Source organism: Ochrobactrum sp. SFR4 (assembly GCF_019730395.1).
GTDB lineage: Bacteria > Pseudomonadota > Alphaproteobacteria > Rhizobiales > Rhizobiaceae > Pseudochrobactrum.
Map to the genome: position 1 here is coordinate 1 of NZ_JAAPBB010000003.1, position 57451 is coordinate 57451.

At 51.1% G+C, this 57451-nt stretch carries 54 protein-coding genes and 1 pseudogene; 45 read left to right on the forward strand and 10 right to left on the reverse strand.

Translation table 11 applies throughout. The annotated features are described in order from the left end of the window. Positions 1 to 107: 107 nt before the first annotated feature. Positions 108 to 473, reverse strand: a complete 366-nt coding sequence (locus HBA93_RS04165) for a hypothetical protein (protein WP_121992734.1) — start codon at positions 471 to 473, stop codon at positions 108 to 110. A gap of 595 nt (positions 474 to 1068) precedes the next feature. Here HBA93_RS04165 and HBA93_RS04170 point away from each other — a divergent pair. The 18 genes from HBA93_RS04170 (at position 1069) to HBA93_RS04255 (ending at position 19801) form a co-directional block, all read left to right on the forward strand. Beyond that, positions 1069 to 1434 (forward strand): NADH-quinone oxidoreductase subunit A, encoded by a 366-nt coding sequence (locus tag HBA93_RS04170; protein ID WP_022711745.1) that lies wholly within the window; start codon positions 1069 to 1071, stop codon positions 1432 to 1434. 17 nt (positions 1435 to 1451) lie between these two features. Further along, a complete protein-coding gene (locus HBA93_RS04175; protein WP_221722634.1) occupies positions 1452 to 2039 on the forward strand; it encodes a NuoB/complex I 20 kDa subunit family protein in 588 nt (195 codons plus the stop codon). Between the two features lie 12 nt (positions 2040 to 2051). Next, positions 2052 to 2660: an NADH-quinone oxidoreductase subunit C gene (locus HBA93_RS04180; protein WP_221722635.1), complete on the forward strand. Its 609-nt coding sequence runs from the start codon at positions 2052 to 2054 to the stop codon at positions 2658 to 2660. 28 nt (positions 2661 to 2688) lie between these two features. Next, positions 2689 to 3129 carry a GFA family protein gene (locus HBA93_RS04185; RefSeq protein WP_116088136.1) on the forward strand — a complete coding sequence of 147 codons (441 nt, stop codon included), beginning with the start codon at positions 2689 to 2691 and terminating at the stop codon, positions 3127 to 3129. After that, positions 3122 to 4315 (forward strand): NADH-quinone oxidoreductase subunit D, encoded by a 1194-nt coding sequence (locus HBA93_RS04190; protein WP_121992733.1) that lies wholly within the window; start codon positions 3122 to 3124, stop codon positions 4313 to 4315. The genes HBA93_RS04185 and HBA93_RS04190 overlap by 8 nt, the downstream gene beginning before the upstream one ends. Beyond that, entirely contained in the window at positions 4315 to 4944 is a 630-nt protein-coding gene (nuoE, locus tag HBA93_RS04195; RefSeq protein WP_121992732.1) for an NADH-quinone oxidoreductase subunit NuoE, read from the forward strand. Before HBA93_RS04190 ends, nuoE begins: the two co-directional genes overlap by 1 nt. A 3-nt stretch (positions 4945 to 4947) precedes the next feature. Further along, on the forward strand, positions 4948 to 6255 hold the full coding sequence (nuoF, locus tag HBA93_RS04200) for an NADH-quinone oxidoreductase subunit NuoF (RefSeq protein WP_121992731.1): 1308 nt from the start codon (positions 4948 to 4950) through the stop codon (positions 6253 to 6255). A gap of 127 nt (positions 6256 to 6382) precedes the next feature. Further along, positions 6383 to 8464 carry an NADH-quinone oxidoreductase subunit NuoG gene (gene nuoG, locus HBA93_RS04205; RefSeq protein WP_221722446.1) on the forward strand — a complete coding sequence of 694 codons (2082 nt, stop codon included), beginning with the start codon at positions 6383 to 6385 and terminating at the stop codon, positions 8462 to 8464. 223 nt (positions 8465 to 8687) lie between these two features. Next, on the forward strand, positions 8688 to 9734 hold the full coding sequence (gene nuoH, locus HBA93_RS04210) for an NADH-quinone oxidoreductase subunit NuoH (protein ID WP_121992729.1): 1047 nt from the start codon (positions 8688 to 8690) through the stop codon (positions 9732 to 9734). Between the two features lie 11 nt (positions 9735 to 9745). Continuing rightward, positions 9746 to 10237 (forward strand): NADH-quinone oxidoreductase subunit NuoI, encoded by a 492-nt coding sequence (nuoI, locus tag HBA93_RS04215; RefSeq protein WP_113942865.1) that lies wholly within the window; start codon positions 9746 to 9748, stop codon positions 10235 to 10237. A gap of 210 nt (positions 10238 to 10447) precedes the next feature. Beyond that, positions 10448 to 11068, forward strand: coding sequence for an NADH-quinone oxidoreductase subunit J (locus tag HBA93_RS04220; protein WP_122094144.1), 621 nt, complete (start codon positions 10448 to 10450; stop codon positions 11066 to 11068). A 13-nt stretch (positions 11069 to 11081) separates the two neighbouring features. After that, entirely contained in the window at positions 11082 to 11390 is a 309-nt protein-coding gene (gene nuoK, locus HBA93_RS04225; RefSeq protein ID WP_022711734.1) for an NADH-quinone oxidoreductase subunit NuoK, read from the forward strand. Positions 11391 to 11397: 7 nt separating this feature from the next. After that, on the forward strand, positions 11398 to 13380 hold the full coding sequence (gene nuoL / locus HBA93_RS04230; protein WP_221722447.1) for an NADH-quinone oxidoreductase subunit L: 1983 nt from the start codon (positions 11398 to 11400) through the stop codon (positions 13378 to 13380). Then, positions 13380 to 14885 carry an NADH-quinone oxidoreductase subunit M gene (locus tag HBA93_RS04235; RefSeq protein ID WP_221722448.1) on the forward strand — a complete coding sequence of 502 codons (1506 nt, stop codon included), beginning with the start codon at positions 13380 to 13382 and terminating at the stop codon, positions 14883 to 14885. The genes nuoL and HBA93_RS04235 overlap by 1 nt, the downstream gene beginning before the upstream one ends. Before the next feature lie 17 nt (positions 14886 to 14902). Then, positions 14903 to 16339 (forward strand): NADH-quinone oxidoreductase subunit NuoN, encoded by a 1437-nt coding sequence (gene nuoN / locus HBA93_RS04240; RefSeq protein WP_122094150.1) that lies wholly within the window; start codon positions 14903 to 14905, stop codon positions 16337 to 16339. A 74-nt stretch (positions 16340 to 16413) separates the two neighbouring features. Next, on the forward strand, positions 16414 to 17196 hold the full coding sequence (locus HBA93_RS04245) for a biotin--[acetyl-CoA-carboxylase] ligase (protein ID WP_221722449.1): 783 nt from the start codon (positions 16414 to 16416) through the stop codon (positions 17194 to 17196). Positions 17197 to 17327: 131 nt separating this feature from the next. Continuing rightward, entirely contained in the window at positions 17328 to 17870 is a 543-nt protein-coding gene (locus HBA93_RS04250) for a GrpB family protein (RefSeq protein WP_221722450.1), read from the forward strand. Between the two features lie 212 nt (positions 17871 to 18082). Further along, complete coding sequence (locus tag HBA93_RS04255) at positions 18083 to 19801, forward strand: ribonuclease J (RefSeq protein ID WP_221722451.1); 1719 nt, start codon at positions 18083 to 18085, stop codon at positions 19799 to 19801. Positions 19802 to 19855: 54 nt separating this feature from the next. Here the strand turns inward: HBA93_RS04255 and HBA93_RS04260 are convergent, their stop codons facing one another. Beyond that, entirely contained in the window at positions 19856 to 20566 is a 711-nt protein-coding gene (locus HBA93_RS04260; protein ID WP_286201750.1) for a hypothetical protein, read from the reverse strand. 384 nt (positions 20567 to 20950) lie between these two features. On the opposite strand from HBA93_RS04260, the gene HBA93_RS04265 reads away from it, so the two are divergent. Next, complete coding sequence (locus HBA93_RS04265; protein ID WP_121992725.1) at positions 20951 to 21217, forward strand: DUF1467 family protein; 267 nt, start codon at positions 20951 to 20953, stop codon at positions 21215 to 21217. Positions 21218 to 21275: 58 nt separating this feature from the next. Here the strand turns inward: HBA93_RS04265 and HBA93_RS04270 are convergent, their stop codons facing one another. Further along, entirely contained in the window at positions 21276 to 21977 is a 702-nt protein-coding gene (locus HBA93_RS04270; RefSeq protein ID WP_221722453.1) for a hypothetical protein, read from the reverse strand. Between the two features lie 147 nt (positions 21978 to 22124). Here HBA93_RS04270 and HBA93_RS04275 point away from each other — a divergent pair, with 147 nt between their 5' ends. From HBA93_RS04275 to map, 7 genes are all read left to right on the forward strand, one after another. Further along, positions 22125 to 23201: a helix-turn-helix domain-containing protein gene (locus HBA93_RS04275; protein WP_221722454.1), complete on the forward strand. Its 1077-nt coding sequence runs from the start codon at positions 22125 to 22127 to the stop codon at positions 23199 to 23201. Between the two features lie 897 nt (positions 23202 to 24098). Beyond that, positions 24099 to 25427 (forward strand): proline--tRNA ligase, encoded by a 1329-nt coding sequence (gene proS / locus HBA93_RS04280; protein WP_022711724.1) that lies wholly within the window; start codon positions 24099 to 24101, stop codon positions 25425 to 25427. A gap of 143 nt (positions 25428 to 25570) precedes the next feature. Then, on the forward strand, positions 25571 to 26797 hold the full coding sequence (locus tag HBA93_RS04285; protein ID WP_255561012.1) for a lipoprotein-releasing ABC transporter permease subunit: 1227 nt from the start codon (positions 25571 to 25573) through the stop codon (positions 26795 to 26797). A gap of 8 nt (positions 26798 to 26805) precedes the next feature. Beyond that, complete coding sequence (locus HBA93_RS04290; protein ID WP_121992935.1) at positions 26806 to 27510, forward strand: ABC transporter ATP-binding protein; 705 nt, start codon at positions 26806 to 26808, stop codon at positions 27508 to 27510. A gap of 799 nt (positions 27511 to 28309) precedes the next feature. Further along, on the forward strand, positions 28310 to 31771 hold the full coding sequence (gene dnaE, locus HBA93_RS04295) for a DNA polymerase III subunit alpha (protein ID WP_502910044.1): 3462 nt from the start codon (positions 28310 to 28312) through the stop codon (positions 31769 to 31771). 77 nt (positions 31772 to 31848) lie between these two features. Next, on the forward strand, positions 31849 to 32061 hold the full coding sequence (locus HBA93_RS04300) for a ParD-like family protein (RefSeq protein WP_121992721.1): 213 nt from the start codon (positions 31849 to 31851) through the stop codon (positions 32059 to 32061). Continuing rightward, a complete protein-coding gene (gene map / locus HBA93_RS04305; RefSeq protein WP_122094162.1) occupies positions 32058 to 32855 on the forward strand; it encodes a type I methionyl aminopeptidase in 798 nt (265 codons plus the stop codon). Before HBA93_RS04300 ends, map begins: the two co-directional genes overlap by 4 nt. A 41-nt stretch (positions 32856 to 32896) precedes the next feature. Here map and HBA93_RS04310 read toward each other — a convergent pair whose 3' ends face one another. Then, the gene (locus HBA93_RS04310) at positions 32897 to 33538 is read right to left on the reverse strand and encodes an NAD(P)-dependent oxidoreductase (RefSeq protein WP_221722456.1); all 642 of its coding nucleotides are present in this window, start codon (positions 33536 to 33538) and stop codon (positions 32897 to 32899) included. 190 nt (positions 33539 to 33728) lie between these two features. Between HBA93_RS04310 and HBA93_RS04315 the strand changes: the two genes are divergently transcribed. Next, positions 33729 to 34181: a winged helix-turn-helix transcriptional regulator gene (locus HBA93_RS04315; RefSeq protein WP_286201751.1), complete on the forward strand. Its 453-nt coding sequence runs from the start codon at positions 33729 to 33731 to the stop codon at positions 34179 to 34181. A gap of 145 nt (positions 34182 to 34326) precedes the next feature. Here the strand turns inward: HBA93_RS04315 and HBA93_RS04320 are convergent, their stop codons facing one another. Continuing rightward, the gene (locus tag HBA93_RS04320; RefSeq protein WP_221722457.1) at positions 34327 to 34722 is read right to left on the reverse strand and encodes a BspC domain-containing protein; all 396 of its coding nucleotides are present in this window, start codon (positions 34720 to 34722) and stop codon (positions 34327 to 34329) included. A gap of 924 nt (positions 34723 to 35646) precedes the next feature. Here HBA93_RS04320 and rpsD point away from each other — a divergent pair. Beyond that, positions 35647 to 36264: a 30S ribosomal protein S4 gene (gene rpsD, locus HBA93_RS04325; RefSeq protein WP_022711609.1), complete on the forward strand. Its 618-nt coding sequence runs from the start codon at positions 35647 to 35649 to the stop codon at positions 36262 to 36264. Between the two features lie 156 nt (positions 36265 to 36420). Further along, on the forward strand, positions 36421 to 36960 hold the full coding sequence (locus HBA93_RS04330; protein WP_122094168.1) for a single-stranded DNA-binding protein: 540 nt from the start codon (positions 36421 to 36423) through the stop codon (positions 36958 to 36960). A 90-nt stretch (positions 36961 to 37050) separates the two neighbouring features. On the opposite strand, the gene HBA93_RS04335 is transcribed toward HBA93_RS04330, so the two are convergent. Further along, positions 37051 to 37683 carry a MarC family protein gene (locus tag HBA93_RS04335; RefSeq protein WP_122094170.1) on the reverse strand — a complete coding sequence of 211 codons (633 nt, stop codon included), beginning with the start codon at positions 37681 to 37683 and terminating at the stop codon, positions 37051 to 37053. A gap of 398 nt (positions 37684 to 38081) precedes the next feature. Here HBA93_RS04335 and gyrA point away from each other — a divergent pair, with 398 nt between their 5' ends. Next, positions 38082 to 40811 carry a DNA gyrase subunit A gene (gene gyrA / locus HBA93_RS04340; protein WP_502910045.1) on the forward strand — a complete coding sequence of 910 codons (2730 nt, stop codon included), beginning with the start codon at positions 38082 to 38084 and terminating at the stop codon, positions 40809 to 40811. A gap of 201 nt (positions 40812 to 41012) precedes the next feature. Here the strand turns inward: gyrA and HBA93_RS04345 are convergent, their stop codons facing one another. Further along, the gene (locus HBA93_RS04345) at positions 41013 to 41189 is read right to left on the reverse strand and encodes a hypothetical protein (protein ID WP_162994464.1); all 177 of its coding nucleotides are present in this window, start codon (positions 41187 to 41189) and stop codon (positions 41013 to 41015) included. A 294-nt stretch (positions 41190 to 41483) separates the two neighbouring features. Between HBA93_RS04345 and coaD the strand changes: the two genes are divergently transcribed. From coaD to tgt, 6 genes and pseudogenes are all read left to right on the forward strand, one after another. Continuing rightward, on the forward strand, positions 41484 to 41978 hold the full coding sequence (coaD, locus tag HBA93_RS04350; protein ID WP_162994496.1) for a pantetheine-phosphate adenylyltransferase: 495 nt from the start codon (positions 41484 to 41486) through the stop codon (positions 41976 to 41978). Between the two features lie 26 nt (positions 41979 to 42004). After that, on the forward strand, positions 42005 to 42604 hold the full coding sequence (locus tag HBA93_RS04355; RefSeq protein WP_116088116.1) for a peptidylprolyl isomerase: 600 nt from the start codon (positions 42005 to 42007) through the stop codon (positions 42602 to 42604). A 58-nt stretch (positions 42605 to 42662) separates the two neighbouring features. Further along, entirely contained in the window at positions 42663 to 43169 is a 507-nt protein-coding gene (locus HBA93_RS04360; protein WP_121992713.1) for a peptidylprolyl isomerase, read from the forward strand. Positions 43170 to 43204: 35 nt separating this feature from the next. Further along, positions 43205 to 43312 (forward strand): annotated as a pseudogene (locus HBA93_RS24720) (flagellar basal body P-ring protein FlgI); the annotation flags it as partial. Positions 43313 to 43448: 136 nt separating this feature from the next. Then, the gene (gene queA, locus HBA93_RS04365; RefSeq protein WP_221722459.1) at positions 43449 to 44522 is read left to right on the forward strand and encodes a tRNA preQ1(34) S-adenosylmethionine ribosyltransferase-isomerase QueA; all 1074 of its coding nucleotides are present in this window, start codon (positions 43449 to 43451) and stop codon (positions 44520 to 44522) included. A gap of 11 nt (positions 44523 to 44533) precedes the next feature. Further along, complete coding sequence (gene tgt, locus HBA93_RS04370; protein WP_221722460.1) at positions 44534 to 45670, forward strand: tRNA guanosine(34) transglycosylase Tgt; 1137 nt, start codon at positions 44534 to 44536, stop codon at positions 45668 to 45670. A gap of 32 nt (positions 45671 to 45702) precedes the next feature. Here tgt and HBA93_RS04375 read toward each other — a convergent pair whose 3' ends face one another. Both HBA93_RS04375 and HBA93_RS04380 read right to left on the reverse strand, forming a co-directional pair. Next, complete coding sequence (locus HBA93_RS04375) at positions 45703 to 46512, reverse strand: class I SAM-dependent methyltransferase (protein ID WP_221722461.1); 810 nt, start codon at positions 46510 to 46512, stop codon at positions 45703 to 45705. 22 nt (positions 46513 to 46534) lie between these two features. Then, positions 46535 to 47242: an HAD family hydrolase gene (locus tag HBA93_RS04380; protein WP_221722462.1), complete on the reverse strand. Its 708-nt coding sequence runs from the start codon at positions 47240 to 47242 to the stop codon at positions 46535 to 46537. A gap of 276 nt (positions 47243 to 47518) precedes the next feature. On the opposite strand from HBA93_RS04380, the gene rpiA reads away from it, so the two are divergent. From rpiA to gltX, 9 genes are all read left to right on the forward strand, one after another. Continuing rightward, a complete protein-coding gene (gene rpiA / locus HBA93_RS04385) occupies positions 47519 to 48217 on the forward strand; it encodes a ribose-5-phosphate isomerase RpiA (RefSeq protein ID WP_221722463.1) in 699 nt (232 codons plus the stop codon). A 94-nt stretch (positions 48218 to 48311) separates the two neighbouring features. Then, positions 48312 to 48839 carry a DUF2059 domain-containing protein gene (locus HBA93_RS04390; protein ID WP_121992708.1) on the forward strand — a complete coding sequence of 176 codons (528 nt, stop codon included), beginning with the start codon at positions 48312 to 48314 and terminating at the stop codon, positions 48837 to 48839. A gap of 268 nt (positions 48840 to 49107) precedes the next feature. Then, the gene (gor, locus tag HBA93_RS04395; RefSeq protein ID WP_221722464.1) at positions 49108 to 50502 is read left to right on the forward strand and encodes a glutathione-disulfide reductase; all 1395 of its coding nucleotides are present in this window, start codon (positions 49108 to 49110) and stop codon (positions 50500 to 50502) included. A 318-nt stretch (positions 50503 to 50820) separates the two neighbouring features. Next, entirely contained in the window at positions 50821 to 52200 is a 1380-nt protein-coding gene (locus HBA93_RS04400) for a class II 3-deoxy-7-phosphoheptulonate synthase (protein ID WP_075655519.1), read from the forward strand. A 78-nt stretch (positions 52201 to 52278) separates the two neighbouring features. Further along, positions 52279 to 52644, forward strand: coding sequence for a diacylglycerol kinase (locus tag HBA93_RS04405; RefSeq protein ID WP_221722465.1), 366 nt, complete (start codon positions 52279 to 52281; stop codon positions 52642 to 52644). Between the two features lie 67 nt (positions 52645 to 52711). Beyond that, a complete protein-coding gene (locus tag HBA93_RS04410; RefSeq protein ID WP_122094214.1) occupies positions 52712 to 52966 on the forward strand; it encodes a hypothetical protein in 255 nt (84 codons plus the stop codon). A 59-nt stretch (positions 52967 to 53025) separates the two neighbouring features. Further along, positions 53026 to 53394 (forward strand): pentapeptide repeat-containing protein, encoded by a 369-nt coding sequence (locus tag HBA93_RS04415; protein WP_221722466.1) that lies wholly within the window; start codon positions 53026 to 53028, stop codon positions 53392 to 53394. A 113-nt stretch (positions 53395 to 53507) separates the two neighbouring features. Then, entirely contained in the window at positions 53508 to 55190 is a 1683-nt protein-coding gene (locus tag HBA93_RS04420; protein ID WP_221722467.1) for an NAD+ synthase, read from the forward strand. Between the two features lie 22 nt (positions 55191 to 55212). Beyond that, positions 55213 to 56586: a glutamate--tRNA ligase gene (gene gltX / locus HBA93_RS04425; protein ID WP_221722468.1), complete on the forward strand. Its 1374-nt coding sequence runs from the start codon at positions 55213 to 55215 to the stop codon at positions 56584 to 56586. On the opposite strand, the gene HBA93_RS04430 is transcribed toward gltX, so the two are convergent. Beyond that, the gene (locus HBA93_RS04430; RefSeq protein WP_121992702.1) at positions 56549 to 57322 is read right to left on the reverse strand and encodes a hypothetical protein; all 774 of its coding nucleotides are present in this window, start codon (positions 57320 to 57322) and stop codon (positions 56549 to 56551) included. The genes gltX and HBA93_RS04430 overlap by 38 nt on opposite strands. Between the last annotated feature and the right edge of the window lie 129 nt (positions 57323 to 57451).

Here is a 57451-nt window from a genome sequence, read left to right on the forward strand (position 1 = left end):
TTAGAGTGCCGGCCTGTCACGCCGGAGGTCGCGGGTTCGAGCCCCGTCACTCGCGCCACTTTCTCTTCTTTAAAATACAGTTTGTGAGAAAGTGGCGCACCCCGCTTCTATTTAATTTCCTGTTGTGAGTTTTGTTGCGTTACTGATGGCGTAGCCTTGGTATTCTCTTTGGTTGCATCATCGATGATCAGGAGGAAGAGGGCTGTCAGGAAAAGGAGCATGCCCGCGATAAGGCTTTTGCGTGCGGGCTGCAGATTGATTTGGTTTTCATTCTTTACTGGTCTGGAGATTAGCCAGGGGACGCAGCCTGTCAGAAAAAGCGCGGCCAGCATTGTTAGCAGTGAAGCAAGCATGAGAGGCGTAATTTTTTCAGCGGGTTCTGATGTAAGATAAAATATAATGCCTATGCCTGAGACAGTGTATGCTGAAGCTACAGTGCAAAGACCGGGAACAACGCCGGTTGGTGCGTGCATGGCAATACTATCCGTAAAGTTATTGGCCAGAATTACGTCTATGGTAGCTTCAGCGAGAGCAGTTGCCAGCTGTCAGTTTTGCGTGATGCATTCTATGAATGCGTACGTTGCTGCGTTTTTTGATTCTTTTTTTATATTCGTATAATGTTGTGATGGATGGTGATGCGATCGGGATGCGTTACTCTTTGGCGTCAGGGCAGGGGTTTAATCTGGTGACTTCACGTTTTCGGGAGTGGTGCAGACGTTCTGCCGGTTCAATTTCAACACATGGCGTTTGAGCTGATGTGGATATTGTCGGTGGAACTTAAATAAACCGAACCGTATCAGGCTGTGTTATTAGGTCCGGCTGAGTTGTTAACAGGTTGGCTTTTATTAATCATATCCGTGTGAGTGCATGGCAGTCATGTGCTTTAAAGGCTTGCGCAATTGGGTTGACTACGATAACCGTCCCCACACAAAGCACTGTATTCGCACGGCACGCCATTTGAAGCTGTTTGGGCGAGATTGATTGTAAGGTGCAATGTGTCACATGGCTGTAGCCGTCAAATGGCTTATGTAGTGCACAACTTTACATCTTGAAGCCGGAAATAGGGTAATGAACGAGCTTTTAAGTTCCTATCTGCCGATCGTCATTTTTATTGGCGTGGCAATGGTGATCGGAATTGCGTTGCTGGTAGCGCCGTTCCTGGTCGCGTACAGACAGCCGGATCCAGAAAAACTATCCGCCTATGAGTGCGGATTTAACGCATTTGACGATGCGCGCATGAAATTCGACGTGCGTTTCTATCTGGTATCCATTCTTTTCATCATCTTCGACCTTGAAGTTGCATTCCTGTTCCCGTGGGCTGTGTCCTTCGGTGAAATTGGCATGTTCGGTTTCTGGTCCATGATGGTCTTCCTTGGTGTGCTCACCATCGGCTTCATTTATGAATGGAAGAAGGGAGCCCTCGAATGGGATTGACCTCTGGCCAAAACACTATGTCTTCTAATGCCAATGTGGGTGGCGGGACGCTGATTGCTCCCCGCCCTAAGGGTATTATTGATCCGAATACCGGCAAGCTGATCGGTCAGGATGATGCGTTTTTCGGCGAGCTGAATAATGAACTGTCCGATAAGGGCTTCATTGTTACCTCTGCTGATGCACTGATTACATGGGCGCGCACCGGCTCGCTGATGTGGATGACCTTCGGTCTGGCCTGCTGTGCTGTGGAAATGATGCATATTTCCATGCCGCGCTATGATGCTGAGCGTTTCGGTATTGCGCCGCGTGCGTCTCCGCGTCAGTCCGACGTAATGATCGTTGCGGGTACGCTGACCAATAAAATGGCACCGGCACTGCGCAAGGTTTACGACCAGATGCCGGAGCCGCGCTATGTGATCTCCATGGGCTCCTGCGCGAATGGTGGTGGTTACTACCATTACTCCTATTCTGTTGTGCGTGGTTGTGACCGTGTTGTTCCGGTTGATATCTATGTGCCGGGCTGCCCTCCGACCGCTGAAGCACTGCTCTACGGCATTCTCATGCTGCAGAAGAAGATTCGCCGCACCGGTACGATTGAGCGTTGATTGGGGGATATGATGATTCAAGAAGCTCTCAATGAACTCTCGGCCTATCTGTCCGAACGCCTTGAAGGCAAGATCGATGAAACATCGCTGTGTTACGGTGAACTGAGCATCACTGTGCCGGGCAGCCAGATTATTTCTGTGCTGACATTCCTGCGCGATGATGTGCAGTGCCAGTTCGTGAATTTCACCGATCTGAGCGGTGTTGACTATCCGGGTCGCGTCAATCGTTTTGATGTGGTTTATCAGCTGATGTCACCGCGTCATAACCTGCGTATCCGCATTCGTGTGATCACGGATGAAGATACACCGGTTCCGTCAATCACCGGCGTTTATCCGGGTGCATTGTGGTACGAGCGTGAAGCCTACGACATGTACGGTATTCTGTTCTCCGGCCATCCGGATCTGCGTCGTCTGCTGACAGATTACGGTTTTGAAGGTCATCCGCTGCGTAAGGATTTCCCGCTGACTGGTTTTGTCGAAGTCCGTTATGATGATCAGGTCAAGCGCGTTGTTTACGAGCCGGTTGAGCTGCGTCAGGAATTCCGTAATTTTGATTTCTTGTCCCCGTGGGAAGCAACAGATTATGTGCTTCCGGGCGATGAGAAAGCGAAGTCTAATTAATCTGTCACGTTAGCTGAAGGATTTCAAAATGTCTGATGGTGCTAAGTTGGAAGGTCGCTGCCTCTGTGGTTCAGTGCAGTTTTCGGCGAAGCCTGTAAGTGACGAAATGGGCGCCTGCCACTGTTCAATGTGCCGCCGCTGGTCCGGCGGTGTGTTTCTGTGTGTGGATTGCGGAGATAGCCTTGAAATCACCAAAGGTGATGATCTGGGCTTTTACGGTTCATCCGCATGGGGTGAGCGCGGTTTCTGCAAGGTCTGCGGTTCCACGCTGATGTGGCGCATGCAGGACGGCTCCCATAATGTTGTTTCTGTTCAGGCGTTTGAAAATCCTTCGCAATTCAGGTTTACGACAGAGATCTATATCGATTGTAAGCCTGATAGTTACGCTTTTGCCAATGATACGAGCAAAATGACGGAAGCAGAGTTTCTGGCAGCTTTTGCCTCTACACAGGATGCCGAGAATGGCTGAGACACAAGTAAGAAATTTTAATATCAACTTCGGCCCGCAGCATCCGGCGGCGCACGGCGTTCTGCGTCTGGTGCTCGAGCTCGATGGCGAAGTCGTGGCGCGTGTTGATCCGCATATCGGCCTGCTGCATCGCGGTACCGAAAAGCTGATGGAAGCCAAGACCTATCTTCAGGCTGTGCCTTATCTCGATCGCCTCGATTACGTAGCGCCGATGAATCAGGAGCACGCCTATGCACTGGCAGTTGAACGCCTGCTCGGTGTTACAGTACCGAAGCGCGGTCAGCTGATCCGTGTGTTGTTTTCTGAAATTGGTCGTATTCTCAATCATATTCTGAACGTGACCACACAGGCCATGGACGTTGGTGCGCTGACGCCGCCGCTCTGGGGTTTTGAAGAACGTGAAAAGCTGATGGTATTCTACGAGCGCGCTTGTGGTGCCCGTATGCATGCGGCTTATTTCCGTCCGGGCGGTGTTCATCAGGATCTGCCGGAACAGCTCGTTCAGGATATTGCCAACTGGATTGATCCGTTCCTCAAGACCACGCTGAGCAATCTCGATAACCTGATTACACCAAACCGTATTTTCAAGCAGCGTAACGTTGATATCGGCGTTGTCAGCCTTGAAGATGCATGGGCATGGGGCTTCTCCGGTGTCATGGTTCGCGGTTCAGGTGCTGCATGGGATCTGCGTAAGTCGCAGCCTTATGAATGCTATAATGAAATGGAATTCGACATTCCGATCGGTAAGAACGGCGACTGCTATGACCGCTATCTGATCCGTATGGAAGAAATGCGCCAGTCCGCATATATCATGCGCCAGTGCTGTGAACTGCTGCTCGGCAAAGAGCGCGTCGGCCCTGTGTCGAATACAGATAATAAAATTGTTCCGCCAAAACGTGGCGAAATGAAACGCTCGATGGAAGCTCTCATCCATCATTTCAAGCTTTACACTGAAGGTTACCATGTGCCGGAAGGCGAGGTATATGCCGCAGTTGAAGCACCAAAGGGTGAATTCGGTGTTTATCTGGTGTCTGACGGCACCAATAAACCGTATCGTTGCAAATTGCGTGCACCGGGTTTTGCTCATCTTCAGGCCATGGATTTCCTGTGCCGCGGTCATATGCTGGCCGACGTCTCCGCGATCCTTGGCTCGCTCGATATTGTGTTTGGTGAGGTAGACCGCTGATGTCCGTCCGTCGTCTCGCAGATGATTCCGTTCAGCCGGCCAGCTTTTCGTTTAATGCGGAAAATCAGGTCTGGGCTGAAAAGACAATTAAGAAATTCCCTGAAGGTCGCCAGCAGTCTGCGGTTATCCCGCTACTGATGCGTGCGCAGGAGCAGGATGGCTGGGTCACTAAGGCTTCCATCGAGCATATTGCTGCGATGCTGGAAATGCCGCTGATCCGCGTTCTGGAAGTGGCAACATTCTATACCCAGTTCCAGCTGAAGCCGGTTGGCACACGCGCCCATATTCAGGTTTGCGGCACAACACCATGCGCATTGCGCGGTGCTGAAGAGCTGATGAAAGTGTGCAAACACAAAATTCATCACGATCCGCTGACACCAAATGCTTCGGGCACGCTGTCCTGGGAAGAAGTTGAATGTCAGGGTGCTTGCGTCAATGCGCCGATGGTCATGATCTTCAAAGACGCTTATGAAGACCTGACACCTGAACGCCTTGAAGAAATCATTGATGCTTTCGAGGCAGGCAAGGGCGATACCATCAAGCCGGGCCCGCAGATCGACCGTGATTTCTCTGCGCCGATTGGTGGTTTGACATCTTTGACCGATGGCAATCCGAAAGCGGAGGGCTGATTGATGCTGGCTGATAAAGATCGTATTTTTACAAATATTTATGGCCTGAAAGACAAGTCGCTTAAAGGCGCTATGTCCCGTGGTCACTGGGATAATACCAAAGGTCTGGTCGAAAAAGGCCGTGACTGGATCATCAATGAGATGAAGGCTTCGGGCCTTCGCGGTCGTGGCGGTGCGGGCTTCCCGACCGGCATGAAATGGTCCTTCATGCCAAAGGAAAGCGACGGTCGTCCGCATTATCTCGTCGTCAATGCCGACGAATCGGAGCCGGGCACCTGTAAAGACCGTGATATCATGCGCCATGATCCGCATACGCTGATCGAAGGCTGCGTGATTGCCGGTTGTGCAATGGGCGCACATACAGCTTACATTTATATCCGCGGTGAATTCATGCGTGAGCGTGAAGCCCTGCAGGCAGCAATTGATGAATGCTACGCAGCCGGTCTGCTTGGCAAAAACAACAAGTGCGGCTGGGATATGGACGTGTTCGTTTCCCACGGTGCGGGCGCTTATATCTGCGGTGAAGAAACTGCGCTGCTGGAAAGCCTTGAAGGCAAAAAAGGCCAGCCACGTCTGAAGCCGCCATTCCCTGCGAATATGGGTCTCTACGGCTGCCCGACCACTGTGAACAACGTGGAATCGATTGCTGTTGCTCCGACCATTTTGCGTCGCGGCGGCGCATGGTTCTCTTCCATTGGTCGTCCGAACAATGTGGGCACCAAGCTGTTCCAGATTTCCGGTCATGTGAACACACCATGCACCGTGGAAGAAGCTCTTGGTATTCCGTTCCGCGAACTGATTGAAAAACATGCCGGCGGTATCCGCGGCGGTTGGGACAATCTGCTCGCTGTTATTCCGGGTGGTGCATCCTGTCCTGTGGTTACCGCAGAAAACATGATGGACGCCATCATGGATTTCGACGGTATGCGCGATGTTAAGTCGTCTTTCGGTACCGGCGGTCTTATCGTTATGGATAAGTCGACCGATATCATCAAAGCGATTGCCCGTCTGTCGGCCTTCTTCAAGCATGAAAGCTGCGGCCAGTGCACGCCTTGCCGTGAAGGCACAGGCTGGATGTGGCGCGTTATGGAACGCATGGTTACCGGTAATGCGCAGAAGCGCGAAATCGACATGCTGTTTGATGTGACCAAGCAGATTGAAGGTCACACGATCTGTGCGCTTGGCGATGCGGCTGCATGGCCTATTCAGGGTCTGATCCGCAATTTCCGTCCGGAAATTGAAAAGCGTATTGATGATTATACCCGCAATGCTGTTCAGAGCCGTAACATCCGGCTCGAAGCTGCGGAATAAGCTTCAGGGCAGGCCGGTTGCGGTCTGCCCGTTTAGTCATAATGCGGCATTGTCGCAGAATTAATATGATGCGGCGGATGCCGCGGGTTTAAAAGAATGCGGCAAGTGCCGCAGGTTTGGACAAGCGATGGCAAAGATCAAAGTTGACGGTAACGAGATCGAAGTACCCGATCACTACACGCTTCTTCAGGCAGCCGAAGAGGCTGGCGCTACCGTGCCGCGTTTCTGTTTCCACGAACGCCTCTCCATTGCCGGCAACTGCCGCATGTGCCTGGTTGAAGTTAAAGGCGGACCGCCGAAGCCGGCTGCATCCTGCGCTATGGGCGTACGTGATCTGCGTCCGGGCCCGAACGGCGAAACACCTGAAATTTTCACCAACACACCTATGGTCAAAAAGGCTCGTGAAGGTGTGATGGAATTCCTGCTGATCAACCACCCGCTGGATTGCCCGATTTGCGATCAGGCCGGTGAGTGTGATCTTCAGGATCAGGCAATGGCTTTCGGTACCGATGGTTCGCGTTACCGCGAAAACAAACGTGCTGTTGAAAACAAATATATCGGCCCTCTGGTCAAAACGATTATGACACGCTGCATTCACTGCACGCGCTGCGTTCGTTTCACCACGGAAGTTGCCGGTATTTCTGAACTCGGCCTCACAGGTCGCGGTGAAGATGCTGAAATCACCACCTATCTCGAACGCGCAATGACCTCTGAATTGCAGGGCAATGTGATTGATCTGTGCCCGGTCGGTGCGCTGACATCCAAGCCTTACGAGTTTCAGGCACGTCCTTGGGAGCTGAACAAGACCGAGTCTATCGACGTGATGGATGCTCTTGGTTCAAATATCCGCGTTGATACCCGTGGTCGTGAAGTGATGCGTATTATGCCGCGTCTGAACGAACAGGTGAACGAAGAGTGGATTTCCGACAAGACCCGTTTCATCTGGGATGGTCTGCGCACACAGCGTCTGGATCGCCCGTATGTCCGCGTCAATGGTCGTCTGCAGGCTGCAAGCTGGTCTGAGGCATTTGCTGCGGTTAAAGCTGCTGTTGCCAAGACTTCCGCTGCCAAAATCGGTGCAATTGCCGGTGATCTGGCCAATGTGGAAGAACTCTACGCACTGAAGAGCCTGATGACCAAACTCGGTTCCGTCAATATTGACGCCCGTCAGGATGGTGTTGCGCTTGATCCGAAATTCGGCCGCGCTTCTTATATCTTCAATCCGACGATTGAAGGCATCGAACAGGCTGATGCGATTCTAATCATCGGTTCCAACCCGCGTTTTGAAGCTTCGGTGCTCAATGCACGTATTCTGAAGCGTCAGCGTCAGGGGGGGCTGCAGATTGGTCTGATCGGCGAACAGGCAGATCTGCGTTATGCTTACAATTATCTCGGCGCCGGTTCTGATACGCTGGCTCAGGTTGCAAGCGGCAAAGACAAGTTCTTTGATGTTCTGAAAAATGCACAGCGCCCGCTGATCCTGATCGGTCAGGGTGCACTGACCGGTGAAACCGGTGAGGCTGTTCTTGCTCAGGCTGCTCAGCTGGCAAATGCTGTTGGCGCTGTGAGCGAAGAGTGGAACGGTTTTGCAGTTCTGCACACTGCCGCTGCCCGCGTCGGTGCTCTGGATCTCGGCTTCGTGCCGGGTGAGGGCGGTGCTAAGGCTGCTGACATGGTTGGCCAGATGGATGTGCTGTTCCTTGCCGGTGCAGATGAACTGGATCTGTCCAACAAAGGTTCGAGCTTCGTTGTCTATATCGGTACCCATGGTGATGCCGGTGCCCACGCTGCTGATGTGATCCTGCCAGGTTCCACCTATACAGAAAAATCCGGTACCTATGTGAATACGGAAGGCCGCGTACAGCTGGCAAACCGTGCCGGTTTTGCTCCGGGTGAAGCCAAGGAAGACTGGGCGATCCTGCGTGCATTGTCTGATGTACTGGGTGCGAAACTGCCGTTTGATAATCTGACACAGCTGCGTTCAGCACTTTATGCGGACTATCCGCACATGGCGCAGATTGACGCAGTGGCAGCAGGACAGGTTGCAGACCTTGCAGCTCTTGGCGCAAAAGCAGCTCCGGTAAAAGGCGTTACATTTACTTCGCCTGTTACAGATTTTTATCTGACAAACCCGATTGCCCGTGCATCAGCTGTAATGGCTGAATGTTCCGCGCTGGCAAAGGGCGGCTTCCAGCAGGCAGCCGAATAAGCATTGATGCAAGCAGCTCCTTAAGCTTTTGGGTTTAAGGAGCTGATATTGCAAAGCAATTTCAGGAAAAGTGGGAACCGGTTTTCCGTCCGAAATTGCGTCAACAAAAAACAGAGCATTTTCACATTTTCATTAATTTGGAAATGCTCTGATAAAATAAGGTTTACAGCTTGCCCTTGCGTGGGACAAAAACCACGCAGTGCTGTAAGAGAGAGACGGGAAAATGGACGGTATTTTTGCAGCTTACGTCTTACCGGCGCTGATCATAGCGCTGAAGTCAGTCGTTCTGCTCGTCGTATTGCTGATTGTTGTAGCCTATCTGCTTTATGCAGATCGTAAGATCTGGGCTGCGGTACAGTTGCGTCGGGGACCAAACGTTGTCGGCCCTTGGGGACTGTTTCAGGCTTTTGCGGATCTTTTGAAATTCGTATTCAAAGAGCCGATCATCCCATCGGGTGCCAACAAAGCCGTGTTCCTGCTGGCGCCGTTTATTTCGGCACTGCTGGCATTGGCAACATGGGCGGTTATTCCGGTCAGTGAAGGCTGGGCAATTGCCAATATCAATGTCGGTATCCTTTATATTCTCGCTATATCTTCGCTTGAAGTTTATGGCGTGATTATGGGTGGCTGGGCTTCAAACTCGAAATATCCGTTTCTCGGTGCACTGCGCTCCGCAGCGCAGATGGTTTCTTATGAAGTTTCGATCGGTTTTGTGATTGTAACAGTTCTGTTGGTTGCCGGTTCCCTGAACCTGACCGATATCGTCCTGTCCCAGTCCACAGGTCTTGGGACTTCGCTGGGTCTGCCGAATTCGTTCCTCGACTGGAACTGGCTCGTGCTGTTCCCGATGTTCGTGATCTTCTTCATCTCGGCACTGGCGGAAACCAACCGTCCTCCGTTCGATCTGGTTGAAGCGGAGTCCGAACTTGTTGCCGGTCACATGATCGAATACTCGTCAACACCGTTCCTGCTGTTCTTCCTCGGTGAATATGTTGCCATCACTCTGATGTGCGCATTGATGACCATTCTGTTCCTTGGCGGCTGGCTGCCAATCGTGGATGTATGGTTCCTCGCATGGGTGCCGGGCATTGTCTGGTTCATGCTGAAGCTCTGCATGTGCTTCTTCATGTTTGCGATGGTTAAGGCATTTGTACCGCGTTACCGTTATGACCAGCTGATGCGTCTGGGCTGGAAAGTATTCCTGCCGATCTCGCTGTTCATGGTTGTGGCAACCGCTGCATTCCTCAAATTCACCGGCCTTGCAGGTTAAGGAGACATCACATGGCTTCTATCGCTCAAGCCGCTAAATCACTGCTTCTGAAAGAATTCGTCGGAGCATTCTTTCTCTCCATGCGTCAGTTCTTTGCGCCTAAGGCAACATTGAACTACCCGCATGAAAAAGGTCCTGTTTCACCGCGCTTCCGCGGTGAACATGCCCTGCGCCGCTATCCGAATGGTGAAGAACGCTGCATCGCCTGTAAGCTTTGCGAAGCGATCTGCCCGGCACAGGCAATTACAATTGAAGCCGGTCCGCGCCGCAATGACGGAACCCGCCGCACCGTGCGTTATGACATTGATATGGTCAAATGCATTTATTGCGGTTTCTGTCAGGAAGCCTGTCCGGTTGATGCGATTGTTGAAGGGCCGAATTTCGAATTCGCCACGGAAACCCGCGAAGAGCTTTACTATGATAAAGAAAAGCTGCTCGCTAATGGTGACCGTTGGGAACGCGAACTTGCGCGCAACATCGCAATGGATGCACCTTATCGTTAAGATGGGCTTGGCCCACCGGATCGTTAAGATGACTTCCTCTGCCTTAAGAGGGCAGGGCTAATATTTAAGTTGGTGCAATAGCCGGAGCTTATTGGTGCTCATGGCTGTTGTGCTTGAAGTTTTGCCTCATGTCGCGGTTCTTGGCTGTAGGATATGAGGTGGTAGGACAGGCAAGTTGCCTTGCCAAGTTAAAGGATATTGGGGAACCCCATGCTGACAGGTATAGCGGCGGCGTTTTTCTATTTATTCGCCTTCATCATGATTGCGAGTGCGCTGATGGTTATCACCGCACGCAATCCCGTTCACTCGGTCTTGTTTCTGATTTTGGCTTTCTTCAACGCAGCGGCTTTGTTCCTGCTGACGGGCGCTGAATTCCTGGCAATGATCCTTGTGGTTGTTTATGTCGGTGCTGTGGCGGTTCTCTTCCTCTTCGTCGTCATGATGCTGGATGTGGATTTTGCTGAGCTCAAACAGGGTGCGCTTAAACATGCGCCGGTTGGAGCTTTGGTTGGTGTGGTTCTGCTGGCAGAATTGATCCTGGCATTCTCCGCTTCGATCTTCTCGCCGAAAATTGCAGCAAATGCCGCTTACCCAATCCCTGATGTGGCGACACGCCAGAATACACAGGCGCTTGGTGACATTCTCTATACAGATTTCGTTTTCTACTTTCAGGTTGCCGGTCTGATCCTGCTGGTGGCGATGATCGGCGCGATTGTGCTGACCCTGCGCCATAAAGAAGGTGTCAAACGTCAGTCGATCCCGGCGCAGGTTGCCCGTACTCCGGAAACTGCGATCGAGATCAAAAAAGTCGAAACAGGCAAGGGTATTTAACAGGAGCCTCATGATGGTAGTCGGTATCGAACATTATCTGACCGTGTCGGCGATCCTGTTTACGCTTGGCGTTTTCGGGGTTTTCCTCAACCGTAAGAATGTGATCGTCATTTTGATGTCGGTCGAGCTTATTCTTCTCTCGGTCAATCTGAACTTTATTGCGTTTTCCGCAACGCTCGGCGATCTGGTCGGGCAGGTTTTCGCACTCTTCGTCCTGACTGTTGCGGCTGCTGAAGCGGCAATCGGTCTTGCTATTCTTGTCGTGTTCTTCCGTAACCGTGGTTCGATCGCGGTGGAAGATGTCAATGTCATGAAAGGTTGACGGGCAGATGCTCTACTACGCGATCGTCTTCCTTCCGCTGCTTGGTTTTCTTATTGCCGGTCTGTTCGGCAATAAGATTGGTGCCAAGGCCAGCGAATATATTACTTCCGGCTTCCTCGTTATTGCAGCTGCGCTGTCCTGGGTTGCCTTCTTTACAATTGCAATGGGTTCGTCCGAGCCTGTCCGTGTGCCGGTTCTGCACTGGCTGACTTCCGGTACCCTGTCTTTTGACTGGGCGATCCGTGTGGATACACTGACCGCGATCATGCTTGTTGTTATCAACAGCGTGTCGGCGCTCGTGCATATCTATTCTATCGGCTATATGCATCACGATCCGCATCGTCCGCGTTTCTTTGCCTATCTGTCGCTGTTTACTTTTGCGATGCTGATGCTGGTTACCTCTGACAATCTGGTTCAGATGTTCTTCGGTTGGGAAGGCGTGGGTCTTGCATCCTACCTGCTGATCGGCTTCTGGTATAAGAAACCTTCGGCCAATGCGGCTGCGATGAAAGCTTTCGTAGTCAACCGCGTTGGTGACTTCGGCTTCCTGCTTGGTATTTTCGGTATCTTCGTTCTGTTCGGCGCCGTGGATTATGCCACGATCTTCTCGACAGCCCAGAATTATGCTGCCGGTGAAAATGCATCGCAGGTTGTCTTAAGTTTCCTCGGTTTTGAACTCGACAAACAAGGTGCTCTGACCGTTGTTGCATTGCTGCTCTTCATGGGCGCGATGGGTAAATCGGCGCAGTTCCTGCTGCACACATGGTTGCCTGATGCGATGGAAGGCCCGACACCAGTGTCGGCTCTGATTCACGCGGCGACAATGGTGACCGCAGGTGTGTTCATGGTTGCGCGTATGTCGCCGATCTTTGAACAGTCTGAAACAGCTCTGCTGGTTGTGACCATTATCGGTGCGATCACTGCCTTCTTTGCCGCGACCGTTGGTCTGGTACAGAACGATATCAAGCGCGTTATTGCTTATTCGACCTGTTCGCAGCTCGGTTACATGTTCGTGGCACTCGGCGTCGGCGCTTACGGCGCTGCCGTATTCCACCTGTTCACACACGCATTCTTTAAAGCTCTGCTGTTCTTGGGCGCCGGTTCGGTGATCCATGCGGTATCAGACGAGCAGGATATGCGTCGTATGGGTGGTCTGCGTAAGCTGATCCCGACGACTTACTGGATGATGATCATCGGTACTGTGGCGCTGACAGGTCTTGGTATTCCGGGCACTGTTATCGGTACTGCCGGCTTCTTCTCCAAAGATGCGATTATTGAATCTGCATTTGCTTCGCACTCAGCTGCATCGGGCTTTGCCTTCACGCTGCTGGTGATCGCTGCTGCATTCACATCTTTCTACTCATGGCGTCTGATTTTCATGACTTTCCACGGTAAGCCACGCGCCACCGCTGAAGTTATGCATCACGTTCATGATTCACCTCCGGTTATGCTGGTGCCGCTGTTTGTTCTCGCAGTTGGTGCACTTTTCGCAGGCTTCTTCTTCGTTGGTTACTTCTTCGGCGATCATTATGATGCCTTCTGGAAGGGCGCTCTGTTCACCGGTGCGGATAACCACATCCTGCATGACTTCCATGGCGTGCCGACCTGGGTTAAATTCTCACCATTCATCGCAATGGTACTGGGTTTCATCTTTGCCTGGGCTTTCTATATCCGTTCGCCGGAAACACCGAAGGCAATTGCAGCCCGTCATCCCGGTCTGTACCAGTTCCTGCTGAACAAGTGGTATTTCGACGAACTCTATGACTTCCTGTTCGTGCGACCTGCCATGGCTCTTGGCCGTTTCCTCTGGAAAACCGGTGATACCAAGATCATTGACGGCATGGGTCCGAATGGTGTGGCGACTCGTGTGGTCGGCATTACCAACCGCGTTGTTAAACTGCAGAGCGGTTACCTTTATCACTACGCATTCGCGATGCTTATCGGTGTCGCCGCGCTCGTCACCTGGATGATGATCGGGAGCTCTTTCTGATGACCGACTGGCCAATTCTCTCAACGGTCACGTTTCTGCCGCTCGTAGGTGCGTTCTTGATCCTCTTGATCAAGGACGACAGCGAGGCAGCGCGCCGCAATATCCGTAATGTTGCATTTCTGACCACAATCTTTGTGTTTGCATTGTCTCTGGTGATCTGGGCAGGCTTTGATAATTCAAATGCCGGTTTCCAGATGGTTGAGAAACATGCATGGTTCGGTGAAGGCATCAGCTATCACATGGGCGTGGACGGTATTTCCATGCTGTTTGTGGTTCTGACCGCATTCCTGATGCCGTTCTGTATTCTGGCGAGCTGGAAGTCCGTGGACTTCCGCGTCAAGGAATATATGGTTGCGTTTCTGATACTTGAAACGCTCGTTATCGGTGTGTTCTGCGCACTGGATATGTTCCTGTTCTACGTCTTCTTTGAAGCGAGCCTTATTCCGATGTTCATTATCATCGGTGTATGGGGTGGTCAGCGCCGCGTTTACGCCAGCCTGAAATTCTTCCTCTATACGCTGCTGGGCTCGGTGCTGATGCTCATTGCTATGATGGCAATGTATTTCACCGCCGGCACAATGGATATTCCGACCCTTCTGGCTTACGACTTCCCTGCATCAATGCAGACATGGTTGTGGCTGGCCTTCTTTGCTTCTTTCGCAGTGAAAATGCCGATGTGGCCGGTTCATACGTGGTTGCCTGATGCGCACGTTGAAGCGCCGACAGCCGGTTCGGTTATTCTGGCTGGTATTCTCCTGAAACTCGGTGGCTACGGCTTCCTGCGTTTCTCGCTGCCGATGTTCCCGCTGGCTTCTGCTGATTTCGCACCATTCGTATTCTGGCTCTCGGTTATCGCCATTGTTTACACCTCTCTGGTGGCTCTGGTTCAGACCGATATCAAAAAGCTGATCGCCTATTCGTCCGTTGCCCATATGGGTTATGTGACTATGGGTATCTTTGCTGCCAATGCGCAGGGTGTACAGGGTGCACTGTTCCAGATGCTGTCACACGGTATCGTTTCCGGTGCGCTGTTCCTTTGCGTGGGCGTGGTTTATGACCGTATGCACACGAGAGAGATCTCGGCCTATGGCGGTCTGGTCAATAACATGCCGAAATATGCGGTTGTGTTCCTGATCCTCACCATGGCCAATGTTGGTTTGCCAGGGACTTCCGGCTTTATCGGTGAATTCCTGACACTGTTCGGTGTATTCCAGGCCAATACTTGGATTGCTGTGATTGCAACAACCGGTGTTATCCTGTCGGCTGCCTATGCGCTTTACCTCTATCGCCGCGTCATTTTCGGTGCGCTTGATAAAGAAAGCCTGAAAGCACTGCTGGATCTTTCACCACGTGAAAAAGCGATCCTGTATCCGCTCGTCATTCTGACGATCTTCTTCGGTGTCTATCCGGTTCCGGTCTTTGATGCGACTGCGAATGCCGTTGACGCTCTGGTCACCAACTACAATGCGGCTGTGGCAAGTGTTGCCATGCCTGTTGCAAATTAAGACGAAGGCATCGAGCGATGTACACCGATCTGATTGCCCACCTTACTCTCGCTGCACCGGAGGTGCTGCTCGCAGTTGGCGCCTTGGTGCTGCTGATGGTGGGGGTATTCTCCGGCGACCGCGCCAGCACTATTGTTACGGGTCTTTCCGTAGCATTGCTGCTGGGTGCGCTCGCACTCGTGCTGGTTTTCCCTGCTGACGGCGCTGCTTTCGGCACGGCATTCATCAGCGACAGCTTCACCCGTTTCATGAAAGTGCTGACCCTGATCGGTTCGGTTGTCACACTGATCATGTCGGTTGGTTTTGCCAAAGACCAGAAATTCAACAAGTTTGAGTTTCCGGTTCTGGTCGTGCTTTCGACCGTTGGTATGCTGTTGATGGTTTCTGCCAACAATATGCTGGCTCTCTATCTCGGCCTCGAAATGTCGTCACTGGCACTCTATGTGCTGGCCGCTTTCAACCGCGACAGCGTACGCTCCACAGAAGCCGGTTTGAAATATTTCGTTCTCGGCGCTCTGTCTTCAGGTATGCTGCTTTACGGTATTTCTCTGGTCTATGGTTACACCGGCACAATCAACTTTGCTGATATTGCCGCTGCCGTTACCGGTGGCGAGCGTCAGCTGGGTCTGGTCTTCGGTCTGGTCTTCATCATGGCTGGTCTGGCATTCAAAATTTCCGCTGTTCCGTTCCATATGTGGACACCGGACGTTTATGAAGGCGCACCAACCCCTGTAACCGCTTTCTTTGCTGCTGCTCCGAAAATGGCTGCTGTTGCTTTGCTGGTTCGCGTGACCATGGGGGCCTTTGCACCGCTGACCGCTGACTGGCAGCAGATCATCGTCTTCGTGGCTCTGGCTTCGATGATCCTCGGTGCTTTTGCAGCGATCGGTCAGAAGAACATCAAACGCCTGATGGCTTATTCGTCCATCAGCCATGTTGGTTATGCTCTGGTCGGTCTGGCTGCCGGTACTGTAGACGGTGTGCGCGGCGTTGCTATTTACATGCTGATCTATCTGGTGATGACACTGGGTACATTTGCATTCATTCTGGCAATGCGTAACAAAAACGGCACTGTTGAAGAGATCAATGATCTGGCAGGTCTGTCCCGCACCAATCCGGTGATGGCAACGATCATGACCATTTTCCTGTTCTCGCTTGCAGGTATTCCTCCGCTGGCCGGCTTCTTCGGTAAGTGGTACACATTCCTTGCAGCTGTTCAGGCTGGTCTTGTGCCGCTGGCGGTTATCGGTATCGTGGCTTCTGTAGTCGGTGCGTTCTACTACCTGCGCATGATCAAGATCATGTGGTTCGATGAGCCAGCAGCTGGTCTTGAAGCACCTGCCGGTGAACTGAAGCTGGTAATGGGCGTATCTGCAGCTTTCGTTCTGCTCTATGCACTGATTGCTTCGCCGATCATGATCTGGGCGACAAATGCTGCCAAAGCATTTTTCTGATAAGATCTGAATAGAACATGTTATAAACGCCCGGTTTTGTGCCGGGCGTTTTTGTTTCTGCACAGGCTGGCTGAATGGATGACAGAGAGATTATGACTTTTGTACTGAGCGAAAAAACAATCGCTGCCGGATATCGGGTAAAAGAATTTGACCATATCGGCTCAACCAATGCCGAAGCTCTGATTGATGCGCAGACCGGTGAGGCGGGGTTTGTCTGGTATGTGACCAAAGATCAGCGCTCCGGCCGTGGTCGCCGTGGTCGCGAATGGTCAACGCAGACCGGCAATCTGGCTGCAACCCTGCTGCTTATTCATGATTATCCGCTGGAACTGGCCGCAACGCTGAGTTTCGTCGCCGGTCTTTCTCTGGTTGAAGCCGTTGAGCAATTGTTGCCGGATACGCAAACACGATTTCAGCTGAAATGGCCGAATGATGTGCTGGCTGATGGTGCTAAACTATCGGGTATCCTGCTGGAATCCAGTTTGTTGAAAGACGGGCGCAAGGCTCTGGTTATCGGCATTGGTGTGAATGTCCTGCATATACCGGAAGGTGTGCCCTATATGGTGAGCAGCCTGAAAGACAATGGCTATGCACAAGGTGCCGAACAGCTTCTGCAGGCTCTGGCAGAACGCTTTGCTGTGAACTTTGCTTTGTGGAATGACGGTCAGGGGCTGGAAACAATTCGTACCCATTGGTTGCGCCACGCAGCAAGACTGGGCGAAGTCATTCGGGTGCAAAGCGGCGGAGAGACATTGGAAGGTGTGTTCTCTTCCATTGATGCTCAGGGGCATCTGGTTCTGAGCCTGCCACAGGGACGTAAACGGATGATCTCAGCAGGTGAAGTTTTTTTCGGTTAGATGGCCACAGAGAAGCCAGCGTATTGCTCCGGAAAATGTGATGCGATTTGGGAAAAAGGCGCGCTATAGACAAAACAGACCTTTCCGTTGAAACAAGCAGACCGGAAATGTTTTTATGTGAGGAGAATCTGATGCCGCCAGCCTTTAAAGTCGAGCTTCTTGCCCATGATCCGGAATGGCATGATGCTGCGCAAAAAGAGATTGCTGTTTTAAAGGCGGAGCTAGCAGAGTGTCTCGTTACGATTCATCATGTTGGTTCTACTGCCATTGCCGGTATTCATGCCAAGCCGGTTTTTGATCTGATACCGGTTGTTCACACCGTAGAGCAGCTTGATGCGTATCAGCATACGCTTGAAGCACTCGGCTATGAATGGTGGGGTGAGTTTGGACTTCCGGGCCGGCGTTATTGTACTAAGGAAGATGCGGTAAATGGCAAGCGTCTGGTGCAGCTGCATTGTTATGCACAAGGATCAGACGAGATTACACGCCATCTCGCCTTTCGTGATTATCTTCGTGCGCATCCGATAATCGCACAGAATTATGATGCGGTGAAGGCGCATTGCCGAAACCTGCATCCGGACAATTCCCATGATTATGGTGACTGCAAACATGAATGGATCAGCAAAACCGAAGCAGCGGCTTTGCGATGGTATAATAGTCATACAGCGCAATAATGCATAAAACCTGCTGTCAAAATTCAGTTTTCTTTTCGTAAGTCGGGAATTTTACACAACTATTCTTGCTTCTCGTCTCTTTAGAGGTCATGAAATTAATTACGTTGAATTTGTATTGCCGCATATGCCACATGCTCTGCTTTTTGCTGTTATCAGGCAATAGGGCTGTTCGTGCAGGTAATGATCTGAGTTATAAATTTTGAGGAGGGGGAATGCCCCAGTCCCGTTTGGATGATGTGCAAAATGATAGCCGTGTGAATGACAAAGAGGAACTGGTGTTCCTGCCATTGGGCGGTGTCGGCGAAATCGGTATGAACCTTGCAATGTACGGCTACGGGCCGGAACATGCGCGTGAATGGATCATTATCGATATGGGCGTGAGTTTTGCAGGTCCTGAATTGCCGGGGGCTGACCTGATCCTGCCGGATATTCGTTATCTGGAAGCCGAGCGTAATAATATCCGCGGGATTATTATTACCCACGCTCACGAAGACCATTATGGTTCGCTGCTGGATCTCTGGCCGCGTCTGCGCCTGCCGGTTTATGCGACTCCGTTTACCGCCGGATTGCTCGAAGCCAAACGTCAGGCCGAATATAATGCACCGGAAATTCCGGTGACTGTGTTCCGTGCCGGTGAAAGCTTTGAAGTAGGTCGCTTCAAGATTGAGGCACTCGCCGTCACCCACTCGATTCCTGAGCCGGTATCGCTGGCGATTACCACGCCGCTTGGTCGTGTGATCCATACAGGCGACTGGAAGATTGATCCGGAGCCGTCGCTCGGGCCTGTGCTTGACGAAACCCGTTTTGAGCAGCTGGGTAATGAAGGCGTGCTGGCACTGGTCTGCGACAGTACTAATGCGATGCGCGAGGGTGAATCGCCGTCCGAGCGTCAGGTATCGGAAAGCCTGCGTGAGCTGATCGAAAATGCCAAAGGCCGTGTGGCAATTACTACATTCTCTTCCAATGTCGGCCGTATCCGCTCGATTGCCGAGGCGGCACGTGATGCCGGCCGTCAGGTGCTGGTGGTTGGCCGTTCAATGAAGCGCTGTATCTCGGTAGCAACCGAGCTTGGCTATATGGAAGGTCTGCCGGAATTCCTTTCCGAGGAAGACTATGGTTATGTCCCGCGTGAAAATGTGGTGATGGTACTGACCGGTAGTCAGGGTGAACCACGCGCTGCGCTTGCCAAACTGGCGCGCGATGAAATGCGCTCACTGGCGCTGACCGCCGGTGATACGGTGATTTTCTCGTCGCGTACTATTCCGGGCAATGAAAAATCAATCATTGAAATTAAAAACATGCTGATCGAGCAGGGCATTAAGATCATCTCTGATGATGATGCGCTTGTGCATGTTTCCGGCCATCCGCGCCGCAATGAGCTGAAGCGCATGTATGCGTGGGTACGCCCGCAAATTCTTGTGCCGGTGCATGGTGAAGCAGCGCATCTGGTTGCACAGGGCACATTGGGCATACAGGCTGGTATTCCGGATGTGGCACAGGTGCGTAACGGCGATGTGCTGCGGCTGGCGCCGGGGCCTGCAAAGATTATTGATGAAGCACCTTATGGTCGTATTTATAAAGATGGTCGCCTGATTGGTGATGAAGATGAAATGGGCATCACCGAGCGCCGCAAGCTGGCCTATGTCGGCCATGTGGCGGTGTCAATTCTTCTCGATAACCAGCATAAAATCTATGATGAACCAGAGGTTGTAGCCTTTGGTTTGCCGGAAGAAGATAGTCAGCGAAATCTGATTGAAGACCTGCTCTATGATGCAGTCGTCAGCGCTGTTGACAGTATTCCGCGTGCGCGTCGCAAGGATATAGAGCTGGTGCGTGAAGCCGCGCGGCGTGCAGTGCGTGCCGCTGCTAATGATGTCTGGGGCAAAAAGCCGGTGACCACGGTTTTTGTCACCCGTATACCGGAAGCCTGATATTTCTGTTCAGGATGAATATTGTACCGCCGGTGAGCCTCTCACCGGCGGTTTTTATTTGGGAAACAGGAATGTTACTGTAAAGCGTGCGCCCCAGTCAGGGCCGTTATCGGGTTTACTGGCGAAATATTGGCCGGTAACGCCAAGGCTGACATGCTGCTTGCCGAAAGTGAAGACTTTGGAAATGCCGAGATCAACCGGTATTGTCCATTGCTCATTCGTCCAGTCATAGGTCATCTCACTATTGAGCGACAAGCCGACTGTATTGGGAAAAGTATAGCTGATAAAAGGCTGGATCAGTGTGGCACTGACATTCTGCCGGTCGCTCTCACCGGCAAAAGACCAGATATGATTGGTCAGCGCACCCATCGTCCAGCCATGCTGTTGTTTGAGCACAACAGCAGTCGGGCCTGCACCCCATTTCTGATTGCCGAGCATGGCATTGGTGGCGGTCGGCCACAGAAAGGCCGGCCCTGCACCCCAGACGATGCCGTTTGTTTCCTGAACCGGAGACAGGAAAAAGCTCTGTACCGTATCACCAAGCCCGAATCTCGCTCCGATATCCGGCGCAGGGGAGCTTTGATGAATGATTGGCACAATGGTGCGTATGATCAAATTCCAGTCGGCATTGAGGGAAAAGGGAATAACCGGCTGAATATTGGTAGTAAAACGACCGGCATTACTCGCGCCAGTGCAACAGGTATAAGTGTTTTGAATAGGTACGCTTATGAGGCTGGAAACCGGATTGGCCAGTTTTTTTGCCAATTGTTGTGCATCGGTTTCTTGCGCTTTGGCAGCAGGAATGAAACTAACAATACTGCATAATATGAATATTAAAATGTTGCGTATCATTGACTAATGACCTGATATTATTCGAAATAATAAACAGGTTAAGCGCGCCGTCTGAAATTTGAAGCTGGCATTTTTATGCGTATCATTGTGGGGAACTGCGTGATGCTGGAGCGTATCCCGAAAAGTGCATAGCGGTTTGCGGATAAGATACGCGTAAAAACAAAAAGACAGAGCATTTCCCATGTTTCAAGAGCAACTGAAATGCTCTGTCACTTGCCCGTGCTCTTTTGCTGATCTATGGTGCAGCCAATAAAGATGCATAATGCTTTAGCCGGTGGTTATGCGGGGAGGAAGAATATGTCTGTAATATCCGGAATGGCGATCTATTTTATCATCTGGTGGACAAGTCTGTTTGCCATGCTGCCTTTCGGTCTTCGTACACAGGCAGAAGAGAATAATATTGTGCGCGGCACGGTCGCGAGCGCACCGGCGCGCCCGCGAATCTGGCTGGCTTTTCTGCGTACGACTATTCTTGCGACAGTCATTTTCGGCCTGTTTTGGTTTGTAACGCAGAAACTCGGTTTCGGTCTGGATGATATTCCGCACTTCTTCCCGGAACTGTGAATCACATTCTGAAATATTTTCCATAAAGTACTGTAATTATAACGCTATTCGATAGTTTTTATCGGATTTCTGTGCGCGCATAATCGCCTGAAATCAGGATTTCCGGCTTTGCTCCCTGTGTATTCCGTAGTTTGGCATCGAGTAGTGAGGCTTTGGAATGGATGCGATAACTGACCGAAGTGCCTTTCGGAAAAATCAGACTCGTATCCAGCGCGCGACCGGCAATATCAATCTGTTCCGGCTGTGTTGTACCATCAAATTGCAGTCTGGTGCGGAAAGCGTCACCACGAATTCTGACTGAGGTGGCAGAGCCTTGCAGGTCGATATCTGCGGCTCGGGTTTCTATATTCAGATCTGCGAATTGTCCCTGCAAATCCCCTTTGAAAGCAGGCTGATTAATCGTCACGCCTGCATTGCGCGGCAGATTGATTTGCAGATAGGTGCTGCACTCAGACAGATCATACCAGCTACTGTTTTTCGCTTTAATCAGTAATGTCTGGCCGCTGACAATCATCTCGCCTTTGGATTTACAGTCATTATAGAACCAGCCGGAAAGCCAGCCTGATGGCTTGGCACTCATGACAGCCAGCTGTTTCTGATCGTCTTTCGCGTTCAAGCGGATAAGGCTGGCATCACCGCTGATCGTTACGCTCTTTATGCCCTCTGTTGTAACGGATTTTTCTGATGCACTTGTTTCATTGCTGCAACCGCTGAGCGTGAGAATGGCGGAAAGTAAAATTGAGAGAAGCATATAGTCCATTATTTTGATCCTGACTGCGTTGAGAATGCATGGATCATTTGCCGGACTGTGTATTTCTGCGACCTGAAACAGGATCAAGGTCGACGCATAACGTGTTTTGCTTCATGTTCCTGATCGCAAGATAAGACAAGACCGAGATATTTGCCGATGATTTTTATTCCGCTGCCATTTGTGCTGACAATATTACTGGCCATTATATTGGTGCAGCTCTTGCGCAATCGCGAGACAGGAAGTCGGGCAGATATGTTTTTTATCGCGCTGATCGGCACCTATATGCTGCAATCGGTTTTGCTCGGCTTGCGCTGGGGGTATGACATCCTTGCTGTTCTGCCAGTACAGATTTTGCTGGCGACGATAATTGCCGGACTGTCATATTTAAGTTTTCGCAGTCTCACGGTGCAGAATAGTGATGATGCCTTGCGGGTCGATAAAATCTGGCCGCATTTGCTGCCGGTATTAGCGGTGTTTGTGTTGCTGCTTATACGCCGCGATCTGGCTGCATTGGCAATTATCGTGATTTTTTTGGCCTATGGTTTGGCTTTGCTGCGCCTGAGTTTTGCGGGGCCGGATGTGCTGATTGCTGCGCGGCTCGACGGGGTCATGCGTTCCTATCGGGCGATGCAGATGACTGCCGCGATGCTGATCGGATCTGTGATCGTCGATATCTTGATTAATTTCGATTTTCTCTGGAATAGCGGCCGCTATTCCCCCTCGATCATTCTGGTGACCAATATTCTGTCGCTGCTTGTATTGGGCGCGGCGGCCGGTGTGGCGCTGAATAATCGCACCAATGCCGATGAAGATGAACGGGATGAGGGGAAGGCACCTGCACTTACAGCTGAGACTGCACTGACAACAGAACAGCATCTGGCAATTGTGACTGAGTTGGATGCGCTGATGCAGGATAAACAGCTCTATAAGGATATGGAGCTTAATTTGAAGCGCATCGCACATCGGCTGCGCAGACCACCGCGCCATGTGTCTGAGGCGGTTAATCGTTGTCGCGGGATGAGCGTATCTGTCTATGTGAATAATTTTCGCGTGGAGGAGGCATGCCGTCTGTTGCGGGAGACGGACGAGCCGGTGACGCAGATTACATTTGCCAGCGGCTTTCTCACCAAATCGAATTTTAATCGCGAGTTTTTGCGTGTGAGGGGCATGAGCCCCAAAGCATTTCGCAGTCAGATGGTAACATCTGACGTCCGCGATAATGCGTCTTGCTAAAAATCGTTTCGCAGTCAGATGGTAACATCTGACGTCCGCGATAATGCGTCTTGCTAAAAACCGTTTCGCAGTCAGATGGTAACATCTGATGCCCGCGATAATGCATCTTGCTAAAAACCGTTTCGCAGTCAGATGCTTGCCGCGAACTCATGCGGGTGAATAGCGCGTCGGATATGGAGCGGGTTGGGGCAGATTGCTTTATTGTTGCGGTCAAGCAAAACCCGAGTTTATAATCACACTATATTTGTATTATTAAGATGTAAAAAAAAGCAAGGCGTTAGCCTTGCTGATAAAATACGCGTCCAACTCGTTTCCTTGTTACAGGCGGCTGCGAAATACCGCGCCTGAGTTGCATCCTCCCAAGACTTTGACCGCGTGAGAGAGTAGTTAAGCCTGCTCTCTGTTGTCGTTGCTTGGAAAATAGAATGAGAAATATCAGTTGTCACGCTTTTTTTTAAGCGCAGACACAAAAATGCCATAAGAATTGAAGCCGAAATGCAAATTTCAAGATTTTTAATTCGATTTAAACTGAAGTTTTCATAAGAAATGCAGTTTTTAGAGTGATTTTTTGATGAAAATCGAAAATGTAAAAAAATTGTCACAAAGAAATAAAACTGAAGCTGAACCTGTCTTTTCCCGTTTAAGCAGCCGTAAATGCTCTAAAGCTCACATTATTTTTATCCTGCTCTCTTGAAATATGAGGAATCATCGGACGCTGCCATAATTTGGCAGGCTTTATCCGTCAGGTCTGCACATCTCCGTGACTGAAGAAATGCTGGCTCCGCTCTGCGTGAGACGGGTTTTCATTGCCATGATAAGTGGTTAATAAACACGGGAGATTTTATGTGTTTTTTCCTGATTCTAACGGGATCGGGAGCAATTTCCGGTGGTTCCTCCATGCGTATGTCGCGATTCTTTTTGCCGATCCTGAAAGAAAATCCAAAAGAGGCAGAAATTGTCTCCCATCGTCTGATGCTGCGTGCGGGGATGATCCGTCAGCAGTCAGCCGGTATTTACACATGGCTGCCGCTGGGTCTGAAGGTTCTGAACAAGGTCAATACGATCATTCGTGAAGAGCAGAACCGCGCAGGCGGCAATGAAATTCTGATGCCGACAATCCAGTCCGCTGATCTGTGGCGCGAAAGCGGCCGTTATGATGCTTACGGCAAGGAAATGCTGCGCATTAAAGACCGCTCCGAGCGTGAAATGCTGTTCGGCCCGACCAATGAAGAAATGGTCACCGATATTTTCCGCTCTTATGTGCGCTCATATAAAGACCTGCCGCTGAACCTCTATCACATTCAGTGGAAATTCCGTGACGAAGTGCGTCCGCGTTTCGGCGTGATGCGTTCGCGTGAATTCCTGATGAAAGATGCTTATTCTTTCGACCTGAATTATGAAGGCGCAAAAGCCGCTTACTACCGTATGTTCGTTTCTTATCTGCGCACATTCTCCCGTATTGGCGTGCAGGTGGTTCCGATGCGTGCAGATACCGGCCCGATCGGCGGCGATCTGTCCCATGAATTCATCATTCTGGCGGATACCGGCGAAAGTCAGGTTTTCTGTGACCGCGCTTATCTCGATCTGAAAGTGCCGGGTGCGGATATCGACTTCTTCGATGATGCAGCAATGGCATCTATCGTTGACCAGTGGACAACGCCTTACGCTGCGACTGAAGAAATGCATGACGAAGCCGCATGGGCAAAAGTTGATGCAGGCAATCAGGTTGCTGCACGCGGTATTGAAGTTGGTCACATTTTCCATTTCGGCACCAAATATTCCGAGCCAATGGGCGCGAAAGTGCAGGGACCGGACGGCAAAGAACATCTGGTTTCCATGGGCTCTTACGGCATCGGCCCTTCACGCGTGGTTGCCGCAACGATTGAAGCATCCCATGACGAAAACGGTATCATCTGGCCGAAAGCCATTGCGCCGTTTGGTGCAGGTATCGTCAATATGAAGCCGGGTGATGCAGCTTGCGATGCAGTCTCTGAAAAACTCTATGAAGCCCTGACCAATGCCGGTCTCGATCCGCTGCTCGATGACAGCGACGACCGTCCGGGTTCGAAATTCGCAACGATGGATCTGATCGGTGTGCCGGTGCAGATCATTGCCGGTCCTCGCAGCGTTGCCAATGGCGAAGTTGAAGTCAAAGATCGTAAAACCGGTGAACGTCAGACTATGACTGTTGAAGCCGCAATCAATCTTCTGACTGCGGGGCAGTAATGTTCAAAAAGCCTGCGACAGGTGGAAATCAAGGCAACGGGGGAGCGCAATTGCTCGATAAATTGCCAAAGAAACAACAAGAAAAGAAACCGGCAGCTCAGGCACAGCGTCAGGGCACCGGACCATTCTCTTCACTGGAACGTATGATTGCATGGCGCTATCTGCGTTCCCGCCGTCGCGAAGCTTTTATCTCTGTGATTGCCGGTTTTTCATTCACCGGCATCATGCTCGGTGTGGCCACACTCATCATCGTTATGGCGGTGATGAACGGCTTCCGCACGGAACTCCTCAACCGTATTCTCGGTATCAACGGGCATCTGATCGTTGCACCGATCGACAGTCCGCTGGAAGATTACGATCATCTGGTGAAGCGTATGGATGCGCTGCAAGGCGTGAAATTCGCTATTCCGGTTGTTGAAGGGCAGGCTCTGGTGCAGGGCAGTATCGGTGCAGGCACCGGTGCGCTGGTGCGTGGTCTGCGCGAGCAGGATGTGAATAAGCTTGAGCTGATCGCCAAGAATGTGAAATCCGGTACTTTCGCCAGTTTTGACACGTCTGACGGTGTGGCTATCGGTACCCGTATGGCGCAGAATCTTGGTCTGGGCGTGGGCGATGATCTGAAAATTATTTCGCCGGATGGTGACGTAACACCGTTTGGTGTCAATGCCCGTACCAAAGCCTATCCGATCAAGGCGATCTTCGAGATCGGCATGTCGGAATATGATGCGTCTATTGTGCTGATGCCTTTGGCTGAGGCGCAATTGTTCTTCAATCAGGAAGACCGTGTGCAGTCGATTGAGGTCTTTGCCGATAATCCGGACAAGGTTGATGATCTGCGTGCCGGTGTTGAAGAGGCGGCAGAGCGCCCTGTGATGCTGACAGACTGGCGCCAGCGCAATGCCACATTCTTCTCGGCTTTGCAGGTTGAGCGCAATGTGATGTTCATGATCCTCACGCTGATCGTTCTGGTGGCGGCACTCAATATTATTTCCGGCCTGATCATGTTGGTGAAAGATAAAGGACGCGATATCGCGATCCTGCGCACGATGGGCGCAACCCGTGGTGCAATCATGCGTATCTTCCTGATGACCGGTGCGGCGATCGGTGTCACGGGAACACTGGCAGGCGTGGTGCTCGGTGTTGTCGTGTGCCTCAATGTGGAGCGTATCCGTGCGTTCTTCTCATGGTTGTCGGGCACAACTTTGTTTAACCCTGAGCTTTATTTCCTGAGCCAGCTCCCGGCTGAAATGAATCTCAGCGAAACGCTTTCTGTTATTGGTATGGCGCTGTTCTTGTCATTTATTGCAACGATTTTTCCGGCTTGGCGTGCGGCCAAACTCGATCCTGTTGAAGCGCTGAGGTACGAATAATGGCTGCTATGTCCGGAGAGCCGATCCTTCAGCTGAAAAATGTCTGCCGCAGTTATCATGAAGCAGACCGTGAGCTGACTATTCTTAAAGATGCGAATTTCACACTGATGCGCGGTGAAATGGTGGCGCTGGTTGCACCATCCGGTGCCGGTAAATCCACCTTGCTGCATACGGCAGGACTGCTGGAAAAACCGGATTCCGGTGACGTGATCCTGGGCAAAACCTCTTGCGCACAGCTGGATGACGATGAACGCACAGCCATGCGCCGTAATGATCTGGGCTTTGTCTATCAGTTTCATCATTTGCTGCCGGAATTTACCGCGCTTGAAAATGTGATGGTGCCGCAAATGTTGCGTGGCCTGTCATCCAAAGTTGCGTCACAACGGGCGCAAAATTTGCTGGATTATATGCGTATCGGGCCCCGCTCCACACACCGGCCTTCAGAGCTTTCCGGTGGTGAGCAGCAGCGTGTGGCCATTGCCCGTGCAGTGGCCAATGCACCGCTGGTATTGTTTGCGGATGAACCGACAGGCAATCTCGATCCGTCAACATCGTCTTATGTGTTTCAGGCACTGGAGGCACTGGTGCGCCAGTCGGGCCTGTCTGCACTGATCGCAACGCATAATCATGATCTGGCACGACGGATGGATCGTTGCGTTACATTGAAAGACGGCAAGATCGTTGATCTCGATTTGAGAAAACCTGCCGCCTGATTGTCAGGCAAGCTGAATTATTGAATGCCGTATGCTGAAAAATGCATGCGGCATTTTTCTTTGTTCTGAATATACGGGAAAAAGAGCTGAGGCTTAAATAGCTGAAACTGCAATCAAAAATAAAACAGGCGCTGTCTGCATAATAAGGCGACAGATCAGTGGTTCATATTTCACTAACTATAGATGTTTTTACGTGAACAAAGAGGGGTTGACTGTGGAACAATAATGGAACAAATTGCATACATACAAGAACAAATGGAGTTCATATCATGTCTGATCTGGTTCGTGATGTTATGTCATTCATTTCCATCGGTTTGTTTGTAGCAACTTTTGCTATGTGGCTGGCAGCGTTCTGAGGCTGCACAAAGCCTGATTTAACTAGAGCATGCCGCGGAAAAGTGGATACCGGTTTTCCGATAACGACATGCGTAAAACAAGAAGATAGAGTGAGCACAGCGGATACAATTAAACGCGGCACGCTCTGTGTAAAGATATAGCCGGCTGAAGATATAGCCGACTAGAGATATAGAATGTGTAATGATTGACGGAATGCGCATATGCATCTGGACATCATGACGGCATTGCGGGAAAAAGGATCTGATGAATGTGCGGAGTCTGACAGGCTTCAGTTCATTATCCGGTTTGATTTTCCCGTCTTACAGAACTGTTATTTTTGGAATGCAGTTTCTATGTAAGGCTTTGTACTGCGATACATCACTGCACAAACGGGCAGGCGATGGTTGCAATGACGGAGTATATGCCTTTGCCTTCTGATGTTTCTGCCGTAGCTGCTTCTGACATGTCTGCTGGTGCACCGGCATTTATTCATTTGCGCACGCATTCGGCCTATTCATTGCTGGAAGGGGCATTGCAAATCGGCAAAATTATCGGCCATGCCAAGGATGATAATGCGCCTGCAATTGCCGTAACAGACACGAATAATTTGTTCGGCGCATTGGAATTTGCGCAGAAAGCATCGAAAGATGGTGTACAGCCGATTATCGGCTGTGTTGTTGATATTGCCTTTGGCGACCATCAGCCGGAAGGCCGTGCAATTAACCGCCGCGATGCGCTGGATTTGTCGCCGGTGGTACTGCTGGCTTCCAGTGAAGAAGGTTATGCCAATATGGTGCGGTTGGTCAGCCGCTCCTATTTGGAAACAGAATCCGGTGATCCGGTGCATATCCGTGCCGACTGGCTGCCGGATTTGTCAGAAGATGTGATTTTTCTGACCGGCGGAGCAGAGGGGCCGATTGGCAAGCCGCTCAGCAATGAACGGGAAGAGCGTGCGCGCAGCCGCCTTGAGTTTTTAAAAAACATCTTTGGCGACCGTCTTTATGTCGAGTTGCACCGCCAGCGCGGTTATGACCGTGTGCTTGAATCCAAACTGGTTGATCTGGCTTATGAATATGAGCTGCCATTAGTTGCGACCAATGAGGCATTCTTTAAGCAGAGCGGAGATTATGAGGCGCATGATGCTTTGCTGGCGATTGCAGATGGTCAGGTCATTGCTTCGGATGACCGTCGCCGCCTGACACCGGATCATTATCTGAAATCCCAGAGCGAAATGGCCGCTTTATTTGCCGATCTGCCGGAGGCTCTGGAAAATACAGTTGAAATTGCACGCCGTTGTCATTGGTACACGCAAACCCGCGCGCCGATCCTGCCACGCTTTACCGGTGAGTCCGACGATCCGGAAGCCGCTTTACAGGCAGAAGCAGATGAAATGGCGCGTCAGGCACGTGAAGGCCTTGAAGAACGTTTGAAGATTTTTGGCCTTGCTGAAGGCCATACGCATGAAGATTATATCAAACGCCTGGATTATGAGATTTCGATTATCGTCCGTATGAAATTTCCGGGCTACTTTCTGATCGTTTCGGACTTTATTAAATGGGCAAAGCAACAGGATATTCCGGTGGGGCCGGGGCGTGGTTCCGGTGCGGGCTCGCTGGTTGCTTATGCGCTGACAATTACGGACGTTGACCCGCTGCGCTTCTCTCTACTGTTTGAGCGCTTTCTTAATCCGGATCGTGTGTCGATGCCGGACTTTGATATCGACTTTTGTCAGGATCGCCGTGAAGAGGTGATCCGTTATGTGCAGCAAAAATACGGTCGCGATCAGGTTGCCCAGATTATCACTTTCGGTACGTTGCAGGCGCGTGCGGTGTTGCGCGACGTTGGTCGCGTGCTGCAAATGCCGTACGGGCAGGTGGACAGGCTGTGTAAGCTGGTGCCGTCGAACCCTGCCAATCCGGTATCGCTCGGACAGGCTATTAATGAAGAGCCGCGGATTAATGAGGAGCGTGAGAAAGAGCCGGTTGTCGGTCGCCTTCTCGATATGTCGCTGAAGTTGGAAGGGCTTTATCGCCACGCTTCCACGCACGCTGCAGGCATTGTTATCGGTGACCGGCCTCTGTCGGAGCTGGTGCCGATGTATCGCGATCCGCGCTCGGACATGCCGGTCACTCAGTTCAATATGAAATGGGTTGAGCAGGCCGGTCTGGTGAAGTTCGACTTTCTTGGTCTGAAAACGCTGACGGTACTCAACACCGCTGTGAAGCTGATTGCCCGTAAAGGTGTCGATATCGATCTGCAAACACTGCCGTTTGATGATCAGCTGACCTATGAAATGCTGTCGCGTGGTGAGACGGTCGGCGTGTTTCAGGTGGAATCTGTGGGTATGCGTAAAGCACTCATCGGGATGAAGCCTGACCGTATCGAGGATATTATTGCGCTTGTGGCGCTCTATCGTCCGGGCCCGATGGAGAATATTCCGACCTATAATGCGCGTAAGCATGGTGAGGAGGAGATTGCCTCTATTCACCCGAAAATCGACCATCTGGTGAAGGAAACGCAGGGCGTTATCGTTTATCAGGAACAGGTGATGCAGATCGCGCAGGAGCTTTCCGGCTATTCGCTTGGTGAAGCGGATTTGCTGCGCCGCGCGATGGGTAAGAAAATCCGTGAAGAAATGGACAAGCAGCGCGTCCGTTTCGTTGACGGCGCGATTGAAGGCGGTGTCGGCAAGGCGCAGGCCAATACGATTTTCGACCTGCTTGCCAAATTTGCTGACTATGGTTTCAACAAATCCCACGCGGCGGCTTATGCGATTGTTTCTTATCATACCGCCTATCTGAAGGCGCATTATCCGGCAGAGTTTCTCGCCGCATCCATGACCTATGATATGAACAACACGGAAAAGCTGAATGATTTCCGTCGTGATGCCTTGCGTCTTGGTATTGAGGTGGTGTTGCCGTCGGTCATGACATCCTACCGTCCGTTTGAGGTGGGGGAAGGTAAGATTTTCTATTCACTGGCAGCAATCAAAGGCGTCGGTGATGCTGCTGTTGAGCATATTGTAGAAAAGCGGAAAGAAAAACCGTTTGAAAGCCTTGAAGATTTCTGCGAGCGCGTTGATCCGCGCATGGTCAATCGCCGCGTGTTTGAAAGCCTGATCAATGCCGGAGCACTGGATTGTTTTGGTGTCGACCGTTCGGCTCTGAGTTCCGGTATGGATAGCTTGATGGCCTATACTCAGCGCACGCAGGAAAATGCTAATAGCGGGCAGTCCGATATTTTTGGCACCGGTCTGGTGCCGAAAGAAAAACTGCAATTGCCGGTGGTAACGCCTTGGACTTCATCAGAGAAACTGCATCGTGAATTGCAGGCCGCAGGCTTCTATCTCTCCGCACATCCGCTGGATGATTATAATGAATCGCTGCAAAAAATGCGCGTTCAGAGCTGGGCAGATTTCTCCAATGCGGTGAAGAAGGGCGCAACCAATGGTCGTCTTGCCGGAACGGTTATCAGTAAGCAGGAGCGCAAGACCAAGACCGGTAATAAGATGGGCATCATCGCCTTTTCTGATGCCACCGGTCAGTTTGAAACAGTGCTGTTCTCAGAGGCGCTTCAGCAGTTCCGCGACCTGCTGGAACCTGGTCGCTCGGTGGTGATTACCGTTTCCGCTGAGAACCGGCCGGAAGGTGTGAGCCTGCGCATAGCCACGGTTGTGTCACTGGAAGATGAAGCCAGTCGCCTGCAAAAGGCATTGCGCCTGTTTTTGCGGAATAGCGATGCGCTGGATCAGATTGTACCTTACTTCAAAACCCGTGGTGACGGTGAGGTCAGCTTTATCGTGATCAAAGATAATGGTCAGCGTGAGGTGGAAGTTGCCTTGCCGGATCGCTATCGCATCAGCCCGCAGATTGCCAGCGCAATGAAAGCCATCAGCGGTGTGGTGGATGTGGAACTCATCAGCTGATCGCTGACGGATAATTCACCTTGTGACTCAATATATGTTTCATATATAGTATGTATATGAAACATATGTGAGGCCTTATGGGTATTGTGAATATTGAAGATGAGCTGCATGAGCAGTTGCGTCTTGCGAGCAAGGTGACCTGCCGCTCTATTAATGCGCAGGCTGCCTTCTGGATTAAGATCGGCATGTTATGTGAGACCAATCCGACGCTCAGTTTTTCAGAAATTATGCGCCGTGAGCTGAATGCTGCCGGTGTTGCTGTTTCATCGCTGGGCATGAGTGAAGCATGATTAAGCAACCGCAGGAATTGGCTCTTTTGGCTGAAGCAGGGCGTTTGCTGGCTTCTGTCTTTGATATGCTGGATAAAACGCCGCTGGAAGGTGTTTCAACGCTTGAGATCAACGACAAAGTCGAGCGCTTTATTACTGAGGATCTGCAATCCCGACCGGCCAGTAAAGGCCAGTATGGCTATGGCTTTGTGCTGAACTCTTCAATCAATCATGTGGTTTGCCACGGTGTGCCGTCGCAGTCCGATGTGTTGAAAAGCGGTGATATTGTCAATTTTGATATTACGCTGGAGAAGAATGGCTATATCGCGGATTCCAGCAAAACCTATTGTGTCGGCGAGGTAAATACTGCTGCCAAGCGATTGGTGCGTACCGCTTATGAAGCAATGTGGATGGGCATTGCCACTGTGCGTCCGGGCGCGCGGATCGGCGATATCGGTTGGGCGATTGAGCGCCATGCCAAGCGCAACGGCTATTCGGTTGTGCATGACTATTGCGGTCACGGTATTGGCCGCGAGATGCACGAAGAGCCGCAAATTCTTAATTTCGGTAAACCCGGAACCGGCTTGTTTCTGCAACAAGGCATGGTTTTCACCATTGAGCCGATGCTCAATCAGGGGCGGCGCAATGTAAAGACTGAAGAGGATGAGTGGACTGTCACCACAAAAGACGGGTTACTCTCGGCTCAGTTCGAACATACGGTTGCAGTGACCGCAACAGGCGTATCGGTGCTGACCCTGCGTGCAGATGAAAAGAACTCGCCGCAGGCAAAGAGATTGGGTTTGATTTCGGCCTGATATAAAAAGCCCGCTTTTAGCGGGCTTTTTCATTTGATGTTTTAATATGCTGCTGTGAAGCGCTGGCGGATATGTTTGCCTTGTTCTGCTTCATCAAGAATGGCGACAGCCAGATCGCCGACGGTGATTTTACTTTCACCTTTGTCGTCAAAAACCGGAGAATCCTTGCCAAGACGGAATGTGCCGGTGGCTTCACCCGGAACCAGCAGAATGGCTGGTGAAACAAAAGACCAGTCCAGCTCATTCTCAGCTTTCAGGTCATTGAGCGCCTGACGGGCACCCAATGCGCCTTCTTTATATTCAGCCGGAAACTCAGGGGAATCCACCAGCTGCTGACCGTTGATTTCAAGGCTGCCTGCGCCACCGACTGCGATCAGACGTTTGATGCCGGCTTTCTTTACCGCTTCACTAATGGATTTGCTGCCTTTGATGTGAATATTGCGGATATCGGCTTCCTGCCAGCCCGGATTATAGGCGGAGATTACCAGATCATGGCCTTTTAAAAGGGCAGCCAGTCCGTCTGTGTCGAGAACATCGGCTTTCACGGCGGTGACATTGGCATTGGCAGCGATTTTTTCCGGATGGCGCACAAGTGCGCTCACCTGATGGCCGCGTTTCACTGCCTCATTAAGCAAAGCTGTACCGACATAGCCGCTGGCGCCGATGATTGCGATTTTTGACATAGGACTTACCTCATATTATAAGATTGATAAGAATTATTTTTAATTAGGTTACGATAAGTAACTATGTAGTATGATTTGAAATGACTGTGAAGAATGCACTTTAAAGTCAGTAAGTCACTTCAAAGTAACCGCCTGCAAATACGCGCTTTCCCGTTCAACTTTGCGGTAATGTGCAGTGAAGGAGAAGGTAATGACCTCTCAGATGAATGCCGCTCTGAAGAAAAAATCTGCAATATCAACGTATGACGATGAAAAAAATACCTTGCCGATTCTGGCTGATACCGCAGGATTCGCCGAGGACGAAAACGGCACCTGTCCGATCCGTGAAGTGCTGGATCGTGTCGGCGATACATGGAGCCTGCTGGTTATTCTCAATCTTCAACAGGGTACAGTGCGGTTCAATGCGTTGCGTCGCCTGATTGAAGGCATTTCGCAGCGTATGCTGACAGTCACCTTGCGCTCGCTGGAGCGTGACGGGCTGGTTTTGCGTACAGTCCGCCCGACTTCGCCGCCGGAGGTGGAATATTCACTAACCGCATTGGGACTGTCGCTGGCCAAGCCCATTGACAGTCTGGGGCAATGGGCGGTCGATAATCGCCATATGATGCGCGAAGAGCGTGCACGCTTTGATGCGCAACAATAAATCAAAGGCACATCCTCAGAGCGTATTCCGAAAAATGGGAACCGGTTTTTGGATAAGATGCGCGTAAAAACAAAGAGATAGAGCGAGCGCTGTGATCCGTTTGAATACAAGCCGCTCTGGCGAAGCGCCTTTGTTGCTTATGGTGTTATTTTTTCACGGTAACGGATACAGAGCGGACTTTGTTGTTGCCGACGCTGCAATCGACTGTAACTGCATCCCATGCAGCACTTCCGTTGCGCTTGCGGGCTTCGCCGTTAAGCCTGACGGTTACATTCCCGTTGTTGCGGTTCAGTTGCACAGCATTATAATCGTTCTGCGTAAATCCGAACCGGTCATATTTATATTTCTTGTTTTTGGCCAGATCATGCGCTGTTGCAGAGCATAAAGCAGTTTCCGGCTTTGCCTTGCTGTCATTGATGGCCAGATTGTAATTGGCTTTAAAGTCAGAGCTCTGTTTTGGCACAGCTTCCGCCTGAACAAGGGAGGATGAACCGATAAGAGAAATTATTACAACAGAGGCTTTAAAAGGAAGAGTTAACATAGTAAATCCTGCCGGTTATTGATTGAATGTAATATACTTGTTGATCGTAATGATCTGATTAATATTGGTTTTTAAAATATCGCAGAAAACTATGATCTATTTTAGTGCGAATGAGGGTAAAAACCTGCCTTCTATATCATTTTATAGAAATATGTATCGAGGATTATTTGTTTATCACCTCAAAAACATTTCCAATGGTGTGGGGTTGTTAAGAGTAAACAAGCAAAAGAAATGAAGCCACCATCAGCGGAGGAGTGAATAAGGCAGCGCCAATGAGAATATTGGAAACAGGCCGGTGTATTGAAATCTTCTTTTTATAAAACTCAAAATTTCTCAGGGATTTTATAGTTTGATAGAGTAGCAGATAGGCGCATATGGCGAAAAGTCCGATGTTCCAGCCTGACAATTGAGCCGGTGTTGGCCGTCCCGGAACCCCAAGTATCCACGGGAGAATGAGAAGGCCGCATATAGCTGCGATCATATCAGGATATATGCGAATTATAAATTTTATCATGCACTATCTTTGCTATTCGAATGCTAAGTATTTAAGTTGAGCTAACTGTCATGAAATGGCAATGCATTAGAACGACCTTTGTGCGCCAAGTCCGGCCACAGTACTCTAATGCAAGAAACCGTATCGCTTTACCAAAAAATATGAAGACGGTTTCGGTTAAGATGCGCAATTATTCAGAGGGCTGATCTGCAGGCCTTGACAAGACAGGCTCCCACTCCTTAAAAGCCGCTCAGGATTTCAGGGCATCTTTGCAGATTCCCTGTATCTGTTGACGTGTCCCGTGAATAATTGCCACATTCGCTGTCGCAATATTCTGTCAGTCTTCACAAAAAGAAGGCAGAGGAGGGCGCGTTTCCTTCGAGCGAGGCAGACAAGCTGCCGCGCCGGTAAAACTTTTAAAGGGAAATGCGATGAGTAAGCGCGAATCTTCCAAATATAAAATTGATCGTCGTCTTGGCGAAAACATCTGGGGTCGTCCTAAATCCCCGGTAAACCGTCGTGAATATGGCCCGGGCCAGCACGGTCAGCGCCGTAAGGGCAAGCTGTCCGACTTCGGTATTCAGCTGCGCGCAAAGCAGAAGCTGAAGGGCTTCTACGGCGATATCTCTGAAAAGCAGTTCCGTAAGACTTACGAAGAAGCTGCTCGTCGTAAAGGCGATACCGGTGAAAACCTGATCGGTCTGCTGGAAAGCCGTCTGGATGCAGTTGTATACCGCGCCAAATTCGTACCGACCATCTTTGCTGCCCGTCAGTTCATCAACCACGGTCACGTAAACGTAAACGGTCGTCGCGTTAACATTCAGTCCTACCGCCTGAAGGCTGGTGACGTTGTTGAAGTTCGCGAAAAGTCCAAGCAGCTGGTTATCGTTCTGGAAGCTGTTCAGCTCGCAGAACGCGATGTTCCTGACTACATCGTTGCAGACCACGGCAAGCTGACTGCAACTTACAGCCGCGTTCCTGGCCTGTCCGACGTTCCATACGCCGTTCAGATGGAACCAAATCTGGTTGTTGAATATTACTCCCGTTAATCGTGAGTATGGCGGAATTATCCGCTGTGAAATCAGAGCCGCTGCGGACTTCCGCGGCGGCTTTTTTGTTTTGGATAAGCTATCTTTCCCTTTCTTCGGGGAGCTGCCTTATGTATTGTCACGCAAACTGTAAGAAAAAATCTGGAGTGCAGGTCTATGGCAGGCTCAGTCAATAAAGTTATTCTCGTCGGTAATCTCGGAGCGGATCCTGAAATCCGCCGCCTGAACTCCGGTGAGCCGGTTGCAAACCTGCGTATCGCAACATCGGAAAGCTGGCGCGACCGTCAGAGCGGTGAGCGTAAGGACAAGACCGAATGGCACAGCGTTGTAATCTTCAACGAAAATCTGGCCAAAGTTGCAGAGCAGTACCTTAAAAAAGGTGCCAAGGTTTACATTGAAGGTCAGCTGCAGACCCGTAAATGGACCGACCAGAACGGCAATGAACGCTACACAACTGAAATCGTGTTGCAGAAATTCCGTGGTGAGTTGCAGATGCTCGACAGCCGTGGTGAAGGCGGCGGCGGTGGTGGCCGTTTTGAAGGTAGCGGCAGCGGCGGCGATCGTTTTGCCGGTGGCGGCGGTTCATCACGCGGTGGTGACTATGGCAGCAGCGGCGGTAATGATTTCGGCCGTTCCAGCCCGCAGCAGCAGTCCGGCGGTTTCAGTCATGATTTGGATGATGATATTCCGTTCTGAGATTTATTCTCTCAAAAGGAAAAGCCCGCGTCAAACGCGGGCTTTTTTATTTAGAGTGCCGGACACCCTATTGGGCACACAATGGTAGCTCTAACTTCCTACAATCAATGACCGGATACCATCCGCAACAAATTGCACTGCCAGAGCGGCAAGGATCACGCCGAGCAGGCGTGTGAGGATGGAGCGGCCTGTTTCTCCCAGAAAGCGATCCACGCGCTCTGCGAGCAGGAATACGATGTAAGAAAGCACGATACAGGCAAGCAGAATACCAAGCAAAGCAAGTCTGCTGCCAATCGTGGGAAATGTCCCGCCGAGCAGGACTGTGGCGGAAATAGCGCCCGGGCCGGCAATCAGTGGAATGGCCAGCGGGAAGGCGGCCACATTGCGGATATGGTCTTTGGTAATCGCAACTGTGGCGCTTTTCTCATGGCGTTCCTGACGGCGCTCGAAGATCATTTCAAATGCGATCCAGAACAACAAAAGACCGCCGGCAACGCGGAATGCGCCGAGTGTGATGCCGAACATCATCAGAATTTGTGCGCCGGCAACGGCAAAGAGCGCAAGGATGATAAAGGCGATGATGCTGGCGCGTTTGGCAACCTGTGCCCGTTCGCGGCGATCCATGCCGGTTGTAACGGCAAGAAATAACGGTGCAAGCCCCGGCGGATCAATGGTTACGAGCAGTGTGACAAAGGCGCTGAAGAGACTGTCATAAAAGCTCATCCGTGTTCCTGTTCTTGTTCTTTATGAATGATTGTAAGAATTATGCCTGTCTTTGCCGTATAAGCGCAAGATGGTTCTTGTGCCGGTTCTGAAAGGCCAATGAGTGAAGTATTCTGATGCATTTGTGCCCGTCCGGAGCGGGAAACAAGAATATTCTCTGATTTATGCGTGACAGGGTGATAAATATGCCAAAAAAGCACAAAATCGGCTATATTTGGTGTGTATGAAGGCCGCCGCAAGGCAGTCGAAATTTCGTGATTTTGATGTTATGGGATAGAGTACAATCTATCAAAACTAATCGATTCTTTATGAAAGATATTTGAATAGTGACAGACCTTACTCCGCCGCCCGGTTCAGACGAATTTAACGGTATTGAACCGATTTCTATTGTGGAGGAGATGCAGCGGTCCTACCTCGATTACGCGATGAGCGTTATCGTCAGCCGCGCGCTTCCTGATGTTCGTGACGGGTTGAAGCCGGTCCACCGGCGTATTCTCCATGCCATGAATGAGATGGGGCTTGCCTGGAACCGCTCCTACCGTAAATCTGCCGGTGTCGTCGGTGAAGTGATGGGTAAATACCATCCGCATGGTGACGCCTCTATCTATGATGCGCTGGTGCGTATGGCGCAGGACTTCTCCATGCGCGAGCCGCTGGTTGACGGGCAGGGCAACTTCGGTTCCATCGACGGCGACAGTGCCGCTGCGATGCGTTATACCGAGTGCCGTCTGGAAAAAGTTTCCTCGGTTCTGCTTGAAGATATCGACAAGGACACTGTTGATTTTCAGGATAATTATGATGGCCGCGAGCAGGAGCCTAAAGTGCTTCCGGCGCGCTATCCGAACCTGCTGGTCAATGGTTCCGGCGGTATTGCTGTTGGTATGGCCACCAATATTCCTCCGCATAACTTGGGTGAAGTGATCAATGGCTGTATTGCTCTGATCGACAATCCTGAAATGTCGCTGGAAGAAATGATTGAGATCATTCCGGGGCCTGATTTCCCGACCGGTGGTCTGATTCTCGGTCGTGCAGGCATTTATTCTGCTTACAGTACCGGTCGTGGTTCTGTGCTGATGCGCGGTCGCGTGACGATTGAACCGATGCGCAATGACCGCGAATCTATCGTGATTACGGAAGTGCCGTATCAGGTCAATAAAGCGACCATGATCGAGAAAATGGCTGAATTGGTGCGCGACAAGCGTATCGAGGGCATTTCTGATCTGCGCGATGAATCCGACCGCGACGGTTACCGTGTGGTTGTGGAACTGAAGCGCGATGCCAATGCTGATGTGGTGCTGAACCAGCTTTACCGCTACACACCGCTGCAAACCTCTTTCGGCTGCAATATGGTGGCACTGAATGGTGGTAAGCCGCAGCTTCTGACCCTGATGGAAGTGCTGAATGCATTTGTGCATTTCCGCGAGGAAGTTGTCAGCCGCCGCACCAAGTTCCTGCTGAACAAAGCCCGTGAACGTGCGCATGTCTTGGTTGGTCTGGCGATTGCAGTTGCCAATATCGACGAAATTATTGCACTGATCCGTCGTGCGCCGGATCCGGCAACTGCGCGTGAACAGCTGATGACACGCCGCTGGCCGGCTGCTGATATTGCGCCGCTGATCCGTCTGATTGACGACCCGCGCCATGTGCTGAACGACGATAATACTTATAATCTGTCGGAAGAGCAGGCGCGTGCAATTCTGGAACTGCGCCTGCAGCGCCTGACAGCACTTGGTCGTGACGAAATCGCTGATGAACTCAACAAGATCGGCGAAGAAATTAAAGATTACCTGGCAATTCTCGCATCGCGTGAGCGCATTCTGTCTATCGTTAAGGACGAAATGGCTGCGGTTCGTGATGAATTCGCTACGCCGCGCCGTACAGAACTGACACTCGGCGGCGCCGATATGGACGATGAAGACCTCATCGCCCGTGAAGATATGGTGGTCACCGTCAGCCATGCCGGTTACATCAAGCGCGTACCACTGAACACCTATCGTGCGCAGCGCCGCGGCGGTAAAGGCCGTTCGGGCATGGCGACAAAGGACGAGGATTTCGTTACCCGTCTGTTTGTGGCCAATACCCATACGCCGGTGCTGTTCTTCTCCTCGCGTGGTATCGTCTATAAAGAAAAAGTCTGGCGTCTGCCGATTGGTACTCCGCAATCCCGCGGTAAGGCATTGATTAATATGCTGCCTTTGCAGCAGGGTGAGCGTATCACCACGATCATGCCATTGCCTGAGGATGAGGCAAGCTGGGCAGAACTCGACGTGATGTTCGCTACAACGCGCGGTACTGTGCGCCGTAACAAGCTGTCCGATTTCGTTCAGGTCAACCGCAATGGTAAGATTGCGATGAAGCTGGAAGAAGAGGGCGATGAAATCCTCTCAGTTGATACTTGTACTGTGAATGACGACGTGCTGCTCACCGCCGCCGGTGGCCAGTGTATCCGCTTCCGTGTGGATGATGTTCGTGTCTTTGCCGGTCGTAATTCGATTGGTGTACGCGGTATCAATCTGGCGGATGGCGATAAAGTTATCTCCATGGCCATTCTTGAGCATGTGGAAGCGACACCGGCCGAGCGTACAGCCTATCTGAAGCGTGCCGTTGCGGAGCGCCGCAGCCTTGGCTCGGATGATGTGGAAGATATCGCAGTTGTCGGTGAAGACGTAACCGAAGATGCGGAACTCAATGATGAGCGCTATGAAGAGCTGAAAGCCCATGAGCAGACTGTTCTGACAGTCAGCGAGTTCGGTTACGGCAAGCGTTCTTCTTCCTATGAATTCCGTATTTCCGGCCGTGGCGGTAAGGGTATCCGCGCTACAGATACATCGAAGACAGATGAAATCGGTGCGCTGGTTGCGCTGTTCCCTGTAGAGGCTAGTGACCAGATCCTGCTGGTGTCGGATGGTGGTCAGTTGATCCGCGTGCCGGTTGGCGGTATCCGCATTGCCGGTCGTTCCACCAAGGGCGTAACCATCTTTAACACCGCTGATGGTGAAAAGGTTGTGTCGGTAGAACGGATTTCTGAAACTGATGATGAAGAGGATGAAACCTCGGAAACTGCTGGTGATCAGACAACGGTTCAGGAAACGACCCAAACGGGCGGTGATGAACCTGCTGCAGAATAAGCTCGGAAACAAAAAAACGCCCCGTCATTTTGACGGGGCGTTTTTTATTGTACTTACATAAAGAAAAGGCGGTGTCTTCTCACACCGCCTTGAAATAAAAGCCTGGACTGGAGGTTCCGGCTGCAACTGTCCTCTGATTAAAGAGGTATTTTGTATCTATTTAGGCCTGATTTAGGCGAAACCAAGATATTATCACTTCACTTATGCGTGTGTAATGCGCTTTGATCTGGTGCCGCGGGCGACACGCCGTACAGAGCGCAGGTCGAAGACTGATTTCTGATTGCTCAGACGCCTGGAGGCACTTTCTTCGATCATCAGGATAATGGCTGCAAACATCATCGCGACGATCATTGAGATTGCGAGAAGAAATAGCATCATCATTTTATCCTTTCGCTTATATTACGCGCAAGCGGCACAAAGGTTGCATAAAATCTTTCATTTTGTGACATGTGAGATCTGTGCGGTTACTGTGTTACCGGTAATATAGGCGTTTTCACTTGAATTATTTCTGACTGGTCTATTCATGCTAGGTTCACATTGGTGGCACGTAAACCTATGCTTTTGATGTAAGACTGAGGCTTAGAGAGGTTCTTGTTGCGCTCTTTGCTGAACCCTTTGTGTACTTCGCTTTAGAGATTGAAATTGGTCAGTATAATGATTAATTCATTGGGTATGAAAACAGCTCTCTATGCAGGATCATTTGATCCGGTCACCAATGGTCATCTTGATGTTCTGCGCGGGGCCCTCGGGCTGGCTGATAAGGTGATTGTCGCTATCGGCGTTCATCCGGGTAAAACCCCGATGTTCAGCTTTGAAGAGCGGGTTGCGCTGCTGCGTGAGGCCGGAGAGCAGGCTTTCGGTAAAGACAATAGCCGTATTGATTATACCAGCTTCAGCGGTCTGGTTGTGGACACTGCCAGAAGTTTCAAGGCAACGCTGATGGTGCGCGGTTTGCGCGATGCCACTGATTTTGATTATGAAATGCAGATGGCCGGCATGAATGCGGGGCTAGCAGCGGATGTGCAGACTGTGTTTTTGCCCGCTTCCCCCGATGTGCGTTTTATTACTGCCACACTGGTGCGCCAGATTGCGGCAATGGGGGGCGATGTCAGCCGCTTCGTGCCGCCTGTTATCGAAAAAGCCCTAAAGCATAAGCTTAAAAAGTAAGAACTTAGCTTAACACAGGAAAAATCATGTCCTTTTTGCGTAAATTACTGGCTGTCACAGCCTTTCTCGCATTTTCAGCAACTGCCGCTTTGCAGCCGGTTAATGCGCAGGCCGCAGACCCTGAAAATACAGTGGTTCTGACTTTGAAAGACGGTGATGTCGTTATTGAACTGCGCCCTGATCTGGCTCCGAAACATGCAGAGCAGATCAAGAAACTGGTGCGCGACGGTGCTTATAACGGCGTTGTGTTCCACCGTGTGATTGACGGCTTTATGGCGCAGACCGGTGACGTAGAGTTCGGTAATGCGGATAAGGACTATAATCCGGGTCGTGCAGGCACCGGCGGTTCTTCCTATGGTAATATTCCGGCAGAATTCTCCAAACAGCCATTTGTGCGCGGCACCGTCGGCATGGCACGCAGCTCATCGCCGGATTCTGCCAATTCGCAGTTTTTCATCATGTTTGATGAAGGCTCGTTCCTGAACGGTCAGTATACTGTTGTCGGTGAAGTCGTCAGCGGCATGGAAACCGTCGATAAAATCAAAAAAGGCAGCAAATCTGCCAATGGCGCGGTTGATAATCCTGACCGTATCGTTAAAGCCATTGTTCTGGCCGATCGTAAGTAATTCTACTTTAAACGCGGCTGTCTGAGTTGCAGCCTGAAAAATCTACAGGAGAAGCCCCATGGCTTATAAAGATCCGGAAAATACACTGGTACTGGAAACCACTAAAGGTACAGTTGCAATCGAACTCTATCCAGATCTGGCACCAGGTCATGTTGCCCGTATTAAAGAACTGGCACGTGAAGGCGCTTATGACGGCGTTGTATTTCACCGCGTGATTGATGGTTTCATGGCGCAGACCGGCGATGTGAAATTCGGTAAACAGGGCGGTTCAAGCTTCAATCCATCCCGCGCCGGTATGGGCGGTTCGGACAAGCCTGACCTGAAGGCAGAATTCACCAACACCAAGCATGTACGCGGTACCTGCTCGATGGCACGCAGCCAGAACCCGAATTCGGCTAACTCCCAGTTCTATATCTGTTTTGCTGATGCTCCTTGGCTGGATCGCCAGTACTCCGTATGGGGTCAGGTTGTCGAAGGCATGGACAATGTCGACAAAATCAAGCGCGGTGAGCCGGTAACTGATCCGGATTCAATTACTTCTGCAAAAATCGCTGCCGACATTTAAGTATCTGATCCAAAAGTCGCCATGCCGGTCTGCAAATGGCAATTTTCTGCGTTCCGGTGCTCACGTACAATCAGTACGCTCCGCTCCGGTACTCAAAAATCGCCATTTTCGCCACGACCTGTCGCTTTTTTATTCAGATACTAGGCTTGCACCCTAATAAGTTGAGGGGCGCGTTATGGTTCAAGCCGTAACGCGCCCTTTATTTTTTGCCCGCTGTTCTGTATGGCAAGGCAATGCGAATTTTAGAAAAATTTGAACTCCCCGAAATTGAGGCCAGTGATGCGCGTCGATCTGTTTGATTTTGACTTACCGGAAGAGCGTATTGCGCTGCGTCCGGTTACCCCGCGCGATCATGCAAAACTGTTGCGCGTTATCCCTGATCAGCCTTTGCAGGATTTGCATGTTGGTGATTTGCCGGATTTGCTGCGCGAAGGCGATGCGCTGGTTTTCAATGATACCAAGGTGATTCCGGCGCAGCTTGAGGGCACGCGTGAACGTGACGGCACTTTAGCCACGGTGAGTGCGACTTTGCATATGCGCACCGGCGCTGATCGCTGGAAAGCGTTCTTGCGTCCTGCAAAACGCGTTAAGCAAGGCGAACGTATCCGTTTCGGCCATTCCGGTTCCAGCTGTTTCTTGGGCACATTGGATGCACTGGTTGCAGAAAAACACGACAGCGGTGAAGTGTTGCTGGTGTTTGATGTTTCCGGTGCTGTTCTGGATGAGGCTATTGCTTCTGTCGGACATATTCCGCTGCCGCCTTATATTGCGTCCAAACGGGCGGAAGATGCGCAGGACAGACAGGATTATCAGACTGTCTATGCGCGTGAAGAGGGGGCTGTCGCAGCACCGACTGCCGGTCTGCATTTCACTCCGGAACTGCTGGAGCGTATCCGCGCGAAAGGCGTGGAAGAGCATTTTGTAACGCTGCATGTAGGGGCAGGCACATTCCTGCCGGTTAAGGCCGATGATACTGCTGATCACAAAATGCATGCGGAGATCGGCTATGTCTCTGAAGAAACCGCAACAGCACTCAATCGCGTGCATGAGCGGGGCGGGCGGATTATCTCTGTCGGCACGACTTCGCTACGCCTGATTGAGAGCGCAACCGGCGAGGACGGTATTATTCGTCCGTGGTCAGGCGCGACCGATATCTTCATCACACCCGGTTATAAATTCCGCGCAATTGATATGCTGATGACCAATTTCCATCTGCCGCGCTCGACATTGTTCATGCTGGTCTCGGCTTTCAGCGGTTTCGAGACAATGCAGGCGGCCTATGCCCATGCCATCAGCAATGAATACCGGTTTTATTCCTATGGCGATGCCAGCCTTCTGACGCTTCGCACTTAATGGATTTTGATATGAGCAGTGAAAATTTTGAATTCAAAGTGCTGGCAACAGACGGCAAAGCGCGTCGCGGTGAGATTACCATGCCGCGCGGCACCATCCGCACACCGGCCTTTATGCCGGTTGGCACCGCAGGCACCGTTAAAGCCATGTATATGGATCAGGTCAAAGACCTTGGCGCGGATATCATTCTTGGCAACACCTATCATCTGATGCTGCGTCCGGGCGCCGAGCGTGTGGCACGCCTTGGCGGTTTGCATGAGTTTGGCGGCTGGCAGGGGCCGATCCTTACCGATTCCGGCGGTTTTCAGGTGATGTCGCTGGCACAGCTGCGCAAGCTGACAGAGCAGGGCGTAACCTTCCGCTCGCATATTGACGGCCGCGCTTATGAAATGTCACCGGAGCGTTCTATTGAAATTCAGGGGCTGCTCGATAGCGATATTCAGATGCAGCTCGACGAATGTACCGCATTGCCTGCATCCTTCAATGTGATGCAGAAGGCAATGGAACTGTCATTGCGCTGGGCAGAACGTTGTAAAGTGGCTTTCGGTGATCAGCCGGGCAAGGCGATGTTCGGTATCGTGCAGGGTGGCGATAATGTGCAGCTGCGCGAGCAATCCGCACAGGCGCTGAAGGATATGGATCTCAAAGGCTATGCCGTTGGTGGTTTGGCTGTTGGTGAGCCGCAGCAGGTGATGCTGGATATGCTGGATGTGACCTGTCCGATCCTGCCGCACGAAAAACCACGCTATCTGATGGGCGTTGGTACGCCGGACGATATGCTGAAATCGGTTGCACGCGGTATTGATATGTTCGATTGCGTGATGCCAACCCGTGCAGGGCGTCACGGTCTGGCTTTTACCCGTCGCGGTAAGGTGAACCTGCGTAATGCGCGTCATGCGGAAGATCATCGACCATTAGATGAAATGTCCACCTGTCCGGCATCGAGCCAGTATAGCCGCGCCTATTTGCACCATCTGGTGAAATCCAATGAAGCACTGGGCGGTATGCTGCTAACGTGGAACAATCTGCATTATTATCAGTATCTGATGCAGGGTATCCGCGACGCGATTGAAGCAGGTCGTTTCAATGACTTCTTTGAAGCGACGACAGCGGAATGGGTCAAAGGTGATATTGCCCCTTTGGGATAATTAAAAGAAAAGCGGGAGAAATCCCGCTTTTCTTATTTTGTGTTGCGCGCTGTGACAGCCCAGACCCGATGGGGAATTGTCAGTGGGTCTTCAGGAAAATCTTTCAGCAATATCTGAGACAGCTCACTATCAAAACGAACCGTTTCTTCCGGTGACAGGCTGGCTTTAACACCAGCGCTTGCACGAATACGCCCGCGCCATGCTTCATGGCTGTAATAAACCGGCAGATCAAAAGAGAAGGTTTCAATCGCTGCAAAACCGGCTTCTGCGAGGTCCTGCAACCATTGCGGATAAATTCCGCTGCCACCGCCCATTGTCCATTTCGAATTATATTTCAGAATAAGCTGTTCGGTTGCTTCAACGACATTGCCTGCAAAGGGCAGCCAGTCGAAATGGGCAATAATGATACGGCCGTGAGGTTTCAGAACCCGTTTTGCTTCTTGCGCAGCTTTAGCGCGATCAAACCAGTGCCAGCATTGTCCGGCGGTCAAAAGATCAAAACTATCATCAGCTTCAGTCAGGTTCTCTGCTGAGCCTGTCCGGTAGCGGATATGAATGCCGGCTGCTTTGTCCAGTTCGGCTGCTTCATCAAGCAAAGCCTGCGCCGGATCAACACCGGTAACAATCAGCCCTTTTTGTGCAAGGCCGCGGGCGACAGTGCCGGTTCCTGTACCAATATCAAGTGCTGACTGATCAGAACTGATATAGTTTTTCGCGCTTAAGGCATCGAAAAACTCCGGCGGAAAACCGGCACGAAAATTCCGGTAATCAGAGGCCGTTTTACCAAAATCGATGGTTTTGCCAAAAGATTGTGTCGCTGCAATATTCTGCTTACCGGTCATCGTGCCCACAGGTCGTATAAAATTATTCCGCTGCTTGTTTTGCTGCCTCCAGCAAGTCGCTGATCATATCCAGTGTCATTTCGTCGAAATGCGAGATGATGCGGCTTGGCTCAAAATGCGAGACATGCAGATCGGTATAGCCGAAATCCACGGCAATCACCGGAATGCCTGCTGCTTTAGCGGCATCAATATCGGCACGGCTGTCGCCAACCATAACCGCCTGATGCGGATTACCTTGCGCCTGTGCAATCGTATCTGTCAGATGGCGCGGATCAGGTTTGCGGTAGGGGAAGGTGTCCTGTCCGCAGATCGCGGCAAAGCGGTGTGCTTCCCCCATACGTTCCAGCAATGTTTTGGCGCTGATTTCAAATTTGTTGGTGCAGACGGCAAGGCCATATCCCGCATCGCTTAAACGGTCGAGACAGGCCAGCACGCCGGGATAGAAAACTGAGCTACCCGGCATATTGCCGTTATAATGTTCCATGAACAGAGCAAACAATTTTTGCATATCAGCATCGGTCAGTTGACGGTTTTGTGCCTGATAAGCGCGTTCAATCATCACTTTAGCGCCGGAGCCGACAAATTTGCGTAAGGCAACAGGATCAGCCGGTGTCAGACCGCCGGCAATCAGGCAATGATTGAGACTGTCGAGCAAATCCGGTGCGGTATCTACCAATGTGCCGTCAAGATCAAAGACGATAACGGGACGGGTGGCGGAGGAATGAGACATATCTGCCCTTTGACGCATTGCTATTTCACAGATTGCGGCATCAAAATTGTGTCGCGATAATTGCAAAAACTACCTGAAATGCGGATTATTGATAGTCTTTTTCGCTAAATAGATGAAATGAGAACAATAATATATTTGCCGCGCGTGATGCCCGTGCTACAGCAGTGCGGAAATAAGCAGCATTAACGGTGTTTTGCGCGGCTGCCGCGCGGGTCTTGTTAAGGCATTAAGCGTTTCGCAGTCAAAGCTGCAAATGAAAATACGGGAAGCAGATTTATGAGTTCGGTTGATCCGCGTCAGTTGAAAATTGCCGCCGCCGCTGAGGCTTTAACCCATGTGAAAAGCGGTATGAAGCTTGGTATCGGTACCGGCTCAACAGCTGAAGAATTTGTGCGTTTGCTGGCTGTTAAAGTAGCTGAAGGCTTTGAAATCATCGGCGTACCGACCTCCGAGCGTACTGCTGCTTTGTGCACTGAACTGGGCGTTCCGCTGACCACGCTGGAAGAAACCCCGCATCTTGATCTCACCATTGACGGTGCAGACGAGCTGGATGGTGATCTTTCTCTGATTAAGGGCGGCGGCGGCGCTTTATTGCGCGAGAAAATTGTCGCTGCCGCATCTGATGCTATGATTGTTATTGCTGACGAATCAAAAGTAGTGGATACACTGGGCCGCTTCCCGCTGCCGGTTGAAGTGAACCGTTTTGGTCTGGCTGCAACAAAGCTGGCAATTGAAAAGGCTATTGCCGGTCTCGGACTGGAAGCGCCGCTGAATCTTCGCATGAAGGACGGTGAAATTTTCGTAACGGACGGCGGACATTATATTCTTGATGCATCTTTTGGCCGTATTCCGGATACAAAAGCATTATCAGACGCACTCTTCGCCATTCCGGGCGTAGTTGAGCATGGTTTGTTTATCGGGCTTGCACGTGCTGCGATTGTTGCAGGCACATCAGGCATCCGTACATTGTCGTAATTTTAAATACATATCTGTCGGCTATTGCCGGAAAGAACAGATTTCACGCCGTACAGAACGGTGTAAAGTGAATAAAAAACGGAGTATTGACCATATGACCAAGGCAACGGGCTATCGCCGTCTTATTGCGCCGCTGGCGGCGCTTACAGTACTGGCTGGTGTCAATCTCGCGCAGGCTCAGGAGGCGTCACAGTCTCATCTGGCAGCCGCGCGTGCTGCAATTGCTGCAATCGGCGCTACCGAACAGTTTGACGGCATTCTGCCACGTGCAGCACAGGCTCTGAAGGCCGAGCTGATCCAGAAAGACCCGAATCTTGAAGCAATCATCACCAAAACCGTTGATGATAAGGCAATCGCATTGGCTGCCCGCCGCTCCGATCTGGAAACTGAAGCTGCCCGTGCCTATGCAAATTCTTTCAGTGAAGATGAACTGAAATCCATCAGCAGCTTCTATACATCCGAAGCCGGTAAAAAGCTGATTTCTGAAGGTCCGATTGTTACCCGTGAAGTGCTGAAGGCTGCTGAAGTCTGGCAGAACGGCGTTGCCCGTGATCTGGCCATGCAGGTTGGCGAAGTGCTGGCGAAAGCTGCCGGCAGTGCGGCTCCGGCTGCTGCTGAGTAATTCAGTCTCAATGACAGAAAAAGCCCGGTCCGAGTGCCGGGCTTTTTTATTGCATATTATTTGGCAAGCCGGGCTTGTGGCTTTACAGCATTTCCAGCAACGCTGTGCAGCGCCTTTGTTTGGGATGATGCGTAAAAACAATGAGTTACGATGGTTTTAGCGATTCAGTTGTAAGTTTAACTGCTGTAATGTTCTGTAACGGTTCCTCTTGTTAAGCCATTGTGCCGGTAACATATTCGGATAACGCGTAAAAAATTCGGAGACTAAAATGACCAGTTATGACTATGACCTGTTTGTAATCGGCGGCGGTTCCGGCGGTGTTCGGGCAGGGCGTCTTGCCGGAGCTATGGGAAAGCGCGTCGGGCTGGCAGAAGAGTTCCGTATGGGCGGCACTTGTGTGATCCGCGGCTGCGTGCCGAAAAAGCTTTATGTCTATGCATCGCAGTTTCCAGAACATTTCAGTGATGCTGCGGGCTATGGCTGGACTGTCGGCGAAACCAGTTTTGACTGGTCAAAGCTGGTAGCTAATAAAGAAGCCGAAATTACCCGTCTTGAAGGCCTCTATACCAAGGGGCTGAACAATGCGAAGACGGAGATTCTGCCTTATCGTGCCGTGCTGAAAGATGCCCATACGATTGAACTGGCCGGCAGCGGCAAAACGGTTACTGCGGAAACCATTCTGATTGCCACCGGTGGTCATCCGTTTATGGATGATGCCATGCCGGGGCACGAGCTTTGCATCAATTCCGATCAGGTTTTTGATCTGACTAAGCTGCCAAAGTCGATTGTTATTCAGGGCGGTGGTTATATCGCAGTAGAATTTGCCGGTATTTTCAACGGTCTGGGTGTTGAAACCACGCTGGTCTATCGCGGTAAGCAGATTTTGCATCGTTTTGACGGTGATCTGTTCCGGCTGGTTACTGAAGCGATGATTGAAAAAGGCATCCGTATTGTCACTGAAGCCAATATTACCTCGGTAGCAGAGGCTGAAGGTGAGCATCGTCTGAGTGTTACACTGAGCAATGGTGAAGTGCTGGCCGCTGATCAGGTGCTGCAGGCAATCGGTCGCGTACCGAATACCAAGGGGCTTGGCCTTGAAAATGCCGGTGTGAAGCAGGCTGAAGATGGTTCAATCATAGTTGATGAATATTCCCATACCAATGTGGAGAATATCTGGGCTGTCGGCGATGTTACCAATCGCGTTCAGCTGACGCCTGTCGCCATTCATGAGGCTATGTGCTTCCTTGAAACGGCATTTAAGGGCAATCCGATGCGCCCTGACCATGAGCTGATCCCGAGCGCTGTCTTCTCGCAGCCGGAAATCGGCACTGTTGGCATGTCGGAGGAAGAGGCAGCGAAGCAATATGCCAATGTTGAAATCTATCGTGCGCACTTCCGTCCGATGCGTAATACGCTGGCCGGACGCTATGAGAAAATGCTGACCAAGCTGGTTGTCGATGGGGATACGCGCAAAGTGCTGGGTGCTCATGTACTCGGGCCGGATGCCGGTGAAATGGCGCAGCTGCTTGGTATTGCCTTGAAAGCAGCAGCGACAAAAGATGATTTTGACCGCACAATGGCGCTGCATCCTTCCGCTGCGGAAGAGTTCGTGACCATGTACACACCAAGCTACAGGCTGGTGAAGGGGCAGCGTCAGAGCTGATTATTCGCATTGAAAATGAGACAGAGTGACAGACCGGCGGTGTAAATCGCCGGTTTTAAAAGCATTTCCAGCAACAGTGGAACCGGTTTTGCGTGTGGAAAATGCGTAAATCAAATTTGTGAGTATGGGCTGATTTCGTCATAAAATTACAAGATGTAACTTAAATCTTGGCAAAAATGACAAGGCAGGAGCCCGCCGGCTTAATTGCGGCTGGTACATTGCCTTCCGGTGGACTATATACGCAAGGCTGTTGCTGCAATGGTGCGGTGCAGCAGGGGATAACTCTAAATAAAATCAGAATATATTACAGGTGCTATAATGACGAAGAACTGGACACCGCAATCCTGGAGAGGCATGCCGATTAAGCAAGTGCCTTCTTATCCGGACGCGCAGGCTTTGGCCGATGTCGAGGCTCGTCTGCGTACATATCCGCCTTTGGTTTTTGCAGGGGAAGCGCGCAAGCTTACCAGGCAACTGGCCGAAGTGGCTGAAGGTCGCGCCTTCCTTTTACAGGGTGGCGATTGTGCAGAAAGCTTTGCGGAACATGGCGCGGACAATATCCGCGACTTTTTCCGCGTATTTTTGCAGATGGCTGTTGTGCTGACTTTCGGCGGATCACAGCCTGTTGTTAAAATTGGCCGTATTGCCGGCCAGTTTGCCAAGCCGCGCTCAAGCGACATGGAAACCGTGAATGGTGTGGAACTGCCTTCTTACCGTGGTGATGTAATCAACGGTATCGAGTTCAATGAAGCATCGCGCATTCCTGATCCGAACCGTCAGGAAATGGTTTACCGCCAGTCTGCGGCAACGCTCAATCTGTTGCGTGCTTTCGCGCAGGGCGGCTATGCCAATCTGGAAAATGTGCATAAATGGACGCTCGGCTTTGTTTCGGATAGCCCGCAGAACGAGCGTTATGTTGCCGTTGCCAACCGTATTTCCGAGACCATCAATTTCATGCGCTCTATCGGCATTACCGCAGACAGCAATCATGCGCTGCGTGAAACCGATTTCTACACCAGCCACGAAGCTCTGCTGCTTGGCTATGAAGAAGCGCTGACCCGTGTGGATTCGACCTCGGGTGACTGGTATGGCACATCCGGCCACATGATGTGGATCGGTGACCGTACCCGTCAGCTTGACCATGCGCATATTGAATATTGCCGTGGCATCAAGAACCCGATCGGTATGAAATGCGGACCGTCGCTGGAAGCTGATGATCTGCTGCGTCTCATTGACCGTTTGAATCCGGAAAATGAAGCCGGTCGTCTGACACTGATTGCCCGTTTTGGCTATGACAAAGTGGAAGATCATCTGCCGCGCCTGATCCGTGCGGTCGAGAAGGAAGGCCGTAAGGTTGTCTGGTCCTGCGATCCGATGCATGGCAATACGATTACTGCTGCGGGTTATAAGACCCGTCCGTTTGACCGTATTCTGAAAGAAGTTCAGAGCTTCTTTGCAGTGCATCAGGCCGAAGGCACCCATGCCGGTGGTATTCATATCGAAATGACCGGTAAGAATGTGACCGAATGCACCGGTGGTGCACGTGCCATTTCTGCAGAAGACCTGTCCGACCGTTACCACACCCATTGCGACCCGCGCCTCAATGCGGATCAGGCTCTGGAACTGGCATTCCTCGTGGCGGAACTTCTGAAGAAAGATCGTGATTCTCAACCTCAGAAAATTGCGGCAAATGCCTGATTTTAAATAATTAAAACTATACGGGCGGGGCTTGGTTTCCCGCCCGTATTTTTATGATTTCCGGTTTTGCGGGGCGATATGGAACGCATCTTTAAAGCATTTATCAATTCTATGCGGGCGCTGAACCATCTGGCACGCCATGAAAAGCCGGTACAGCAGGAGCTGGTTCTGCTGCTTGTTTCCCTGCCTGTGGCGTGGTTCGTGGCAGCGGATATGGCAGCTTATTTACTGCTGGTTGGTGCAGTGCTGTTTCTGCTGCTGGTGGAAATCATCAACACTTCCGTGGAGGCCGCCTGTAATGCTATCAGCCGCGATTTTAAAAAAGATATTCAGATTGCCAAGGACTGCGGTTCTCTTGCCGTGCTGATCGCTTTAATCATGTGTGCTGCTGTCTGGATTTATCATCTCTGGCCGCATGTACAGTCGCTGGTTTTCTCTGCTTAAATCGCGATATGTTGGAGCGTGTCAGAGTTTTATGAGACGTTTATTCTGGGAAAATGTGGGGGCTTACATGAATGAATTAGAAACGCGCAAACAACCTGCCACGTGGAGGATTGTGACGGCTGCAATTTTAGATTTTTTCACTGCGTTTTGGGTGATTGGTTATGCTGTAGCATTAGTTTCCGGTGGCATAACTGAAAATGGATTTCAGCTTAATGGATGGCCCGCGTTGCTATGCTTTGGGCTGATTATTGCATATTTTATTTTGTTTAATCGCTTCTTTAAGGGCACAATCTGGAAGCATTTACTTAGTGCTCAAAGATAAGCAGAGGCCTCATATTCGCAAATTTGTTGCGAATATGAGGCACTACCGGAGAAGAGAAAATGAGTGAAGATGTATTTAACGGACCTCAGATGCAGAATATCCGCTATGAGCGGGCTGATATGACCGGTGCTGATTTTCACGGTGTGAACCTTGCAAATGCTCAGTTTCATGCGGTTCTGACGAATGCAAAGTTCACTGATACGAATTTAAGCAGTGCGGTTTTTGATGATGTTAATCTTGCCGGTGCATGTTTTAACAATGTCAATTTGTCCGGAACCTCAATCACCGATGCCAATCTCTCTCATTTGGTGATTGATGGCGTTACATTGGCAAATGCAGATATTAAGAATGCTGATTTGACGGGAATGCGGATAAACGGAGTTCTCGTAACAGATCTGTTCAAAACCTATGAACAGGCAAAAGCCTGAGCGCTTTCATTGCCTTATTTATGATATTGTAAATTGAATAACCGTGCCTGTATTCACTGATCTGCGCCCGTTTCTCATTGCAAGAAAAAGGCAGTCGCGGTAATGCTTGTGCTATGAGCACACAGACCACATCTCCCGATAAATTACGTATCGCAATCGCCCAGCTGAATCCGGTTATGGGCGATCTTCAGGGCAATCTTGCCAAGGCGCGCGCAGCCCGCAAAACTGCGGCTGATGCGCAGGCTGACCTGATTCTGTTTACCGAATTGTTCATCTGCGGCTATCCGCCGGAAGATCTGGTTTCCAAGCCTGCTTTTGTCAAAGCCTGCGAAAAGACAGTGCAGGCCTTTGCGCTGGAAACCGTTGACGGTGGCCCTGGTGTGATTATCGGCACGCCTTTGCAGCGCGACACCGGTCTGCATAATGCGGTGATGGTGCTGGATGGCGGTAAGGTCATTGCCGAACGTTTCAAAGTTGACTTGCCGAATTATGGTGAATTTGACGAACAACGCAATTTTCAGGCAGGCGCTATGCCGGGTCCGGTCAATTTTCGTGGTGTGCGCTTAGGTATTCCGGTTTGCGAAGATATCTGGGGCGAACTCGGCGTGTGTGAAACACTGGCGGAGAGCGGTGCGGAAATTCTGCTGGTGCCGAATGGTTCGCCTTATCACCGCTCCAAGATGGAAGTGCGCCATCAGATAGCTGTACGTCAGGTTGTCGAAACCGGTCTGCCATTGGTCTATGCCAACCAGACCGGCGGGCAGGATGAGTTGCTGTTCGATGGCGGTTCATTTGTTATCAATGCTAATCATCATCTGGCCGTGCAACTGCCGCAGTTTGAAGAGCTGGTGTCATTGACCGACTGGACACGCGGAACGGACGGCTGGTCTTGTGCTGACGGCGACCGCAACTGGGTGCCGGAAGGTGAAGAGGCAGACTATCTTGCCTGTATGCATGGCCTGCGTGATTATGTGAACAAGAACGGCTTCAAAAGCGTCGTGCTTGGTCTGTCCGGCGGCTTGGACTCAGCGATCTGCGCGGCGCTGGCTGTGGATGCTCTGGGTAAGGACCGTGTGCACACGGTGATGCTGCCTTATCGCTACACATCTGAAATGTCGTTGAAAGATGCGAAAGATTGTGCCGAGGCGCTTGGCTGTCGTTATGATATTGTGCCGATTGCAGAACCTGTTGAGGGCTTTCTCAATGTACTTGCGCCGATGTTCGCCGGCACTGAGAGCGGCGTGACGGAAGAAAATCTGCAAAGCCGTGCCCGTGGCGTTATTCTGATGGCGATCTCCAACAAGTTTGGCTCGATGGTTGTAACCACCGGTAATAAGTCGGAAATGGCTGTCGGCTATGCCACGCTTTACGGCGATATGAATGGCGGTTTCAACCCGATCAAAGATCTCTACAAAATGCAGGTCTATGCGCTGGCTGACTGGCGCAACCATCATCTGCCGGAAGGTGGTATGGGACCTGAAGGCGTGGTCGTGCCGCAAAATATCATCGACAAGGCACCGAGTGCGGAACTACGCGATAATCAGACCGATCAGGACTCCCTGCCGCCATATCCGGTGCTGGACGCGGTTCTGGAGGCGCTGGTCGAGCATGAACGCAGCGTGGATGAGATTGTTGCCGAGGGTTATGACCGTGCTGTGGTTGAGCGTGTGGAGCATCTGCTGTACATCGCCGAATATAAGCGCCGGCAATCCGCTCCGGGTGTAAAGATTACCACCAAGAATTTTGGCCGCGACCGCCGTTATCCGATAACCAATCGCTTCCGCGACCGGCATTAAAATAACCCAGAAGAAGAAAACTATGACTGTAATCGTTCGTTTTGCACCGTCGCCGACCGGCTATATCCATATCGGCAATGCCCGTCCGGCGCTTTATAACTGGTTATTTGCGCTGAAGAATAAGGGGCAATTCATCCTGCGTTACGACGATACGGATGTGGAACGCTCTCGATCAGAATATGCGGAAGCGATTGCCCGTGATATTGATTGGCTGGGTATTAAACCATCCCGTGTCGAATATCAGTCCAAGCGCTTTGCAGTTTATGATGCTGCCGTTGAAAAGTTGAAAGCAGCCGGTCTGCTCTATGCCTGTTATGAAACAGCAGAAGAGCTGGAACTGCGCCGTAAATTGCGCCTGACCCGCCGTCTGCCGCCGGTCTATGGCCGCGATGCGCTGAAACTGACAGATGAACAGAAGGCGGCTTTTGAAGCTGAAGGCCGTAAGCCGCATTGGCGTTTCCTGCTGCCGAATTTCAAAGCAACGCCGTTTGAAACCGAGCGTACAGAAGTGCATTGGGATGATCTGGTGCGCGGCCCGCAGACTGTTGATCTGGCTTCCATGTCTGATCCGGTACTGGTGCGTGAAGACGGCACCTATCTCTATACACTGCCATCGGTGGTGGATGATATTGATATGGGCATTACCCATATTATCCGTGGCGACGACCATGTGACCAATACCGGTGCGCAGATTGCAATTTTCCGCGCACTGAGCGATGTGGTGCCGGTCTTCGGTCATCACAATCTGCTGACAACAACAAGCGGGGAAGGTCTGTCCAAGCGCTCCGGTGCTTTGTCTGTCGGATCTTTACGCGAAGCCGGTGTCGAGCCTATGGCGGTTGCCTCGCTGGCGGTGCTGACCGGTACATCGGATAATGTTGAGCCGGTAGCGACAATGGAAGAACTGGCGGCACGCTACGAGCCGTCCCATGCGTCGAAATCCAATGCCAAATTTGATCCGGCTGATCTGACCGGTCTTAACCGCGCTTTGATCCATCATCTGGAATTTGCCGATGTGGCGTCACGTCTGGCAGAGATCGGTGTTTCCGGTGATAAGGCTGAAGCCTTCTGGGCGGCTGTCCGTGGTAATATTGATCATGTTAAAGATGCTACGCAGTGGTGGGAAGTCGTCAACCGCACTGAGCCTTTCAGCGAGGTGATAGCTGATGAAGACAAGGATTTCATCGCACAGGCTTTTGATCTTCTGCCTGAAGAACCATGGGGCAGCGATGTCTGGAAAGTCTGGACAGAAGCTGTGAAGGCCGCAACCGGCCGCAAAGGCAAAACTTTGTTTATGCCTTTGCGACTGGCATTGACCGGTGTCGCCTCCGGTCCTGAATTAGCTGATCTCTTACCACTTATTGGGCGGGAACATACGTTGGCCCGACGCGCCTGATCGCCGGATCCGGCACATAATCAACAGCTTCGTGAACAGGCGGCGGGGATTTCTCCGCCGCTTTTGTATGTTTCATCACAGGGGCTGCCGGAATGGAGAATGGTGACTTGCCGACACTGGCGGTTGCCTTGACCGGTATCAGATCAGTAGCACTGCTTATGCTTTCCGCAGGCACGAAGGCGGCTGGCTGCTGCAATGCGGCCTGCCTGACAGTTTTGGGCTTTTTATAGGTCTGTTTAATGCGCTTACGTGTTGTGGTGGCAGCGCGGTTTTCTTTCATCAGCCGTTCAAGCTCTTGCGGGCTGCGGCAATTATAGCGACGCATATCTGTATAGATTGCCTGCCGCAGATGTCTCTGCTGTGGTGTGGCTGCTGCGCGGGCAATCTGTTGCAATGCAGATTCGATACGGTGCTGGGATGCACGTATATAACTGCATTCCTCTGAAGCGGAGCCATTGCTGAAAGGCCCCGGATTACAGGAGTAACGTCTGGCATCACTGTTGGCCTGCCGCTGCATTTGGCTCAGTTGTTGATAGCGTTTGGCTTGCTGCGCATTCAGGCTGGTATGATAATCAATATTACGTAAGTCCTGTTCGTAGGCACGGCATATACGACTATCGGACAGGTTCTGTGAAATTGCAGGGCTGCTTGCAAGTAAGAGTGTGGCTGCAGCCACGACGGCTTTAAATGGTGAAAATTGAAATATTGGTATTTTGAAATGGATTGATGAAAACATGAAATACTCCGCTCAAATGATCTGAACTACCGATGTGAAGAGTATGAATATTGATGGTAAATGACATGTAAATTATTGATTTATAATAATAATTGTAATTTTTAGTACTTTATTGATGCCTCAGATTGA

Bases quoted from the DNA above. Each gene is read 5' to 3' on its own strand.
- HBA93_RS04185 (WP_116088136.1), top strand. From the start codon at position 2,689: ATGTCTGATGGTGCTAAGTTGGAAGGTCGCTGCCTCTGTGGTTCAGTG.
- HBA93_RS04380 (WP_221722462.1), bottom strand. From the start codon at position 47,242: ATGTCTCATTCCTCCGCCACCCGTCCCGTTATCGTCTTTGATCTTGAC.
- nuoG (WP_221722446.1), top strand. From the start codon at position 6,383: ATGGCAAAGATCAAAGTTGACGGTAACGAGATCGAAGTACCCGATCAC.
- HBA93_RS04405 (WP_221722465.1), top strand. From the start codon at position 52,279: ATGGAACGCATCTTTAAAGCATTTATCAATTCTATGCGGGCGCTGAAC.
- HBA93_RS04290 (WP_121992935.1), top strand. From the start codon at position 26,806: ATGTCCGGAGAGCCGATCCTTCAGCTGAAAAATGTCTGCCGCAGTTAT.
- map (WP_122094162.1), top strand. From the start codon at position 32,058: ATGATTAAGCAACCGCAGGAATTGGCTCTTTTGGCTGAAGCAGGGCGT.
- HBA93_RS04375 (WP_221722461.1), bottom strand. From the start codon at position 46,512: ATGACCGGTAAGCAGAATATTGCAGCGACACAATCTTTTGGCAAAACC.
- gyrA (WP_502910045.1), top strand. From the start codon at position 38,082: ATGCAGCGGTCCTACCTCGATTACGCGATGAGCGTTATCGTCAGCCGC.
- HBA93_RS04255 (WP_221722451.1), top strand. From the start codon at position 18,083: ATGCCCCAGTCCCGTTTGGATGATGTGCAAAATGATAGCCGTGTGAAT.
- HBA93_RS04170 (WP_022711745.1), top strand. From the start codon at position 1,069: ATGAACGAGCTTTTAAGTTCCTATCTGCCGATCGTCATTTTTATTGGC.
- gor (WP_221722464.1), top strand. From the start codon at position 49,108: ATGACCAGTTATGACTATGACCTGTTTGTAATCGGCGGCGGTTCCGGC.
- HBA93_RS04235 (WP_221722448.1), top strand. From the start codon at position 13,380: ATGACCGACTGGCCAATTCTCTCAACGGTCACGTTTCTGCCGCTCGTA.
- HBA93_RS04390 (WP_121992708.1), top strand. From the start codon at position 48,312: ATGACCAAGGCAACGGGCTATCGCCGTCTTATTGCGCCGCTGGCGGCG.
- HBA93_RS04175 (WP_221722634.1), top strand. From the start codon at position 1,452: ATGTCTTCTAATGCCAATGTGGGTGGCGGGACGCTGATTGCTCCCCGC.
- HBA93_RS04430 (WP_121992702.1), bottom strand. From the start codon at position 57,322: ATGTTTTCATCAATCCATTTCAAAATACCAATATTTCAATTTTCACCA.
- nuoI (WP_113942865.1), top strand. From the start codon at position 9,746: ATGGCTTCTATCGCTCAAGCCGCTAAATCACTGCTTCTGAAAGAATTC.
- HBA93_RS04190 (WP_121992733.1), top strand. From the start codon at position 3,122: ATGGCTGAGACACAAGTAAGAAATTTTAATATCAACTTCGGCCCGCAG.
- HBA93_RS04410 (WP_122094214.1), top strand. From the start codon at position 52,712: ATGAATGAATTAGAAACGCGCAAACAACCTGCCACGTGGAGGATTGTG.
- HBA93_RS04265 (WP_121992725.1), top strand. From the start codon at position 20,951: ATGTCTGTAATATCCGGAATGGCGATCTATTTTATCATCTGGTGGACA.
- HBA93_RS04335 (WP_122094170.1), bottom strand. From the start codon at position 37,683: ATGAGCTTTTATGACAGTCTCTTCAGCGCCTTTGTCACACTGCTCGTA.
- HBA93_RS04180 (WP_221722635.1), top strand. From the start codon at position 2,052: ATGATTCAAGAAGCTCTCAATGAACTCTCGGCCTATCTGTCCGAACGC.
- HBA93_RS04360 (WP_121992713.1), top strand. From the start codon at position 42,663: ATGGCTTATAAAGATCCGGAAAATACACTGGTACTGGAAACCACTAAA.
- nuoH (WP_121992729.1), top strand. From the start codon at position 8,688: ATGGACGGTATTTTTGCAGCTTACGTCTTACCGGCGCTGATCATAGCG.
- HBA93_RS04415 (WP_221722466.1), top strand. From the start codon at position 53,026: ATGAGTGAAGATGTATTTAACGGACCTCAGATGCAGAATATCCGCTAT.
- nuoL (WP_221722447.1), top strand. From the start codon at position 11,398: ATGCTCTACTACGCGATCGTCTTCCTTCCGCTGCTTGGTTTTCTTATT.
- nuoK (WP_022711734.1), top strand. From the start codon at position 11,082: ATGGTAGTCGGTATCGAACATTATCTGACCGTGTCGGCGATCCTGTTT.
- HBA93_RS04285 (WP_255561012.1), top strand. From the start codon at position 25,571: ATGATTGCATGGCGCTATCTGCGTTCCCGCCGTCGCGAAGCTTTTATC.
- HBA93_RS04270 (WP_221722453.1), bottom strand. From the start codon at position 21,977: ATGGACTATATGCTTCTCTCAATTTTACTTTCCGCCATTCTCACGCTC.
- HBA93_RS04320 (WP_221722457.1), bottom strand. From the start codon at position 34,722: ATGTTAACTCTTCCTTTTAAAGCCTCTGTTGTAATAATTTCTCTTATC.
- nuoF (WP_121992731.1), top strand. From the start codon at position 4,948: ATGCTGGCTGATAAAGATCGTATTTTTACAAATATTTATGGCCTGAAA.
- HBA93_RS04400 (WP_075655519.1), top strand. From the start codon at position 50,821: ATGACGAAGAACTGGACACCGCAATCCTGGAGAGGCATGCCGATTAAG.
- queA (WP_221722459.1), top strand. From the start codon at position 43,449: ATGCGCGTCGATCTGTTTGATTTTGACTTACCGGAAGAGCGTATTGCG.
- HBA93_RS04345 (WP_162994464.1), bottom strand. From the start codon at position 41,189: ATGATGCTATTTCTTCTCGCAATCTCAATGATCGTCGCGATGATGTTT.
- dnaE (WP_502910044.1), top strand. From the start codon at position 28,310: ATGTCTGCTGGTGCACCGGCATTTATTCATTTGCGCACGCATTCGGCC.
- HBA93_RS04330 (WP_122094168.1), top strand. From the start codon at position 36,421: ATGGCAGGCTCAGTCAATAAAGTTATTCTCGTCGGTAATCTCGGAGCG.
- HBA93_RS04245 (WP_221722449.1), top strand. From the start codon at position 16,414: ATGGATGACAGAGAGATTATGACTTTTGTACTGAGCGAAAAAACAATC.
- gltX (WP_221722468.1), top strand. From the start codon at position 55,213: ATGACTGTAATCGTTCGTTTTGCACCGTCGCCGACCGGCTATATCCAT.
- HBA93_RS04420 (WP_221722467.1), top strand. From the start codon at position 53,508: ATGAGCACACAGACCACATCTCCCGATAAATTACGTATCGCAATCGCC.
- rpsD (WP_022711609.1), top strand. From the start codon at position 35,647: ATGAGTAAGCGCGAATCTTCCAAATATAAAATTGATCGTCGTCTTGGC.
- proS (WP_022711724.1), top strand. From the start codon at position 24,099: ATGCGTATGTCGCGATTCTTTTTGCCGATCCTGAAAGAAAATCCAAAA.
- HBA93_RS04275 (WP_221722454.1), top strand. From the start codon at position 22,125: ATGATTTTTATTCCGCTGCCATTTGTGCTGACAATATTACTGGCCATT.
- nuoN (WP_122094150.1), top strand. From the start codon at position 14,903: ATGTACACCGATCTGATTGCCCACCTTACTCTCGCTGCACCGGAGGTG.
- coaD (WP_162994496.1), top strand. From the start codon at position 41,484: ATGAAAACAGCTCTCTATGCAGGATCATTTGATCCGGTCACCAATGGT.
- HBA93_RS04300 (WP_121992721.1), top strand. From the start codon at position 31,849: ATGGGTATTGTGAATATTGAAGATGAGCTGCATGAGCAGTTGCGTCTT.
- HBA93_RS04310 (WP_221722456.1), bottom strand. From the start codon at position 33,538: ATGTCAAAAATCGCAATCATCGGCGCCAGCGGCTATGTCGGTACAGCT.
- HBA93_RS04220 (WP_122094144.1), top strand. From the start codon at position 10,448: ATGCTGACAGGTATAGCGGCGGCGTTTTTCTATTTATTCGCCTTCATC.
- HBA93_RS04315 (WP_286201751.1), top strand. From the start codon at position 33,729: ATGACCTCTCAGATGAATGCCGCTCTGAAGAAAAAATCTGCAATATCA.
- HBA93_RS04250 (WP_221722450.1), top strand. From the start codon at position 17,328: ATGCCGCCAGCCTTTAAAGTCGAGCTTCTTGCCCATGATCCGGAATGG.
- tgt (WP_221722460.1), top strand. From the start codon at position 44,534: ATGAGCAGTGAAAATTTTGAATTCAAAGTGCTGGCAACAGACGGCAAA.
- HBA93_RS04165 (WP_121992734.1), bottom strand. From the start codon at position 473: ATGCACGCACCAACCGGCGTTGTTCCCGGTCTTTGCACTGTAGCTTCA.
- rpiA (WP_221722463.1), top strand. From the start codon at position 47,519: ATGAGTTCGGTTGATCCGCGTCAGTTGAAAATTGCCGCCGCCGCTGAG.
- nuoE (WP_121992732.1), top strand. From the start codon at position 4,315: ATGTCCGTCCGTCGTCTCGCAGATGATTCCGTTCAGCCGGCCAGCTTT.
- HBA93_RS04355 (WP_116088116.1), top strand. From the start codon at position 42,005: ATGTCCTTTTTGCGTAAATTACTGGCTGTCACAGCCTTTCTCGCATTT.